Annotated in this window: 51 protein-coding genes (1 of these 51 running past the window's edge); 18 read left to right on the forward strand and 33 right to left on the reverse strand. The window is 69.9% G+C overall.

The features are described from left to right. Positions 1 to 73 precede the first annotated feature (73 nt). Positions 74 to 739 (reverse strand): HAD family hydrolase, encoded by a 666-nt coding sequence (locus CCN37_RS19895; RefSeq protein ID WP_086823378.1) that lies wholly within the window; start codon positions 737 to 739, stop codon positions 74 to 76. Between the two features lie 88 nt (positions 740 to 827). On the opposite strand from CCN37_RS19895, the gene CCN37_RS19900 reads away from it, so the two are divergent. Next, a complete protein-coding gene (locus CCN37_RS19900; RefSeq protein ID WP_371504591.1) occupies positions 828 to 1,439 on the forward strand; it encodes a TetR family transcriptional regulator in 612 nt (203 codons plus the stop codon). After that, on the forward strand, positions 1,436 to 2,371 hold the full coding sequence (locus CCN37_RS19905) for a R2-like ligand-binding oxidase (RefSeq protein WP_086823182.1): 936 nt from the start codon (positions 1,436 to 1,438) through the stop codon (positions 2,369 to 2,371). Before CCN37_RS19900 ends, CCN37_RS19905 begins: the two co-directional genes overlap by 4 nt. Here CCN37_RS19905 and CCN37_RS19910 read toward each other — a convergent pair. Continuing rightward, positions 2,368 to 4,008, reverse strand: coding sequence for an AMP-binding protein (locus CCN37_RS19910; protein WP_086823186.1), 1,641 nt, complete (start codon positions 4,006 to 4,008; stop codon positions 2,368 to 2,370). The two genes, CCN37_RS19905 and CCN37_RS19910, sit on opposite strands and share 4 nt — an antisense overlap. Positions 4,009 to 4,103: 95 nt before the next feature. Here CCN37_RS19910 and CCN37_RS19915 point away from each other — a divergent pair, with 95 nt between their 5' ends. From CCN37_RS19915 to CCN37_RS19940, 6 genes are all read left to right on the forward strand, one after another. Continuing rightward, entirely contained in the window at positions 4,104 to 4,499 is a 396-nt protein-coding gene (locus CCN37_RS19915; protein WP_086823384.1) for a YccF domain-containing protein, read from the forward strand. Between the two features lie 118 nt (positions 4,500 to 4,617). Then, positions 4,618 to 4,932: a hypothetical protein gene (locus CCN37_RS19920; RefSeq protein WP_168200752.1), complete on the forward strand. Its 315-nt coding sequence runs from the start codon at positions 4,618 to 4,620 to the stop codon at positions 4,930 to 4,932. 52 nt (positions 4,933 to 4,984) lie between these two features. Beyond that, complete coding sequence (locus CCN37_RS19925) at positions 4,985 to 6,166, forward strand: hypothetical protein (RefSeq protein WP_086823191.1); 1,182 nt, start codon at positions 4,985 to 4,987, stop codon at positions 6,164 to 6,166. A gap of 1 nt (position 6,167) precedes the next feature. After that, on the forward strand, positions 6,168 to 6,563 hold the full coding sequence (locus CCN37_RS19930) for a hypothetical protein (RefSeq protein ID WP_086823193.1): 396 nt from the start codon (positions 6,168 to 6,170) through the stop codon (positions 6,561 to 6,563). Continuing rightward, positions 6,560 to 7,102, forward strand: coding sequence for a DUF3558 family protein (locus tag CCN37_RS42400; protein WP_168200753.1), 543 nt, complete (start codon positions 6,560 to 6,562; stop codon positions 7,100 to 7,102). Before CCN37_RS19930 ends, CCN37_RS42400 begins: the two co-directional genes overlap by 4 nt. Beyond that, the gene (locus CCN37_RS19940; protein ID WP_086823199.1) at positions 7,102 to 7,854 is read left to right on the forward strand and encodes an ESX secretion-associated protein EspG; all 753 of its coding nucleotides are present in this window, start codon (positions 7,102 to 7,104) and stop codon (positions 7,852 to 7,854) included. Before CCN37_RS42400 ends, CCN37_RS19940 begins: the two co-directional genes overlap by 1 nt. A gap of 3 nt (positions 7,855 to 7,857) precedes the next feature. Here CCN37_RS19940 and CCN37_RS19945 read toward each other — a convergent pair whose 3' ends face one another. The 7 genes from CCN37_RS19945 to CCN37_RS19975 are packed head-to-tail and all read right to left on the reverse strand — an operon-like array spanning position 7,858 to position 12,833. After that, positions 7,858 to 8,595 carry a maleylpyruvate isomerase family mycothiol-dependent enzyme gene (locus CCN37_RS19945; RefSeq protein WP_086823202.1) on the reverse strand — a complete coding sequence of 246 codons (738 nt, stop codon included), beginning with the start codon at positions 8,593 to 8,595 and terminating at the stop codon, positions 7,858 to 7,860. A 32-nt stretch (positions 8,596 to 8,627) separates the two neighbouring features. Next, positions 8,628 to 9,386 (reverse strand): HAD-IIA family hydrolase, encoded by a 759-nt coding sequence (locus CCN37_RS19950; RefSeq protein WP_086823387.1) that lies wholly within the window; start codon positions 9,384 to 9,386, stop codon positions 8,628 to 8,630. Positions 9,387 to 9,420: 34 nt separating this feature from the next. Beyond that, complete coding sequence (locus CCN37_RS42405; RefSeq protein ID WP_086823205.1) at positions 9,421 to 10,455, reverse strand: ABC transporter ATP-binding protein; 1,035 nt, start codon at positions 10,453 to 10,455, stop codon at positions 9,421 to 9,423. Beyond that, positions 10,452 to 11,225, reverse strand: a complete 774-nt coding sequence (locus CCN37_RS19960) for an ABC transporter permease (protein WP_086823390.1) — start codon at positions 11,223 to 11,225, stop codon at positions 10,452 to 10,454. The genes CCN37_RS42405 and CCN37_RS19960 overlap by 4 nt, the downstream gene beginning before the upstream one ends. A 2-nt stretch (positions 11,226 to 11,227) precedes the next feature. Beyond that, the gene (gene modA / locus CCN37_RS19965; RefSeq protein WP_086823208.1) at positions 11,228 to 11,977 is read right to left on the reverse strand and encodes a molybdate ABC transporter substrate-binding protein; all 750 of its coding nucleotides are present in this window, start codon (positions 11,975 to 11,977) and stop codon (positions 11,228 to 11,230) included. Continuing rightward, positions 11,974 to 12,366, reverse strand: a complete 393-nt coding sequence (locus CCN37_RS19970) for a molybdopterin-binding protein (protein ID WP_086823211.1) — start codon at positions 12,364 to 12,366, stop codon at positions 11,974 to 11,976. Before CCN37_RS19970 ends, modA begins: the two co-directional genes overlap by 4 nt. Positions 12,367 to 12,398: 32 nt before the next feature. Then, positions 12,399 to 12,833, reverse strand: a complete 435-nt coding sequence (locus CCN37_RS19975) for a MarR family winged helix-turn-helix transcriptional regulator (RefSeq protein WP_246843177.1) — start codon at positions 12,831 to 12,833, stop codon at positions 12,399 to 12,401. Positions 12,834 to 13,074: 241 nt separating this feature from the next. On the opposite strand from CCN37_RS19975, the gene moaA reads away from it, so the two are divergent. Both moaA and CCN37_RS19985 read left to right on the forward strand, forming a co-directional pair. Further along, entirely contained in the window at positions 13,075 to 14,124 is a 1,050-nt protein-coding gene (moaA, locus tag CCN37_RS19980) for a GTP 3',8-cyclase MoaA (RefSeq protein ID WP_086823214.1), read from the forward strand. Further along, on the forward strand, positions 14,121 to 14,381 hold the full coding sequence (locus CCN37_RS19985; RefSeq protein ID WP_086823217.1) for a MoaD/ThiS family protein: 261 nt from the start codon (positions 14,121 to 14,123) through the stop codon (positions 14,379 to 14,381). Before moaA ends, CCN37_RS19985 begins: the two co-directional genes overlap by 4 nt. Here CCN37_RS19985 and CCN37_RS19990 read toward each other — a convergent pair whose 3' ends face one another. From CCN37_RS19990 to CCN37_RS20005, 4 genes are read right to left on the reverse strand one after another with little or no spacing between them, the layout of a single operon-like run. Beyond that, on the reverse strand, positions 14,382 to 17,543 hold the full coding sequence (locus tag CCN37_RS19990) for a BTAD domain-containing putative transcriptional regulator (protein WP_168200754.1): 3,162 nt from the start codon (positions 17,541 to 17,543) through the stop codon (positions 14,382 to 14,384). It abuts the gene before it with no gap. A 56-nt stretch (positions 17,544 to 17,599) separates the two neighbouring features. Further along, positions 17,600 to 20,812, reverse strand: coding sequence for an AfsR/SARP family transcriptional regulator (locus tag CCN37_RS19995; RefSeq protein WP_086823221.1), 3,213 nt, complete (start codon positions 20,810 to 20,812; stop codon positions 17,600 to 17,602). After that, on the reverse strand, positions 20,809 to 23,901 hold the full coding sequence (locus CCN37_RS20000) for a BTAD domain-containing putative transcriptional regulator (RefSeq protein WP_086823222.1): 3,093 nt from the start codon (positions 23,899 to 23,901) through the stop codon (positions 20,809 to 20,811). Before CCN37_RS20000 ends, CCN37_RS19995 begins: the two co-directional genes overlap by 4 nt. A 9-nt stretch (positions 23,902 to 23,910) precedes the next feature. Further along, complete coding sequence (locus CCN37_RS20005; RefSeq protein ID WP_168200755.1) at positions 23,911 to 27,129, reverse strand: tetratricopeptide repeat protein; 3,219 nt, start codon at positions 27,127 to 27,129, stop codon at positions 23,911 to 23,913. Positions 27,130 to 27,543: 414 nt separating this feature from the next. Between CCN37_RS20005 and CCN37_RS20010 the strand changes: the two genes are divergently transcribed. Next, positions 27,544 to 28,392, forward strand: coding sequence for a phosphatidylinositol-specific phospholipase C/glycerophosphodiester phosphodiesterase family protein (locus CCN37_RS20010; RefSeq protein ID WP_086823397.1), 849 nt, complete (start codon positions 27,544 to 27,546; stop codon positions 28,390 to 28,392). 446 nt (positions 28,393 to 28,838) lie between these two features. Next, positions 28,839 to 29,480: a transglycosylase family protein gene (locus tag CCN37_RS20015; protein WP_086823225.1), complete on the forward strand. Its 642-nt coding sequence runs from the start codon at positions 28,839 to 28,841 to the stop codon at positions 29,478 to 29,480. A gap of 64 nt (positions 29,481 to 29,544) precedes the next feature. On the opposite strand, the gene CCN37_RS20020 is transcribed toward CCN37_RS20015, so the two are convergent. The 4 genes from CCN37_RS20020 to CCN37_RS20035 all read right to left on the reverse strand — a co-directional run bounded on the left by CCN37_RS20020 (position 29,545) and on the right by CCN37_RS20035 (position 32,629). Further along, the gene (locus CCN37_RS20020) at positions 29,545 to 30,462 is read right to left on the reverse strand and encodes a molybdenum cofactor biosynthesis protein MoaE (protein WP_086823399.1); all 918 of its coding nucleotides are present in this window, start codon (positions 30,460 to 30,462) and stop codon (positions 29,545 to 29,547) included. After that, complete coding sequence (gene moaC, locus CCN37_RS20025) at positions 30,459 to 30,941, reverse strand: cyclic pyranopterin monophosphate synthase MoaC (RefSeq protein ID WP_086823227.1); 483 nt, start codon at positions 30,939 to 30,941, stop codon at positions 30,459 to 30,461. Before moaC ends, CCN37_RS20020 begins: the two co-directional genes overlap by 4 nt. Positions 30,942 to 30,947: 6 nt before the next feature. Next, positions 30,948 to 32,342 carry an NAD-dependent malic enzyme gene (locus tag CCN37_RS20030; protein WP_086823229.1) on the reverse strand — a complete coding sequence of 465 codons (1,395 nt, stop codon included), beginning with the start codon at positions 32,340 to 32,342 and terminating at the stop codon, positions 30,948 to 30,950. A 101-nt stretch (positions 32,343 to 32,443) separates the two neighbouring features. Then, the gene (locus tag CCN37_RS20035; protein ID WP_086823231.1) at positions 32,444 to 32,629 is read right to left on the reverse strand and encodes a hypothetical protein; all 186 of its coding nucleotides are present in this window, start codon (positions 32,627 to 32,629) and stop codon (positions 32,444 to 32,446) included. Between the two features lie 104 nt (positions 32,630 to 32,733). Between CCN37_RS20035 and CCN37_RS20040 the strand changes: the two genes are divergently transcribed. Both CCN37_RS20040 and CCN37_RS40000 read left to right on the forward strand, forming a co-directional pair. Beyond that, positions 32,734 to 34,992, forward strand: a complete 2,259-nt coding sequence (locus tag CCN37_RS20040; protein ID WP_086823233.1) for a helicase-associated domain-containing protein — start codon at positions 32,734 to 32,736, stop codon at positions 34,990 to 34,992. 344 nt (positions 34,993 to 35,336) lie between these two features. Continuing rightward, a complete protein-coding gene (locus CCN37_RS40000; protein WP_210408126.1) occupies positions 35,337 to 36,014 on the forward strand; it encodes a hypothetical protein in 678 nt (225 codons plus the stop codon). A gap of 77 nt (positions 36,015 to 36,091) precedes the next feature. On the opposite strand, the gene CCN37_RS20055 is transcribed toward CCN37_RS40000, so the two are convergent. The 4 genes from CCN37_RS20055 to CCN37_RS20070 are packed head-to-tail and all read right to left on the reverse strand — an operon-like array spanning position 36,092 to position 40,856. Further along, a complete protein-coding gene (locus CCN37_RS20055; RefSeq protein WP_086823239.1) occupies positions 36,092 to 36,691 on the reverse strand; it encodes an ATP/GTP-binding protein in 600 nt (199 codons plus the stop codon). After that, positions 36,672 to 37,283, reverse strand: coding sequence for a DUF742 domain-containing protein (locus tag CCN37_RS20060; RefSeq protein WP_086823242.1), 612 nt, complete (start codon positions 37,281 to 37,283; stop codon positions 36,672 to 36,674). The genes CCN37_RS20055 and CCN37_RS20060 overlap by 20 nt, the downstream gene beginning before the upstream one ends. A gap of 28 nt (positions 37,284 to 37,311) precedes the next feature. Then, positions 37,312 to 37,734: a roadblock/LC7 domain-containing protein gene (locus CCN37_RS20065; protein WP_086823245.1), complete on the reverse strand. Its 423-nt coding sequence runs from the start codon at positions 37,732 to 37,734 to the stop codon at positions 37,312 to 37,314. Then, positions 37,731 to 40,856, reverse strand: a complete 3,126-nt coding sequence (locus CCN37_RS20070; protein WP_246843169.1) for a nitrate- and nitrite sensing domain-containing protein — start codon at positions 40,854 to 40,856, stop codon at positions 37,731 to 37,733. The genes CCN37_RS20065 and CCN37_RS20070 overlap by 4 nt, the downstream gene beginning before the upstream one ends. Positions 40,857 to 41,312: 456 nt before the next feature. Between CCN37_RS20070 and CCN37_RS20075 the strand changes: the two genes are divergently transcribed. Continuing rightward, the gene (locus tag CCN37_RS20075) at positions 41,313 to 42,296 is read left to right on the forward strand and encodes an ABC transporter substrate-binding protein (RefSeq protein WP_086823251.1); all 984 of its coding nucleotides are present in this window, start codon (positions 41,313 to 41,315) and stop codon (positions 42,294 to 42,296) included. Positions 42,297 to 42,382: 86 nt separating this feature from the next. On the opposite strand, the gene CCN37_RS20080 is transcribed toward CCN37_RS20075, so the two are convergent. From CCN37_RS20080 to CCN37_RS20110, 7 genes are all read right to left on the reverse strand, one after another. After that, positions 42,383 to 43,876: a tripartite tricarboxylate transporter permease gene (locus CCN37_RS20080; protein ID WP_086823254.1), complete on the reverse strand. Its 1,494-nt coding sequence runs from the start codon at positions 43,874 to 43,876 to the stop codon at positions 42,383 to 42,385. A 1-nt stretch (position 43,877) separates the two neighbouring features. Further along, positions 43,878 to 44,363 (reverse strand): tripartite tricarboxylate transporter TctB family protein, encoded by a 486-nt coding sequence (locus CCN37_RS20085; protein ID WP_086823257.1) that lies wholly within the window; start codon positions 44,361 to 44,363, stop codon positions 43,878 to 43,880. 1 nt (position 44,364) lies between these two features. Further along, a complete protein-coding gene (locus CCN37_RS20090) occupies positions 44,365 to 45,456 on the reverse strand; it encodes a Bug family tripartite tricarboxylate transporter substrate binding protein (protein WP_371504601.1) in 1,092 nt (363 codons plus the stop codon). Between the two features lie 44 nt (positions 45,457 to 45,500). Next, a complete protein-coding gene (locus tag CCN37_RS20095) occupies positions 45,501 to 46,988 on the reverse strand; it encodes a tripartite tricarboxylate transporter permease (protein WP_086823264.1) in 1,488 nt (495 codons plus the stop codon). Beyond that, positions 46,975 to 47,472, reverse strand: coding sequence for a tripartite tricarboxylate transporter TctB family protein (locus CCN37_RS20100; protein ID WP_168200758.1), 498 nt, complete (start codon positions 47,470 to 47,472; stop codon positions 46,975 to 46,977). The genes CCN37_RS20095 and CCN37_RS20100 overlap by 14 nt, the downstream gene beginning before the upstream one ends. Next, positions 47,469 to 48,452 carry a tripartite tricarboxylate transporter substrate binding protein gene (locus CCN37_RS20105; RefSeq protein ID WP_086823267.1) on the reverse strand — a complete coding sequence of 328 codons (984 nt, stop codon included), beginning with the start codon at positions 48,450 to 48,452 and terminating at the stop codon, positions 47,469 to 47,471. The genes CCN37_RS20100 and CCN37_RS20105 overlap by 4 nt, the downstream gene beginning before the upstream one ends. A 70-nt stretch (positions 48,453 to 48,522) precedes the next feature. Beyond that, positions 48,523 to 49,164, reverse strand: a complete 642-nt coding sequence (locus CCN37_RS20110) for a hypothetical protein (RefSeq protein ID WP_086823270.1) — start codon at positions 49,162 to 49,164, stop codon at positions 48,523 to 48,525. Positions 49,165 to 49,326: 162 nt separating this feature from the next. Between CCN37_RS20110 and CCN37_RS20115 the strand changes: the two genes are divergently transcribed. Further along, entirely contained in the window at positions 49,327 to 50,988 is a 1,662-nt protein-coding gene (locus CCN37_RS20115; RefSeq protein WP_086823274.1) for a DNA repair helicase XPB, read from the forward strand. A gap of 2 nt (positions 50,989 to 50,990) precedes the next feature. Further along, complete coding sequence (locus tag CCN37_RS20120) at positions 50,991 to 51,947, forward strand: o-succinylbenzoate synthase (protein ID WP_246843170.1); 957 nt, start codon at positions 50,991 to 50,993, stop codon at positions 51,945 to 51,947. 397 nt (positions 51,948 to 52,344) lie between these two features. Here the strand turns inward: CCN37_RS20120 and CCN37_RS20125 are convergent, their stop codons facing one another. Beyond that, positions 52,345 to 53,496 carry a CapA family protein gene (locus tag CCN37_RS20125; protein ID WP_086823280.1) on the reverse strand — a complete coding sequence of 384 codons (1,152 nt, stop codon included), beginning with the start codon at positions 53,494 to 53,496 and terminating at the stop codon, positions 52,345 to 52,347. 93 nt (positions 53,497 to 53,589) lie between these two features. On the opposite strand from CCN37_RS20125, the gene CCN37_RS20130 reads away from it, so the two are divergent. Continuing rightward, positions 53,590 to 53,814 (forward strand): PspC domain-containing protein, encoded by a 225-nt coding sequence (locus CCN37_RS20130; protein ID WP_086823285.1) that lies wholly within the window; start codon positions 53,590 to 53,592, stop codon positions 53,812 to 53,814. Positions 53,815 to 53,929: 115 nt separating this feature from the next. On the opposite strand, the gene CCN37_RS20135 is transcribed toward CCN37_RS20130, so the two are convergent. The 4 genes in view from CCN37_RS20135 to CCN37_RS20150 are tightly spaced (at most 24 nt apart) and all read right to left on the reverse strand, a layout consistent with a single transcriptional unit that may run on beyond the window. After that, complete coding sequence (locus CCN37_RS20135) at positions 53,930 to 55,495, reverse strand: beta-N-acetylhexosaminidase (RefSeq protein WP_086823405.1); 1,566 nt, start codon at positions 55,493 to 55,495, stop codon at positions 53,930 to 53,932. Between the two features lie 6 nt (positions 55,496 to 55,501). Then, positions 55,502 to 56,356: a carbohydrate ABC transporter permease gene (locus CCN37_RS20140; protein WP_086823288.1), complete on the reverse strand. Its 855-nt coding sequence runs from the start codon at positions 56,354 to 56,356 to the stop codon at positions 55,502 to 55,504. Beyond that, entirely contained in the window at positions 56,353 to 57,294 is a 942-nt protein-coding gene (locus tag CCN37_RS20145) for a carbohydrate ABC transporter permease (RefSeq protein ID WP_086823408.1), read from the reverse strand. Before CCN37_RS20145 ends, CCN37_RS20140 begins: the two co-directional genes overlap by 4 nt. Positions 57,295 to 57,318: 24 nt before the next feature. Continuing rightward, on the reverse strand, positions 57,319 to 57,671 hold the final stretch of the coding sequence (locus CCN37_RS20150) for an extracellular solute-binding protein (RefSeq protein ID WP_086823291.1). The gene runs 937 nt beyond the window's last position; only the last 353 of its 1,290 coding nucleotides appear in the window; its start codon lies off the right edge, out of view; it ends in the stop codon at positions 57,319 to 57,321.

Here is a 57,671-nt window from a genome sequence, read left to right on the forward strand (position 1 = left end):
TGAGGACAGGCCCTAGGCGGGCCCAGGACGCGCGAATCGTCAGCGTACCGAGAATCACCGGTACAGCGACAGGTTACGGCGCATTCTGCTGATCGAGGCTGCGCCGTTCGTGGCGAAGATCAAGGGCTTGCCCGGTGCCCACCCACCCGCGCAGCCAGTCGGGGAACTCCGTGAGGTCGCCGAGCACGACGTCCGCCCCGGCCTCGGTGAGCTGGTCGGCGTCGCAGGCGCCGCTGGGCACCGTGACGGCGACCGCGCCCGCCGCGCGCGCCCCGACCACGTCTCCGATGTGGTCGCCGACGTAGACCTGGGCGCCGAACTCGCGCAGCGCGTCGGCCTTGGCGACCGACCACAGCTCGCCGACGAGGTGGTCGACCTCGATGCCGAGCGCTTCCAGGTGCAGCGAGGCGCTGGGCTTGTACTTGCCGGTGACCACCACGACCCGCCCGCCGAGTTCGCGGACGGCGGCGACGGACTCGATGGCGCCGGGCATCGCGACGGTCCGCGGGATGACGATGTCGGGGTAGAGCGCGCGGAACTCGGTGACCAGCGAGGTCACCAGGGCCTCGTCGGTGACGTAGCGGCGGAACTCGTCCTGCAGGGGCGGGCCGAGGTTGTTGGCGAAGCTCTCGCCGTCCAGCGGGAGGCCGGTCTGGCCGCCCAGCACCTCGAACGCCCGGCGCATGCCCGGTCGCGGGTCGATCAACGTCATGTCCAGGTCGAAACCCACGGTCAGCATGGCCACGGTGGCGACACTACGGTGTTGACACAAGTCGATTTCGCGTCCACCTCTTTTACATACCGCTCATCCATGTAAAGCTGGGCGAGTGGGCCAGATCACACCCTTCACGGCCAAGGTCAAGGCGTCGCTGCGGGAGGACCTGCTCGACGCCGCGACCCGCCTGCTCTCCGAACGCGGCTTCCAGGGGCTGCGGATGGCCGACGTGGCCGCCGCGACCGGGGTCAGCAGGCAGACCGTCTACAACGAGTTCGGCAACAAGGAGGCCCTGGTCCAGGCTGTCGCGCTGCGGGTGACCGCGGACTTCCTGGACGGCACGGCCGCCGCGCTCGACGAGGCACCGGACTTCCTGACCGGGGCGCACCGCGCGGTGCGGCACATCCTCGACCGCTCGCTGCGCGACCCGCTGGTCAGCTCGATCCTGACCGGGACGGGCGCCGAGGACATGCTGCCGTTCCTGACGATCAAGGGCGAGCCCGTGCTGCGCTCGGCGACCGATCTGGTCAGCCAGCACCTGCGCGGGCGGCTGCCGGGGGTGCCCGAGGACACCGCCGACCTCTACGCCGAGACCACGGTCCGGCTGACCCTGAGCCACCTGCTGCTGCCGACCGGGACCGTCGCCCACGCGGCCGACGCCGTGGCAGCCGTCGCGCGGGTGCTGCTCACCCCGTACCTGTCCACCGCAGAGGAGCGGTCATGACGAGTCGCCAGAGCTTCCACTCACTCCGCAGCGGCGGCCTCAACTGGGACTCGTTCCCGTTGCGGCTGTTCACCAAGGGCAACGCCCGGCAGTGGAACCCCGCCGACATCGACTTCAGCCGGGACGCCGAGGACTGGGCGTCGCTGACCGACGAGCAGCGGCGCGGCTCGGCCTACCTGTGCGCGATGTTCATCGCGGGCGAGGAAGCGGTGACCGAGGACATCCAGCCGTTCCTGCGCGCGATGTCCTCGGAGGGCCGCTTCGGCGACGAGATGTACCTGACCCAGTTCGCGTACGAGGAGGCCAAGCACACCGAGGTGTTCCGGCGCTGGCTGGACGCGGTCGGACTGGACGAGGACCTGCACTCCTACGTCGCCGACAACCCCGGCTACCGCGCGATCTTCTTCGACGAGCTGCCCAGGTCGTTGCGGGTGCTGGAGACCGACCCCAGCCCGGAGAACCAGGTCCGCGCCAGCGTCACCTACAACCACGTCGTCGAGGGCACGCTCGCGCTGACCGGGTACTTCGCCTGGAACAAGGTGTGCGTGACCAACGGAATCCTGCCCGGGATGCAGGAGCTGGTGAAGCGGATCGGCGACGACGAGCGCAGGCACATGGCGTGGGGCACCTTCACCTGCCGTCGGCACGTCGCGGCCGACGACCGCAACTGGCAGATCGTGCAGGAGCGGATGGGCGAGCTGCTGCCCCACGCGCTCAGCGCCATCCAGTGGGTCTACGACCAGTTCGACGAGCAGCCCTTCGAGCTCGACGTGCAGGAGTTCGTCGAGTACGCCGCCAACCGCGCGCAACGACGGCTCGGCGCGATCGAGTCCGCTCGCGGCGTACCGGTTGAGAAGATCGACTTGGACTACTCCCCCGAACAGCTCGAAGAGCGCTTCGGCGAGGAGGACGCCGAAGCGCTCGCCGTCTAGCTGTGGTGCGCGGCGAGGATCTCCACGGCGCGCTCGCGCATCTCGACCTTGCGGATCTTGCCGGTGACGGTCATCGGGAACTCGTCGACGACGTGCACGTAGCGCGGGATCTTGTAGTGCGCGAGCTTGCCCGTGCAGAACTCGCGCACCAGGTCAGCGGTGAGCGGCGCGGCGCCGGGGCGCATGCGCACCCACGCCATCAGCTCCTCGCCGTACTTCGCGTCCGGGACCCCGACGACCTGCGCGTCGAGGACGTCGGGGTGCCCGTACAGGAACTCCTCGATCTCGCGCGGGTAGATGTTCTCGCCGCCGCGGATCACCATGTCCTTGATGCGCCCGGTGATCCCGACGTAGCCCTGCTCGTCCATCACCGCGAGGTCGCCGGTGTGCATCCAGCGCGCCGCGTCGATCGCTTCGGCGGTCTTGTCGGGCAGTTCCCAGTAGCCGAGCATCACCGAGTACCCGCGCGTGCACAGCTCGCCCTGCTCCCCGCGCGGCACGGTCAGCCCGGTCGCCGGGTCGACGATCTTCACCTCGATGTGCGGGTGCGCTCTGCCCACAGTGGACACCCGCAGGTCCAGCGAGTCGTCCGCCCTGGTCTGCGTGGACACCGGCGAGGTCTCGGTCATGCCGTAGCAGATGGTCACCTCGTGCATGCCCATCCGCTCGATGACCTGCTTCATCACCTCCACCGGGCACGGCGAGCCCGCCATGATCCCGGTGCGCAGGGTGGACAGGTCGTAGGAGTCGAAGTCGTCCTCGGCCAGCTCCGCGATGAACATCGTCGGCACGCCGTAGAGCGAGGTGCAGCCCTCCGCCTGGACCGCCGCGAGGGTGGCCTTCGGCTCGAACGCGGGGGCCGGGATGACCATGCACGCGCCGTGGCTGGTCGCCGCGAGATTGCCCATCACCATGCCGAAGCAGTGGTAGAAGGGCACCGGGATGCAGATCCGGTCGGCCTCGGTGTAGCCGCAGAGCTCGCCGACGAAGAACCCGTTGTTGAGGATGTTGTGGTGCGACAGCGTCGCGCCCTTGGGGAACCCGGTCGTGCCCGAGGTGTACTGGATGTTGATCGGGTCGTCCGCGGAGAGCCCGGCCTGCGCGGCGCTGAGCGCGTCCCGCTCGACGCCGTCCCCGGACTCCAGCAGCTCAGTCCACTGTGGAGTGTCAAGCAGCACGACCCGGTCCAGTGCTCCGCAGTTCGGTCGCACTACCTCGATCATCCCGGCGTAATCGGAGGTCTTGAACTCCTTGGCCGCCACCAGTAACCGCACTCCGGCCTGGTTGAGCACGTACTCCAGCTCGTGCACCCGGTACGCCGGGTTGATGTTGACGAGGATCGCGCCGATCTTGGCCGTCGCGTACTGGGTGAAGGTCCACTCCGCCCGGTTCGGCGACCAGACGCCAACGCGGTCGCCCTTGCCGATCCCGGCCGCGAGCAGCCCGCGCGCGAGCTGGTCCACCTGCTCCGCGAGTTCGCGGTAGGTCCACCTGCGCCCGGTGGCCCGCTCCACCAGGGCGTCCCGGTCACCGAACGCGGCGACCGTGCGGTCGAGGTTGTCGCCGATCGTGTCGCCGAGCAGCGGGACGTCGGAGGTCCCGGACGCATAGCTCGGCAGGGCGGTGGACTCAGCCACGGTGAACTACCTCCTGCGCGCGTTGTGACAGCCGCCACTCATCCTGGTTGCCCGGTCAACCCCCACCGTCGCGGTTCGGGCACCATGGAGGCGTGCTGCGACTTCTCCTCAACGCGATCTGGTTGATCTGCGGCGGGTTCTGGCTGGCCATCGGCTACCTGGTCGCGGGGATCATCTGCTGCGTGCTGATCGTGACCATCCCCTTCGGCATCGCCGCGTTCCGCAACGCCAACTTCTGCCTGTGGCCCTTCGGCAGGACGCTGGTCAAGCGCGGGGACTCCGGTCTCGGCTCCGCGCTGGGCAACGTGCTCTGGCTGGTGGTCGCCGGGTGGTGGCTGGCGCTGCTGCACCTGGTCACCGGGATCGTCCAGTGCGTGACGATCGTGGGCATCCCGCTCGGCCTCGCCAACATCAAGCTGATCCCTGTCGCTCTGTGGCCGCTCGGGCAAGAGATCGCCTGGATTGACGACAGGCTCGGCTTCACCAGGTGAATGCCCGCGTGTCCCTCGGACGTGCGGGTATGCGGTGAGCTAGAACACAGTCGCGTGTGATCCTCCTCCTCTGCCGGATCTCTGTCGTGACATGTTCGACTTCGATCGGGGGTGCCCGATGACCGTGGACCGCGAACTGGGGCAGATCGCCGACGCGATCGACCGCGCCATGCACCGGATCTCCACCGCACAGACCGACCCGAGCTGGGAGCACGTGGAGTGGCTCCGGCTCAAGGCCGATCTGCTCGACCGCCTCGCGGCAGCGCAGCGCGGCGCCGGTCAGATCGCCCGCAGGGCCGAGCTGATCCGCGACCGCGCCGAGCGCATGGCCGACGAGCTGACCCGGATCATCCCGGCGGCACCGCCGGGCCAGCACCGGGCCGAGGTCGTCCAGCTCTGGGCCGAGGGCTCGCGCTCCGCCGCGGAACGCTGACGCCCGCCGCCGCTTCCCGTACCGTCCGGTATGTGAGGCGGAAGGGGAGTCCGTGTCCGAAGACCGGCATTTCACGGGTGGGGACAACTACGAGTCGAAGTCGCTCGAAGAGCTGCGCGCACTTCTGGGTGATGCGCGAACCGCGCTCGCCGCGCAGCTCGCGACCGAGATCAGTGAGCGCGGCGCGGGGGCGAAACGGCTCGCCGACGGCATGAACGAACTCGCGGCCAAGCTCCAGGGCCGTTGGGAATCGGGTTCGGTGACCAAGGCCAAGGCCGCTGGCGACCTGCTCAGGAGCTACGGCGACGAGCAGGAGCAGATCGCGCGCGGGATCGGGCAGCCGTTCGTGTCCATGGCCCACGCCGTCAAGCAGGTCGCCGAGCACGTCAAGGAACTCAAGCTCGGCGGGCTCGAGTTCCCGAAGACCATGCCCACCGGGCTGCGTCCCGAGGAGATCACCGCACTGCGGGAGAGCATGGCCCGCCAAGAGCAGGCCAAGGAGGCGTTGCGCCAGGAGGCCATCGAACTGGGCCGCTCCCTCGACCGCGAGGCCGAGCGGACCGACCGCGTCGCCCCGCGCTTCGACGACCTCCCATCCGTGTTCTCCGCCGACCCACCCCCACGCCCGCGCCCGCCAGAGGGCGGCGGAGGCGGTGGCTTCACGCCGCCTCGCGGTCTGCCCGGGGAGCGAGGCGGCGGTGCCTTTGAGCCCATGCCCTCTCCCGTTCCGGAGAGCGGACGGCCAGGCCCCACACCGTCTCCGGAGAGCTGGCGGCCAGGCGAGGTCGAGCAGACCGGATGGGATCGACCGGGCGGTGGCCAGGTCGACGGTGGACGGTCTGGGGGCAGCGGGTTCGACTCCGGTCGCGGCGGCGCTGCCGGAGGCGGTGGAACCGGCCCACTCAGCGGCCCTGGCGGCGGTTCGTTCGGCGGCGGTTCGTTCGGCGGCGGTTCGTTCGGCGGCGGTTCGTTCAACGGAAGCTCATCCGGCGGGCAAGGAACCGAGCCGAGGCGAGCACCCGGCGCTGCTCCGACCCCGCCAGCTGGCCGTGGCGGTGGCCCCACCGGCGTGCCCGGAACGGTGGGACGTGCCGGGCAGGGCGGCTTCATGCAGCCCGCCGTCCCCGGCACCGCTCAGGGCGCTGAGGACGAGGAGCACGACCGCCGATACCCGTACGTGGAAGACCTCGTCGGCGAACTGCCCAAGGTGGCGCCACCGGTGATCGGGGAATGACGTGACGACCTGGAACAGCGACCCCTGGGCGAACGACGGCCTCGCCGAGGTGGCCGACATGGTGTCCAACGGCGAGGTCCGCATGGACGCCGGCACCAAGGAATGGGTCACCAAGCACATGAATGAGCTGATAGGCATTGCCAAAGCCGAACTCGATGCCGCCAAGGATTTCGCCCTGAAGGCGGAGGCTGTCGACTTCGGAGCTACCAGAGCGGGACAGGCGATGCGGGACAAGTTCATCCACCGCAGTTCCGATCAGGAAGGCGGGCTCGTGTGGTTCTGGCAGCGATATCATGACGCCCTCGTCGAGTTCCAAAGGCGCGTGGTCGGCATGGCCAACGCACTCGAAGCCAACGACCAGAAGGGCGCCGAGCTGCAGTGGCGAGCCAACTCGTGAACACATTCCACAAGAAAACTTCCTGGTTGACGGCAGCTGCGGTCGGCGCGTCTCTTGCCATCTCCGGATGCTCCACCGTTGTCGCAGGACAGGCCACTGAGTCTCTGGGACCTGCCATACCTCCTGGACACATACCCACGGCTGCGGACTTGTGCCGACTAATGACACCCGCTGACTTTCCGACACAGGGGCAACTAGCGCCGAATTCACCGAAACTCGAAGAAAAATACGCTCCATCATGTTTCTACCACGTGCAAGTGGGAGGAGTTGGGGTCACCTTCTCAGGAAGCCTCGGCTTCACGCCAGAGGTGAAGATTCTCCCGGCTCATCTGAAGACCAGAAGAGAAGACACTGTCTCAGGTAGGCGCGTCGCCATCGGGCAGGGTGAGATCAGGAGTGGCCCTGAGGACTGTGGAATACTGTTTGAATCGCCGATAGGCCTGTGGTCGATTCTCGTCTCCGATGATTCAGCCCCGAATCGGGACGGGTGCGCGTCGGTGCGGCACGTGGCGGAGCGAGTCATTCCGCGGGTGCCGTGATGTGGGGGCGGCGGACGTTGCTGGTGCCGGCGGTGGTGTACGAGGTGTGGTGGGAGCGGCTGGGCCTGGGGGTGATGCCGTTTCCGCTGGTGGTGTTCCAGCACGGAGCCGACGAGCACGAGCGGGCGAGAGCGCGGGCGTGGGCAGAGGGCTGGGTGGCGTGGCACGGGCTCGGAGACGAGCTGACGGGAGCGCTTCGCGTCGTCGCGGAGCACGAGGTCGAGCTGGCGTTGGTGCACACCGATCGCGAGGGGCAGAAGAGGATCGGCTGCTTTCGGAAGGGCCGGAACGTGTTGCGGGCGGTGATCCGTGGGGACGGCGTTGAGTTGCAGTGGCTCGCGGATGCCTCGTTGCCGGGCGCGGCGGTCGGCGCGCTCCCGGAACGCGGAGCGGGACGTGGGCAGTCCGCGCAGGTGCCAGTGGAAGCGCTGGCGAAGTGCGGGGACGACTGGCAGCGCTCCGGTTTGATCAGTGACGGCGTTGCGGCACTCGTCAATGCCGGAGCCGATCGCCTTCAGGCACAACGGTTTCTGACGGTCTACTCGGCTGCGGACGCGATGGGGCAGGCGTCGGTCGTCCAGCCGAGGCACGGGCGATCGGCGGCGCTGTCCATCGACCCGCTCAGCTGGTTGGACACGGCCGAGGGGCGGTACGTGACGAGCGTCAACGGTGGGCAGGTGACGCTCGCGCCGGTCAGTGCGGCGGCGCTGGGCACGCGGTTCGCCGAACTGCTGACCGGATCGCTCAGCTAGGCATCAGTCCAGGCTGGTCCAGCGGACGAGGGCGTCCACCAACTCCACCTCCCCCTCGACGGCGAGCGCGGTGAGCGGGATGCGGCGCCACAGCAGCAGGTCGAGCTGTTCGGCGGTGCCGGTGACGACGGCGGAGGCGGGCACCTGGGGGTAGACAGGCACGCGGCGGGGCTGGGCGGCGCGGAGCGCGATGTCCCACTCGTCGCCGGAGTCGTTGGCGCGCAGGCGCACCAAGCCCTCCGGCCCGCTCCACGGTTTGCCCCACAGGAAGCGTTGCAGGAACTCCCGCACACCGTCCGCGGCCAGCGACGGGTCGAGCGGAGCGGCGGCGCCGAGGGCGTTCTCGGCGTCCCAGCGGTGGACGAGCACCTCGTGTGCCTGGCGTTCGGCGACCTCGGCGGCGGAGGTGAGCTTGGTGTCGGACCACCAGCACCATGAGGCGGAGTCGGGCGGGGTCTCGCGCAGGACCTCCAAGAAGGACTCCGAGCGCGAACGCCACCACGCGAGCAGATCGGCTCCGGGCTCGGCCAGCTCCGCGACGACGGCCTCGTCGGGCACCGGACCGGCCGAGCGCAGCCCGTGCTCCCACCACGTCTGCACCTCGCCCAGGTGCGCGACCAGGTCGGCGACCGTCCACTCAGGACAGGACGGGACGCGCCTGGTGAGTGCGCCAGGGGCGCTGACCGCCGCGGTGAAGGCCGCGGTCTGCTGCACCGTGGTCGCGATGTAGTCGATGCCCATGCGCAGGAAACTAGACGGGGGCACCGACAATCTCAGAAGGGCTGGTCAGCGCTGCCGAGGAGGTCGGCGACCGAACCGATCGTGCGGGTCGGGCGGTAGGGGAAGCGGTCGGCGGTCTCCATGGTGGAGATGCCGGAGAGGACCAGGATGGTCGCCAGGCCCGCTTCCAGGCCGGAGCGGACGTCGGTGTCCATGCGGTCGCCGATCATCAGCGTGTTCTCGGAGTGGGCGCCGAGCGCGCGCAGGGCGGAGCGCATCATCAGCGGGTTGGGTTTGCCGACGAAGTACGGGGCGCGGCCGGTGGCGCGTTCGATCAGCGCGGCGACCGAGCCTGTCGCGGGCAGCACGCCCTCGCGGCTCGGGCCGGTCTCGTCGGGGTTGGTGGCGATGAACCGCGCGCCCGCCTCGACGAGCCGGATCGCCTTGGTGATCGCCTCGAAGCTGTAGGTCCTGGTCTCGCCGAGCACCACGTAGTCGGGGTCGCGGTCGGTGAGCACGTAGCCGATGGAGTGCAGCGCGGTCGTCAGCCCGGCCTCGCCGATGACGTAGGCGGAACCGTTGGGGCGCTGCGAGTCGAGGAACTTCGCGGTCGCCAGCGCGGAGGTCCAGATCGCCTCCTCCGGCACGTCGAGCCCCGTGCGGCTCAGCCTCGCGCGCAGGTCGCGAGGGGTGTAGATGGAGTTGTTGGTGAGCACCATGAACGGGACGTCCTTGTCCCGCAGTTCCTTGAGCAGTTCGTCGGCCCCGGGGATCAGGTGCTCCTCGTGCACCAGCACCCCGTCCATGTCCATCAGGTAGTTCCAGGTCACCGGCTCAGTCACGTCTTCATCCTCCCCCGTCCGCGGCGTGCACGCCCACCTCTGTCGCCTTCACCACGAACCAGACCTGCTCGCCGGGCTCCAGTCCCAGTTCGGCGGCGGCCGCGGGCGTGATGTCGGCGGCGAGCCCGTCGTCGGCGCGGAGCCGGATCAGGTCGCCGTGCGGCTCCATCCCCGCGAGCCGGACCCGCAGCGCGTTTCGCGGGCTGCCGTGCGGGTTGTCCCGGTGCACGGCGACGGCCGTCGGCGAGAACACCGCGACCCCTTCCTCGCCAACGCCAGCGCTACCGAGGCCCGCGATGAACACCCCTGCTGAACTGCGAAGACCACCCTCAACGGTCGTGCCCGCGACGAGGTTCAACCCGGCGATGCGCGCTGCGAAAGCACTGCGCGGGCGGGTGAGGACCGTGCGCGTCGGCCCCTGCTCCGCGATCTTTCCGGCGTCGAGCACCACGACTCGATCGGCCAGCACGAGCGCGTCCAGCGCGTCGTGGGTGACCATGATCGCTGGGCGGTTCTGCGCGCGCAGGACTCGGCGGAGCAGCCCTCGCATCGCGGGCGCGGCGTCGACGTCGAGCGCGGTCAACGGTTCGTCGAGCAGCATCAGCTCGGGCTCGGCGGCGAGCGCCCTGGCCAGCGCGACGCGTTGCGCCTGGCCGCCGGACAGCTGCCGAGGTTTGCGATCGGCGAGCGCGAGAGCGTCCACTTCTTCCAGCCACCGCAACGCGATCACGCGGTGGTCCGCACGACGCTGCGCTCGCGGCCCGAACGAGACGTTGGCGAGAACGGTGAGGTGCGGGAACAGCAGCGGCTCCTGCGCGAGCAGGCCGATACCGCGCTGATGTGACGGTGTGCCAAGGAGATCACGGCCGCCGAGTTCGAGGTGTCCGGCGTCGGGGCGCGCGAGCCCGGCGATGAGGTTGAGCAGCGTGGACTTGCCGGAGCCGTTGGGCCCCAATACCGCGACGACCTCACCAGGCTCCACGGAGAGAGCCACGTCGAGCGTGAAAGCACCGCGCGTCAACTGGAACTCAGCCTTCACCGCAGTCCCTCCACCGCACGCGGCCGGGCCACCGCGATCACGACGATCGCGATCACCACCAGCAGCAGGGAGAGCGCGACGGCAGCGTCCACATCGGACTCGCGCTGGAGGTAGATCTCCAAAGGCAGTGTGCGCGTGGTTCCCTGCAAGCTGCCCGCAAACGCGATCGTGGCGCCGAACTCACCGAGAGCACGAGCGAACGCCAACACCACGCCGGAGCCGATTCCCGGGAGCAGCAAGGGAATCGTCACTCGGCGCAGCACCGTCCACCGACCGGCACCGAGCGTCGCCGCCACCGCCTCGTAGCGCTCTCCGGCCGTGCGCAACGCGCCTTCGAGGCTCACCACGAGGAACGGCATCGCGACGAAGGTCTGCGCCAGGATCACCGCAGCCGTCGTGTACGGGAGTCGCACTCCGAAACCGATGTCCAACCACTGACCGAGAAACCCGTTGCGCCCCAACAGGTACAGCAGAGCGAGGCCGCCGACCACCGGTGGGAGCACCAAAGGCAGCAGCACCAACGACCTCAGGAATCGCAGGCCACGGAAGTCCGCTCGCGCCAGCACGAGCGCGAGCGGACCACCGAGCAGGAGGCACACGAGAGTCGACAGCGCCGCGGTCTGCAGGGAAAGCCCGAGTGCCGAGAGCGCCGCGTCGCTGCTGACCAGCTCTGGCAAGCGCGCCCAGTCGACGCGTCCGAGCAGGCCGAACACGGGCAGCACGATGACCGCGAACCCGAGGAACGCGGGCACCCACAGCAGCCGGGGCAGGGTCACGGCGGACCGAAGCCAGCGCGGGTCAACACGTCACGACCGGCCTGACCGCGCACCAGCTCGGCGAACTCGCGGGCGAGCTGCGCCTGCTTGGACTTCTTCAACAGCGCCAACGGGTACTCGTTGACCGCGTCGGCGGACTCGGGGAAGTCGACGCCCTCGACCTTGCCGGGCGCGGAGAGCACGTCGGTGACGTAGACCAGACCGGCGTCGGCCTCCTTCGCCGCGACCTTGCCGAGCACCGAGCGCACGTCGGGTTCCTCGCTGACCGGCTTCAGGGTCAGCTTCGCGGCCGTCGCGACCTGCTTGGCGGCGGCACCGCACGGCACCTGGGGCGCGCACAGCACGAGCGCGGTCCCCGGCTTGGTCAGATCGGCCAGCGTCCTGATCCCCTTGGGGTTGCCCGGGGGCACGGCGATCCGCAGCGTGTTCACCGCGAAGACCTCGGAGCGGCCCTCGATCAGGTCCGCCTTGGCCACGGTGTCCATTGTGGACGGACTGGCCGATGCGAAGACGTCGGCGGGCGCGCCGTTGACGATCTGCTGGGCGAGGTCGGAGGAGCCGCCGAAGCTGACCCGCACGTCGACACCGGGGTGCGAGGCCTCGAAGGACTTCTCCAGCTCGGTGAACGCGTCCTTCAACGACGCGGCCGCGAAGACCGTGACCTCGCGCTTCTCCGGGCCGCTCGTGCAGGCCGTGATCAGCAGCAGCGACAACGACGACAACAGCAGGGCGCTCGTGCGCTTCATGGGGTCTCCACCACGACTTGGGTCGACTTGATCACCGCGACGGCGAGCGCGCCCGGCTTGAGGCCCAGCTCCTCGGCGGCCTCGGAACTCATCAGCGAGACCACGCGGTGCGGACCGCACTGGATCTCCACCTTGGCCATCACGCGGTCGGCGACCACGTCCGTGACCAGGCCGACGAACCGGTTGCGCGCGGAGCTGCCGATCCCGGTCGGGTCAGCGGCGGCGCGCGCGCTGTCCCTGGCGTGCGCGGCCAGCTCCGCCCCGTCCACGGCGATCCGGCCCGCCGCGTCGCGGTGGCCGGTCAGCGCCCCGGAGTCGACGAGCCTGCGCACGGTGTCATCGCTGACCCCGAGCAGCCCGGCGGCCTCGCTAATTCGAAATTGCGGCACGATGACGACAATAGTTCCGCATTTGCGGAATGTCAGCCGTTGTCGTGGTCCCGAACCCGCATTGTTTCCCGGTGCAGGGTCTCGGTCATCTCGGTGAGGTAGGAGATGATCAGTTCGATCTCCTCCGCACCGTGCTGCTGGACCGCCTTCTCGCAGGCGTCGCGCAGCCCCTGGAACATCCACGCGTGCTCGCCCGCGTCCTTGGCGAGCACCTCGACCAGCACCTTGCGCCGGTCGTGCGGATCGCGGACGCGGCGCACGAACCCCGCCCGCTCCAGCCGGTCGATCACCCCGGTGACCGCCCCCGTCGACAGCCCGGACAGCTCGGCGATGCGCCCGGCCGTCACTGGCCCCTCGGCGCGTCTGGCCAGGTCAAGGCACTTGTGGTCGGTGACGGAGAGCCCCATCCGGTCGGCGACCGCGGTGTGGAACATCACCGTCGCCGCGCTCAGCGCCCTCCCGCACATCGCGAGCCGGACACCGCCTTCGGACATGTCCAACCCGAACCCGGGATCGACCTGCTTCTCGCCGCTGGCCATGGTCCCCCGCCTCCGCCGACGTCAACATCTTCGGGACAAGAAGCTTGGCAGCTCAGCTACTTGACCGTGAGGCATGTTACCCGGCGCGGCCGATCTCCCCTCCGCCGCTCACGCGGATTTGTCGGCGTTCGCGGCTACTCTCGGAAAGGTGAATCCCGTCCCCCTGGGTATGCCTTCGGTCGCGCGCTCTTCCAGGCACGACACCGCTCTGCCCGCGCGACCGGACGACAACACCCTTGTTGACCGCTTCGGCCGAATCGCGACAGATCTCCGGGTCTCCGTGACCGACCGGTGCAACCTGCGCTGCTCCTACTGCATGCCCGCCGAGGGACTGGACTGGCTGCCGGGCTCCGAGCTGCTCGACGGCGCGGAGCTGACCAGGCTGATCCAGATCGCCGTCGACCGGCTCGGGATCACCGAGATCCGCTTCACCGGCGGCGAGCCGCTGCTGCGCAAGGACATCGTGGACGTGATCGGCGCGGCGGCCCGGCTGCGGCCGAAGCCGATGATGTCGCTGACCACCAACGGACTGCGGCTGCCGGAGCTGGCGGGGAGGCTGGCCGAGGCCGGGCTGGACCGGGTCAACGTCTCGCTGGACACCCTGCGGGCGGACCGCTTCTTCACCATCACCAGGCGCGACCGGCTGGACAAGGTGCTCGACGGGATGGCGGCGGCCGCCGCGGCCGGGCTGACGCCGGTGAAGGTCAACGCCGTGCTGATGCGCGGGGTCAACGACGACGAGGCCGTTCCGCTGCTGCAGTACTGCCTCGACGAGGGCTACGAGCTGCGCTTCATCGAGCAGATGCCGCTGGACCCGCAGCACGCGTGGGACCGCGACCGGATGGTCACCGCGACGGAGATCCTGGACGCGCTGGGCGCGGCCTTCGAGCTGGCCCCGCACCCGGCTCCGCGCGGTGGAGCGCCCGCGGAGCGCTGGACGGTCGACGGCGGCCGGGGTTCGGTCGGCGTGATCGCGTCGGTGACGCAGCCGTTCTGCGCCGCGTGCGACCGCACCAGGCTCACCGCGGACGGGCAGGTCAGGTCGTGCCTGTTCGCCAGGACCGAGACGGATCTGCGCGGACCGCTGCGCGAGGGCGCCTCCGACGAGGAGATCGCCGTGCTCTGGCGGAGCGCGATGTGGGGCAAGGCTGCGGGGCACGGCATCGACGAAGCCGGGTTCGCCCAGCCGGACCGCCCGATGAGCGCGATCGGAGGATGAGCGTGCAGTCGTTGACCGTGCGGTACTTCGCGGGGGCCAGGGCGGCGGCCGGGGTTCAGGCGGAGGCCGTCGAACTCGACAAATCGTCCACTGTGGACGAAGTGCTCGAACTGCTGCGCGCGCGGCACGGCGCCCGGCTGACGATGGTCCTGCCCGCGTGCAGCTTCCTGCTGGACGGAGTCGCCGTGCGGGACCGGGCCGTCACCGTGCCGCCCGGCGCCGAGCTGGACGTGCTCCCGCCGTTCGCGGGCGGCTGATCACCGCTGCGGCACACCGATGGCGGAGCAGATCCCAGCGGCCTCCTCCGCCGCGCTCGCGTCGCCGAGCTCTCCCAGCAGCGCCAGCGACCGAGCCGCGCCGAGGCGGTGCCCGGTCTCGGTGTGCACCTCGACCGCCCGCCTCGCCTGGGTGACCGCCTCGCCGAGTTCGCCGAGATCGCGGTGGACGCGGGCCCGTGAGCTGATCGCCTTGCCCTCGCAGAGCCGGAAAGCGACGCCTCGGGCGTGCGACTCCGCGAGCAGCGCGAACTCCATGGCCTCGCCCGCGCGGCCCAGCGCGCTGGTGGCCTCTGCCAATCCGATCAAGGCCGTGATCTCGCCGTAGGTGAAGTTGGACTCGCGGGACAGCGCGAGCCCCTCCTGGAACCGGTCGAGCGCGCGCTCCGGTCGGGCGCGCCCGAGCTCGATCCCGCCGGCGACGTTCAGCGCGTCGGCCACGGTCTTGCGCCGCTGCGTCGACCTGGAGAGCTCGATCGCCTCCCGGCACAGCTCGTGCGCGCGCTCGTGCTCACCGAGATCGCGGTAGACCTCCGCGAGGCTGCAGAGCACGCTCGACTCGGGCGAGCGCTGCCCCAGCGCCCGGCAGCGCCGCAACGAGTGCTCCAGCGCGTCCACCGCCGCGGCGTACTGGGCCAGCTCGCGCCGAGCGATGCCGAGGTTGTTGGACGCGAGCACTTCGATGGTGGTGAAGCCGTGCTCCGCGCACTTCCGCACCGCTGACTCGTGCACGCGGGCGGCGTCGGCCAGCAGTCCCCGGTAGACGTAGATCGCGCCGACGTTCACCATTCCCAGCACTTCCACGTGCGGCGGGCCACTGACCTGGCTCCGCGCGAGGCTGCGCTCGAAGTACTCCTGCGCCCGCGCGGTGTCTCCCAGTTCGGCGTGGGCGGTCCCGAGGTTGTTGAGGAACCCGACCTCCACGCCCGGCGGCAAACCCCTGTCGCACAAGGCCAAGCCCAAGCGGCACTGCTCGGCGGCCGACTCGTACTCCGCGAGGTCGAAGTAGAGCCGCGCGAAGCTGTTGTGCGCGGCGGCTTCTCCGCGAAGATCACCGGTTTCCCGTGCCACGGCAAGGCCCGTCTCGGCGACCGCGCGCCAGTCCGCGATGTGGCCGCCGGTGCTGAAGTACATCCGCGCGGTGTCCGCGAGGTGCACCGCGAGCGGATGGGTTCGGGACCTCGCGGCGGCGACCAGGTTCCCGCGCTCGGCGTCCAGCCACCCGATGGCGGCCTCGCGATTGGCGAAGGAGGGCAGCCAGGAGCGCGGTTCCTCCTCCGGGAGCCCGATCCGGCTGATGTCCGGGTGGGCCGCGCGGGCGGCTCGATCGGCGGCCCGCAGGTAGTGGTCGAGCAGTCTGTCCACAGTGGACGCACGATCGGCCCGGCTCTCCTCGGCCGCGCACAGGTGCTCGGCGTAGAGCCGCAACAGGTCGTGCAGGTAGTAGCGGTCGGGCCCCGACATGGCGACGACGTTCACCGCCGCGAGCTGGTCCAGCAACTGGGCGGCGTGCTCCCGCTCCGAGTCCAGCAGCGCCGCGGCGGCGTTGGCGTCGAAGTCCGGGCCCGGCACGAGGCCGAGACGGCGGAAGAGGCGTCGAGCCTCCGGCTTGAGCGCGCTGTAGGACAACCCGAACACCGCGTGCACCGCGGCCGAGGACTCGTCCGGAATCTCAAGCGCGGCAAGGCGATTTCCCCGCCGGAGCTCGTCGACGTACTCGGCGAGATCGGGCTTGGAGCGGCCAGCGAGGTTCACCCCCGCGATGCGCAGCGCCAGCGGCAGGTGCCCGCACAGCTCCGCCAGCTCGGCCGCCGCCGGGTGCGCTCCGGCCTCCGCGCCGAGCAGACTCGTCAGCAGCGCAACGGATTCCCGTGCGCCGAAGGGCTCAAGCCGCAGGGCTCGCGCGCCGTGGCCGACGACCAGTCCGCGCAGCTCGTTGCGCCCGGTGACCAACACCGAACAACCAGGATCTCCCGGGAGCAGTGAACGGATCTGGTCGGCCGCGCTGGCGTTGTCGAGCAGCACCAGCACGCGCTTGCCGGACAGCACCGAGCGGTAGAGCGCCGACTGCTCGTCGACGTCAACGGGGATCTGCTCCGGCCGAATCCCCAGCGCGCGGAGGAACCTGGCCAGCACCTCGGAGGTGGTGACCGGCTCCCCCGACGCGTAACCGCGCAGGTCGACGTAGAGCTGGCCGTCCGGGAAACCGCGCTTGAGCCGGTGCGCGACACGGATCGCCAGCGCCGTCTTGCCGACGCCCGGCGAGCCGGAGATCACCGTCACCGGAACCGAGCGCTGCCCTTCGGCGGGCACCGACGTCCGCTCCACCAACTCGATCCGGTCCGCGCGACCGACGAAGTCCGCCAGGTCAGGCGGCAGCTGCGCGGGCACCACCCTCGGCACCGCCCGCACCGGGGACTCGGCCAGGTCGTGGCCGCCGACCAGGATCGCCTGGTGCAGCTCGCGCAGGCTGGTCCCCGGCCCGACGCCGAGTTCGGCGCGCAGCAACGTGGTGATCTTGCGGTAGGCGGAGAGCGCTTCGGCCTGCTGACCGGAGCGGTAGAGCGCGAGCATCAGCTGGGCCCAGAACCGTTCGCGCAACGGGTGTTCCGCGGTCAGCGTGGTCAGCTCACCGATCAGCTCCTGGTGCCGACCCGACGCGAGGTCGAGGTCGACGCGCCGTTCGAGCGCTCCGAGCAGCAGCTCAAGCGCTGAGGTGATCTCGTTGCGCCGCAAGGACTCCGACTCGACCTCGACGAGCAGGGGCCCGCGCCACAACCGGAGCGCCTCGGCCAGCAGAGCGCGCTCGGACTCCTCCGAACCGTCCTCTCTGGACCGTGCCGCGCGGTCGACCAGCTCGCGCGCGCGGAGCAGGTCGAGCTGGTCGGAGGCCAGGGTCATCGCGTAGCCACCGCGAACCGTGCGCAGCAGATCACCGCCGATCACCCGGCGCAGCCGCATGACGTGGACCTGCAAGGCGTTGCGTGCCTCGGCGGGCGGGCTGTCGCCCCACAGCGCCTCGATGAGGTCGTCGATCGAGACCGCGCGGCCGGAGCGCAGCAGGAGCATCGCGAGCACGACGCGTTGTTTGGCCGCCTGCACGGGAACCGGGGCGCCGTCGACCACGAGTTCAAGCGGCCCCAAGACCTTGAACCTGACTTCTGACGGCACCGCTGTCCCCCTCACTGACACGCCCGCACCTACGCCGGGAACTCGTCAGCTTCCGGCATCCCCATCTCCGCGAACATCTCGTTGGCGGCGCGCAGGTGTACCACGGCGTCCTCGTCGTTCCCCAACGCACGGAGGGAAGATCCGAGCACCTGCTCCGTCCACGCCTCCCAAACTCGTTGGCGCGTCTCACGATGCACGGGAAGGGCGCGCTTGGCGTGTTCAACTGCCTCGGCCGCGTCGCCAACGTGAAAATGGCTCTGCGCAAGGGAAGTGAGCGCTCGTGGCTCGCACAGCCGCAGCCCGTTGTCGACCGCGCACGCGAGCGCCCGGCGCCCGGCCTCCACCGCCGCGTCCCCTTCGCCGAGCGCGCGCCGCACCGCGGCGAGGCCGATCAGCGCGTCCACCGTTCCGTGCTCGTAGCCGATCTCGCCGACGATGCGCACCGCCTCCTGCTGCACGGGCAGCGCGCGTTCCGGCTCGCCGAGCTTCACGTAGGCGGAGGCGATCGTGTTCAGCGCCTCCACCTCCTTCACCCGGTTGCCCGTTCCCGCCGAGACCCGCAGCGCCGCGTTGGCGTTGGTGAGCGCGCTGCCGTAGCGGCCGAGCAGCACCTCGGTGACCGCGATCTCGTCGAGCACCGCCGCCTCGTCGTGGCTGGAGGAGATCTCCCGCCACACCGCCAGGGTGCGCTCGAAGCCCTCCAGCGCCTTGGTGAAGCGGCCCGCCTCCCGGTCGAGGATCGCGAGGTTGTGCCCGGCGACGCCTTCGACGTGCCGCACGTTCAGCTCCGCCGCGATCGCCCGGGACCGGGTGAATGTCGCGACGGCGAGGTCCACCTGGCCGATGTAGGCGTAGACCGTCCCGAGGTTGAGCATGCAGTTGGCCAGCCCGCGCGATGCGCCCAGCTCGTCCTCGATCGCCAGCCCGCGCGTCAGCAGCGGCACCGCCGTCGCCTGGTTCCCCGCCATGGCGTGGGAAACGCCCATGTTGCTCAGCACCTGCGCCTGGCCGCGCCGGTCGCCGACCTCCTGGTAGAGCGAGAGCGCCTGCCCGGAGTACTCCAGCGACTTCTCGTTGTCCCCCATGCACCAGTGCAGCATCGAGTGGCTGCGCATCAGCGCGGCCTGGCCGTGGGTGTCGTTGTCCTCCAAGCACGCGCGCAGTCCGAACTCCGCGACCAACCGCCAGTCGGCGTCGTCGCGGGTGTGCCGGAAGAAGCTCGTGAGGTACGCGGCCAGGCGCCACGCGACCCACCGTGGGCCGTTGTCCGCGGCGAAGACGATCGCCGCGATCAGGTTGGGCAGCTCGGCCTCCATCCACGCGTGGGAGTCGAGCAGTTCGGTCAGCTCCTGCCGGACGACCCGCGTGTCGTGCTCAACGGCGGGCAGGTAGTACAGCTCGGGGGTGATCAGGCTCGCCGCCAGCTCGCAGTCGACCACGTAGGAGACGAGCAGCCTTTCCCTCGCCGCGGAACGGTCGGCGGCCGCATCCTCCACTGTGGACTGTTGCTGGGCGAAGAGCCGCACGAGGTCGTGGAACTGGTACCGCCCGGGCACGTGCTCGTGCACCAGGCTCGCCGAGACCAACCTGTCGAGCAGGCTGGACGCGTGCTCGACGTGCACGTCGGCCAGCGCCGCGGCGGTGCGCGCGGTCACGTCGGGCCCGGGTTGCAGTGCCAGCGCGCGGAAGAACCGCCGGAGTTCGGTGTCCAGCGAGGTGTAGGACAGCGCGAAGGTCGCGCGGACGGCGGCCTGCTCGTCCTCCTCCACCGCGAGCACGGCCAGCCGGTCGCCCTCCCGGAGCTGGCGCACGTACTCGCTGAGCGCTGTGCGGCTCTGCCCCGCGAGGTTCGCCCCCGCGATCCGCAGCGCGAGCGGGAGATTGCCGCACAGGCTCGCCAGCTCCTCCCCCGCCGCCCGGTTGTCGGCGAACCGCCGCGTGCCGAGGAGATCGCTGAGCAGGCTCTGCGACTCGTCGGCGGCGAGCACGTCCAGGGACTCCAGCAGCGCCCCGTCGACGGCCAGCTCCCGCAAGGTGTCGCGGCTGGTGACGAGCACCGTGCAGCCGCGCTCCGCCGACAGGAACGTGCGGACCTGGTCGGCGTTGGCGACGTTGTCCAGCACCATCAACACCTTGCGCCCCGCGAGCTGGTGGCGCAGCATCTCGCCCTGCTCCGGCACGTCCAGCGGCACCTTGTCCGGTGCGACGCCGAGCGCCCGCAGGAACCGCCCCAGCACCTGCCCGGTCGACGGCGCGGTCCCGGAAGAGTAGCCGTGCAGGTTGGCGAAGAGTTGCCCATCTGGAAAGTGCTGCTTGAGGCGGTGCGCCACCCGCACGGACAGCGCGGTCTTGCCCACTCCTGGCGGACCGGACAGCACCGCCAGCCGGGGGCGTTCGTGCTCCAGCAGCTCGATCAGCTCCCGCCGTCCGACGAAGCCGGTGATGTCGGCTGGGAGCTGGTGGGGAACGACCTTCGCGGGTGCTTCGGCCGCGACGGCCGGAGCGGCGACGGCGGCGCTGCCGGTCAGAATCCCGTTGTGGAGTTCGCGCAGCTCGCGCCCTGGCGGCACGTTCAGCTCGGCGCGCAGGGTCGCGGACGCGGTCCGGAACGCCTCCAGCGCCTCGGCCTGCCGCTCGCAGCGGTACAGCGCCACCATCAGCTGGCCCCAGAACCGTTCCCGCAGCGGGTGTTCCGCGGTGAGGGCACGCAGTTCGGCGATCACTTCGCGGTGCCGCCCCAGGCGCAGGTCGACGTCCAGCCGCTGTTCGAGGGCCGCGAGCAGTTCGGCGTTGATCGCGGTGATGTCGTTGTCCGCCAAAGACTCCGAGTCGATGTCGGAGAGGACCTGGCCGCGCCACAACGCGAGCGCCTCCCGCAGCAGGCGGATCTCCTCCTCCGCGTCGCTCGCCCGCCGCGCCGCGGCCACCAGCTCGCGGAACCGGTCCAGGTCCAGGTTCACCTCGCCCGGCCGGATGACGTAGCCGCCGGCGACAGTGCTGATCACACCGTCGTCGCCGAGCAGCCGCCGCAACCGGCCGATGTGGATGTGGATGGCGTTGCGCGCCGTCGCGGGCGGCTTGTCGCCCCAGAGGACGTCGATCAGGTCGCTGGCGCCCAGCGGCTGCGGCGCGCGCAGCAGCAACCCGGCGAGCAGCGTGCGCAGCTTGGCCGCCCGGATCGGCCTGACCTCGCCGTCGACGACGACTTCGAGGGCGCCGAGCACGCGGAACTCGATGGTCATGACGCGCCGTCCCGGTCCAGCAGCGCGCGCACGGTCGCGGCGCTGTGCACGCCCATCTCGGTGTACATGGCCTCGGCCAGCCGCCACTGCTCGCGCGCCGCCTCCACCTCACCCGTCTCGTGCAGCAGCAGACCGAGCACGTGCATCGCCTCCGCCTCGCGAATCCGGATGCTGTGCTCCCGCGCCTGCTCGACGGCGGTCCGCGCGTAGGCGATGGCCTGGCCGGTGGTCTTGGCGCGCAGCCCCGTCCTGGCCAGCCCGATCGCCGCGTCCACCTCGTGCCGCACGAATCCCGCCCCCCGCGCGGCGTTCATCGCCTCGCGGTAGCTCGCCCGCGCCTGCGCCAGCTCCCCCAGCGCGAGGTGCGCGGAGCCGATGGCGATCGTCACGGCGGCGTTGCCCCACTTGTCGGTCTCGCTGACCAACTCCCGGCCCCTCAGTGCCTCGCGCATGGCGCCCGGCCCGTCGCCCTCGGTGGCCAGCAGCTCGGCGAACCCGACGTGCGCGAGCGCTTCGGCTTGGTGCAGGCCCAGCTCCGCGCAGCGCTCGATCGCCTCGCGCACCGACTCGCGCGCTCCGGTGAAGTCGCCGAGCTGGTAGCGCGCGCTCGCGAGGTTCGCCAGGTGGTTGGCGTAGCTGTCCCACGCCCCCTGCTGCTCGGCGAGCCGCATCCCGGCTTCGTGGTGCTCGGCCGCCTCGCGGAAGCGGCCCAGCTCCTGGTGGGCGAGCCCGAGGTTGCCCCTGGTGTTCGCCTCCTGGTGGCGGGCCTGGACGTCCTGGTAGATCCGCAACGCCCGGTGCAGGTGGTCGATGGCCTGGACGTTGTCGCCCAGCTCCCAGTGCACTCCGGCACAGTTGTTGAGGATGTTGCCCAGCTCCAGCGAGGAGGCGCTGTGGTCCGCGGTGGCCAGCGCCCTGTCGTACTCCGCGAGCGCCCCGCGCGGGTCACCGCTGATCCAGGTCAGGTGGGCCAGGTGCGAGTGCATGGTCGAGATCGCGCCGCTGTCCTCCACCGCGACGGCGGTGGCCAGTCCGCGCTCAGCGATCTCCCGGCAGTCCACGTTGTGCCCCTTGCTCAGCAGGTAAACCCACAGAACATCGACGAGCTGCCAGAGGTGTTCGTTCCGTCCTCTTCGCGCGGCCAGCGCGACGACCGCGCGCAGGTTCGCCCGCTCGTCCTCCATCCACCCCTCAGCACCAGTCCGGTCGCCGAACGGAACGCCGATGCGCACGCGCTCGGGGAGCTTGGCGGTGTAGGCGCGCAGGGGCAGCAGCGTCCGCGCCGTGCCCGCCGCGAAGAGGTGCCAGTCCAGCAACCGCTCGACCGCCGCGTCGATCTCCTCTGCGCGCTCTTCCGCGACCACCTGCTCCGTCGCGTAGGCCCGCAGCAGGTCGTGGAACTGGAAGCGCCCGCCCTGCTGCCGCTGCACGAGGTTCGCCGTCGCCAGCTCGTCGAGCAGCACGATCGCTCTGTCCACTGTGGAATCGATCAGCGACGCCGCCACCCACGCCGTGAAGTCCGCCCCGGGCACGAGCCCCAGGTACCGGAACACCCGCTGCGCTTCGGCCGACAACGTGGCGTAGGACATCGCGAACGCCGCGCGCACCGCAGACTGCTCGTCCCCGTCCACCGTCAGCGCCGACAGCACGTCGCCGCCGCGCACCTCGTCGACGTACGCGCGGACCGTGCACCCCTGATGCGCGATATTCGCTCCGGCGATGCGCAGGGCCAGCGGCAGGCCTCCGCACAGCCGCACCAGCTCTTCGCTCGCCTCCGGCTCGTCGCGCACCGCCCCGCCCGCGAACTCCGCGAGCAGTGCGAGCGAATCCCCTTGCGGCAGAACCAGGAGCGCGACCGCTTCGACCCGCTCGTGCTCGATCAGCTCGCGCAGCACCCCCCGGCTGGTGACCACGACCGCGCACCCACCCGTGTCCGGGATCAGTGGCCGCACCTGCTCCGCGTCGATCGCGTTGTCCAGCACCAGGAGCACTCGCCGATCGGACAGCTCCGAGCGCAGCATCGCCGACTGCTCGTCGACCGTCGCGGGGACCCTGTCCGTCGGCACCCCCAGTGCTCGGAGGAAACGCGCCAGCACCTGCCCCGGCGTCGGCCTCGCGTTGGCCGAGTACCCGTGCAGGTTGACGTGCAGTTGGCCGTCCGGGAACCGCTGCCTCAACCTGTGCGCCACCCGCACCGCGAGCGCCGTCTTGCCCACCCCGGGCGGCCCCGACACCACCACCAGCTGCGTGCCCGAGTCCAGCAGTTCCCCGATATGGCCGAGCAGTTCCTCCCGCCCGACGAAATCGCCGATGTCACCCGGAAGCTGTTGTGGCACAACCGATGTGCTTCGCGGCGCCGCGCTCGCCTGCGCCACGTCGCCGACCAGGATCGCGTGGTGCAGTGCCCGTAGCTCCGCGCTCGGCGTGGCCCCCAGGCGCTCCTTCAGCGCGGTCGCCAGGTCCCTGAACGCGATCAGCGCTTCCGCCTGCCGTTCCGAGCGGTAGAGCGCCAGCATGTACTGCCCCCAGAAGCGCTCCCTGACCGGGTGGTCCGCGACCAGCGCGCCCAGTTCGCCCACCAGCTCGCGGTGCTTTCCCAGCTCCAGGTCCGCGTCGACCCGCTGCTCCAGCACGTCGAGCAGCTCTTCGTTGAGCTGGCTGATCTCGTTTTCGTGCAAGGCGATCGACGGAACGTCCGCCAGCACCGCCCCTCGCCACAACTCCAACGCTTCGCCCAGCAGCCGCGCCCTCGTGCTCTTCGACGTCGACTTCGCCCTGCGCACCAGTTCGCGGAAGCGCACCAGGTCGATCCGCTCCGTCGCGAGCACGTAGCCCCCGCCCACCGTCGCGATCACGTCCTCGCCCAGCAACCTCCGCAGCCTCGCGATGTGCGTCTGCAAGGCGTTGCGCGCCGTCGGCGGCGGAGCGTCCCCCCACAGCACGTCCAGGAGTTCCACGGCGCTCACCGCACGCCCCGCGTGCAGCAACAGCGCCGCCAGCACCACCCGCTGCTTGCCCGCCCGCACCGGCACCACCCGGCCGTCGACCAGGACCTCCAGCGACCCGAGCACCCTGAACTCAACCGTCATCGCGCCCGCTCATCGCACCTGACCCAGCAGCTCCCGCACCTCATCGCCCTCCGGCATCCCCATCTCCGCGAACATCACCCGCGCCCGCTCCCAGTGCTCCCGCGCTCCGTCCCGATCGCCCGACACCCACAAAGCTTGCCCGATAACCCGAAGCGTCCGCGCTTCCCACACCCGGTGCCGCAACACTCGGTGCTGCGCGAGCGCTCGTTCGCCGTACTCCACCGCCCGCACCGGCTCGTCCGCCGCGATCGAGCACTCGGCGAGACTGGTCAGGGCCATCGGCTCACAGATCCTGATCTCGTTCTCCACGGCGATGTCCAACGCTTCCGAGGCCGCGTCCAAGGCTTCGGACACCCGTCCGTGTGCGAGCAGGGCCGTCGCCAGGCCGGTGAGCGACACCGCGACCCCCGGCAGGGAGGAGATGCTCCGGAACAGGTGAACGCTCTTCTTCTGCAGCAGAAGTGCGGCTTCGAGATCACCTCGCCGGTGACAGATCTGCGCGAGAGTTCCAGCGGCCTCGCCTTCTTTGATCTTGTTGCCGGTGTCCACCGCGATCGCCAGCGCCTTCTCTACATGATCAGCGGCAGTGTCGAGATCTCCCAGCAGCAGGTGCGTCAACGCGAGTTCGTCCAACGCCGCCGCCAGGCCATGACGAGCAGCGACATCGCTCCACACCTCGCAAGCCCGCTCGAGCAGCCGGCGAGATTCCTCCAACCGACCATCCTCGCGCGCCATCAGGCCGAGATTGCTCGCTGCGATCCCCTGAATGTGCAGAACACCGTGCTCTGCCGCCAGTTCGAGCGACGCTTCAAGACTGTCCCGGGCCCGGTCGATCTCCCCAGCATGCGCGTAAGCGGCCCCGAGACTCGCCAACACATTGCTCAGCTCCGGCTTCTTCTCGAGTTCACGATTGATTCGTTCCGCCACCAAGAACGAATTGATCGCGTCCTTCTGCCTGCCGAGCATGGCCTGAGAAACCCCTATCGAGGCGCAGCTGTGCGCCTCGCCTTCTCTGTCGCCAAAATTGCGATAGATCGGCAGTGCTCGCTGGTGCAGCTCAATGCTCTTCTCTGGCTCGAAAGTCGCCCAGTTGAAGATCCCCAACGCCGTGAGCACGAACGCTCTTCCGTGCTCGTCCGGTGACGCCGCAACGCCAGCTTGACCATGCTCCAGGAACGCCAACCACTCCGAGTTGTACCGCCGATGCCGCAGGTAGCTCGTCATCGAGAAGGCGAGCTTCCATGACATCTCCGCAGGTCCGAGCTCGACCGCACTACGAGCGACGGCGATCAGGTTCAGCCGCTCCTCGTCCAACCAGGCGAGGGCTTCCGCCGCCGAAGCCGGGACGAACACCAGTTCTGGCCGAGACTCGAAGCCGAGCGGTGAAACACGGATTTCGGGATTCAGCACCTCAGCTGCAGCGTTGACCGACGCCAGGTACGCGTCGAAAAGCGTTCTCCGCTGAGCCGAGGAAGCCACCTCACCCTCGAACAACGAGTACATCTCGCGAGAGAACAAGCGGATCAGGTCATGGAACTGATAGCGGCCGGGCCGATGCTCGTGCACGAGATTCACGACGGCCAGCCTGTCCAGAGCCGACGCCGCACGCCCACGATCCAGACTCGTCAACGCCGCAGCGGCCCATGCCGTGAAGTCCGCACCCGGGACCAGCGCAAGTGAGTTGAACAACTGCCTGCACTCGTCGTCGAGCACACCGTAGGACAGTTCGAGCGTCGCTCTGACCGCTGCCTGAGTGTCACCTTCGATCGAGAGAGCCGTCAGCAGATCACCGGACTTCAACTGCCCCACGTACTCTTCGACGCCGACGGCTTGAAAGGCGAGGTTGGCACCGGCGACACGGAGAGCGAGAGGAAGCCCGCAGCACAACGACGCCAACTCCCGAGCTGCGCGATTCTCCGGCCCAGGCCACTCACCGGCAAGTTCTCGGAGAAGCCGCAGTGAGTCCTCGATCTCCAGGACGGGCAGCGAGATGGTTCGCGCCGCAGCCGATTCGGCCAGCTTCCGCAGCTCGTTCCTGCTGGTGATCAACACAGAGCAGCCGGCAAGCGCGTCGAGCAGCGACAGAACCTGTTCGTCGTCCGCCGCATTGTCCAAGACCACGAGCACGCGCCGCGAAGCCAACTCTTCGCGGAGCTTGGCGACCTGCTCGTCGACGTCCGTCGGAACTGCCTGCGGAGCTGTGCCCAGCGCACGCAGGAACCGCGACACGACCTGTTCCACGCTCGGCGCGATACCAGCGGAGTAGCCGTGCAGGTTCACATGGAGCTGCCCGTCAGGGAACCGCTTGGCCACCCTGTGCCCCACCCGAACAGCGAACGCCGACTTGCCAACCCCAGGCGGGCCGGAAACCGCGAGAACACGCGCGCGAGTGGACATCGGATCAAAGAGCCCCACAACGTGATCCAGCAACTCCGCTCTTCCCACGAAGTCGCCGAGATCAGCAGGGAGTTGCTGCGGCACCACGCGCACTTCCGCATCGGGCTGCCGGACTTCGATCTCCCCCAACAACATCGCTCGATGAAGTGCCCGCAGCTCCGCACCGTTGACCGAGCCGAGGCAACGAGCGGCTTCGCGGAACGCGCCGAGCGCCTCCGCCTGCCGACCGCAGCGGTACAGCGCGAGCATCAGCTGCGCCCAGAAGCGCTCACGAAACGGGTGCTCGTTCGTCAACGCGCGCAGTTCACCAACCACCACGCCGTGTTTCCCGAGCTCCAGTTCGGCGTCGATTCGCTGTTCGAGCACTCCCAGGAACTCGGTCTCCAAGGCTGGGAACTCGGTGTCGCGCAGCGAACTGGACGGCACATCCAGCAAGGACTGTCCTCGCCACAGGTCGGTCGCCCGACGAAGCAGATCGGCCTTCACGTCAACGGCTTGTTCTGATGCCCGTTCGACGAGTTCGCGGAAGAGGAGCAAGTCCACCTGGTTCGTTCGCACGTCGATGCGGTAGCCGCTGTCCAGCGTTCGGATCAGATCAGGAACACCCAGAGCGCGCCGGAGTCGCGCCACATGAGTTTGCACCGCGTTATGCGCGTCCTTCGGCGCATCGCGTTCCCACAGATAGTCGATCAGCTGTTTCGTGCGCACCCACCGACCAGCATTGAAGAGCAACGCCGCGAGCACGACTCGCTGCTTCGAGGCATTGAGCGGCACGACCACGCCGTCGACGACGACCTCAAGCGATCCGAGCACCTTGAACTCGACGGTCATCGCGCAACACCTCGCGCGCAGTGCACAGCTGTCCTCATGCCTGTCCCCCTCGCCTCGCGACACGCCGACCGCGAGATCTCTCCCCAGAGTCGCGGCGGCCTCTTCACGCACACCTCTATTACATGGCGGTGTCCTGAGCATCGTGCCTGGTGAGGCGCTACGACGGGGAGTAGGCGTTCTTTGGGGCATTGACCAGAACGAGGCAGCAAAACCGCCCCGCTCAGGCGACCCCCTGTTATCGCCCTGTCACCAGGTGCCACTAACGTGTCTCGCACCACAGGGGCAACCTGCCCATAGTGACGAACGTCCCCTTACCGGCCGTCCCGCGCTCGGCGGCCGGACTCCCGGCGTTCATCACCGGTCCATCCCGAGCGCTTAGCGTCCGAGCTGTCGACGCCGTTCGAGGAGGTGGCCGTGCAGGCATTCCGTCGCATCGCGGTTCTAGTGCTGACGATCGCCGGAGTGCTCGCGAGCGCCACTGCGCCAAGCATCGCCGCGCCGCGCGTCAAGCCGCTCGCACAGGCGCACGCGCACAACGACTACGAGCACAAGCGCCCGCTGTTCGATGCGCTGGACAACGGCTTCACCAGCGTTGAAGCCGATATCTACCTCGTGAAGGGCGCCCTGCTCGTCGGGCACGACGTCGGTGACCTGCGGCCAGATCGGACGCTTCAGTCTCTGTACCTGGAGCCGCTGCGCAAGCGCGTGCTCGACAACCACGGCAAGGTCCACGCTGGCCGCCCCGGTTTGTTCCAGCTGCTCATCGACCTCAAGAACACCGGCGCGGCCACGTACACCGAGCTGGACAAGGTCCTGCGCTCCCCGCGCTACGCGTTCATGTTCAGCCAGTACGTCTCCGGCAGGGTCGTTCGCGGCGCCGTTGACGTGGTGGTTTCCGGGGACCGGCCGCGAGAGCTGATGAGCGGCCAGCGCCACCGCTTCGCTTTCTACGACGGGCGGATGACCGACCCGGCGGACCTCGGCCCCGGCGCGGACGCCAAGCTCGCCGCCCTGGTCTCCGACAACTGGACGAAGTTGTTCACCTGGAACGGCACCGGGCCGATGCCCGCGGCGGAGAAGGCGAAGCTCCGGGACATCGTGGCCAAGGCGCACCAGGCCGGGCAGCGGGTGCGCTTCTGGGCGACACCGGACGCGCCGGGCCCGCAACGCGAAGCGATTTGGCGAGAACTCGTCACCTTTGAGGTGGATCACCTCAACACCGACGACCTGAGCGGACTGCGAGCGTTCCTCACGAGGGGCTGAGCGGAGGTGTACTCCTTGCCCCTCATGGGCCTTCACCCACGTGACCCAGAACTCACCGTCGGTAATTGATCCCGGGTGGGAAACGCCCCGGTAACGGTGCCTCAAGCTGGTTAAACCAGTCGCATCGCTGAATCCCCCCTCGGCGTTACCGTGACGACGGTCACACCCCGAGACGTTTGGGTTGGCCCCAGCGGTTACGTACGGTCGCTTCTCGGTTGGCCCCGAAACCCAACCGACGCAGTGCCGGAGACCTGACGCGCCAAATCCTGTCCAACAGGTCCCCGGTCAACGACCCCGAGCGGAAAGCACTTCTGGACAGGAGCGAGAGAGCACTCCGGGCGTCCCGAGCGCCCTAGGGGTGAAGCCGGTCCCCCGGACCGGCCGGGCACTCCCCGACAGGGCCCGAACCCGACAGCTCGCCCGCAGGTGCGGTAGGAGAGAGAGAAATGACTTCTTACCGAGGCAAGCACCGCAAGCAGTCCACCACCGGTCGCAACGTGGCTCGCCTGGCTGTCGCCGGCGCCGTGGCCGCAGCGCCATTCGTCGTGACCGCAGGCACCGCCTCGGCCGCCCCCAACTGGGAAGCCCTCGCCAAGTGCGAGAGCGGCGGCAACGCCAGCATCAACACCGGTAACGGCTACTACGGTGCCTACCAGTTCGACAGCGGCACCTGGCGCGCGAACGGCGGCGGGCAGTACGCGGCCAACGCCCACCAGGCCACCCTGGCCCAGCAGACTGAGATCGCCCAGCGGCTTTACAACGCGCGCGGCTCGAAGCCGTGGCCGCACTGCTCCAAGAAGACCGGCTGGGCGAACGGCGGCGGTGGCGGCGGTGCCGTCAAGTCCAAGCCCGTTTCCAAGGTGACCAAGAAGGCTGCTCCGAAGCCGGCCGCGACCCCCGCGCCCGCCGCTGCTCCGGTGCAGACCAAGAACGGTGCCGACTACACCGTTGCCGCTGGCGACACGCTGTCCAAGATCGCCTCGGCGCAGAACGTCGAGGGCGGCTGGCAGGCCGTGTTCGAGCGCAACAAGGACGTCATCAAGGACGCGAACCTCATCTTCGTCGGGCAGCAGCTCGACCTGAAGTGACGTTTGTCCTGGTGAAAGGCCCCGACCAGCGATGGTCGGGGCCTTTCGCACGTCCGAGAACCCGCTAGGGGCAGTTGACCCATTCCTCGGTGCCGTCGTCGAAGAGCTGGCGCTTCCAGATGGGCAGCCGTAGCTTGACCTCATCGACGAGATCAGCGCACGCGACGAACGCCTCACGGCGGTGGGCGGCCGAGACCGCGCACGCCAGGGCCGAGTCGCCGATGTCGAGATCGCCGATGCGGTGGCTGACCGCGAGCGCGTGGACCTTCGGGTGCCGCGCGGCCACGTCGGCGGCGACCTCGGCGATCACCGTCGAAGCGCTCGGATGACCCGAGTACTCCAGCTCGCGCACTCCGCGGCCCCCGTCGTGGTCGCGGACGACGCCGGAGAACGTGACAACGGCGCCCGCGACGCGGCTCTCCACCAGAGCGGCGTGCTCGGCGACGTCCAAAGGCGTCTCTGTCACCACCGCGCGCAGCACCTGAGCCGCGGAGCCAGACACCGGAGCGTGGTCGCCGCCGCGAATCTGGTCGACGGCGTGGTCGAGCACGCCGTCGAGCACCGCCAGGCCGTCACGCACCCCACCGGTCGAGCCGGGCAGGTTGACCACGAGGGTCCGGCCAGCGACCCCGGCGACGCCACGGGACAGCACGGCGGTCGGCACCTTCGGCAAGCCCTGAGCGCGGATGGCGTCCGCGAGGCCGGGGATCTCGTAGTCCAGCACTGAGCGCGTCGCCTCTGGCGTGCCATCGGTCGGCGAAATGCCGGTGCCGCCGGTGGTGACCACGACCTCCACCCCGTCGGCCACAGCCGCGCGGAGCGCGATGGCGACCGGATCACCGTCCGGGACGACGACGGGCGCGGGGACCTCGTAGCCCTTGGCGCTCAGCCAGGACTCGATGACCGGCCCGGTCTTGTCGGCGTAGACGCCGGCCGAGGCGCGGTTCGACGCCACGACCACCCGAGCCGTCCGCGTGCTCATCGGTCCTCCGGACGGGTCCACAGGCCGGTCTTGCCGCCTTCCTTGCGCTCGACGCGCACGCCGTCGAGGGTCGCGGCGGGGTCGACGGCCTTCACCATGTCGTGCAGCGTGAGACCGGCGACGGTGACCGCGGTCAACGCCTCCATCTCGACGCCGGTGCGGTCGGTGGTGCGCACGGTGGCGGTGATCCGGACCTCGGAGCCCTCCGCGTGCAGGTCGAGCACCACGCCGGACAGCGCGATCGGATGGCACAGCGGCACGAGGTCGGGGGTGCGCTTGGCACCCATGATCCCGGCGATCCTCGCGGTGGCCAGCGCGTCGCCCTTGGGCAAGCCGTCCCTGCGCAGCAGCGAGACGACCTCCTCGGTGGTGCGCAGGACGCCCGTGGCGACCGCGAGCCGCGCACCCGCCTGCTTGCCGGACACGTCGACCATCCGGGCCGCCCCGGCCGAGTCGACGTGGGTCAGCTCCTCCGCCACGCCGGGCTAGCCCTTCGCGCGGATCGCGGCGGCGCGGACGGCCTCGGCGACGGCCGGAGCCACCGCGTTGTCGAACACGCTCGGCACGATGAACGAGGCGTTGATCTGGCTCGGTTCGACCACGTCCGCGATGGCGTTCGCAGCGGCGACGAGCATGTCGTCGGTGATCGTGTGCGCGTGGGCGTCGAGCAGTCCGCGGAAGACGCCGGGGAAGGCCAGCACGTTGTTGATCTGGTTCGGGTAGTCGCTGCGGCCCGTGGCCACGACGGCCGCGTGCTTCTGCGCTTCCAGCGGGTCGATCTCCGGGTCCGGGTTGGCCAGCGCGAAGACGATGGCGTTCTCCGCCATGGTCGCGACCTGCTCCTCGCCGAAGAGGTTGGGGGCCGAGACGCCGATGAAGACGTCCGCGCCGACCAGCGCCTCGTGCAGGGTGCCGCTCATCTTCCGCGCGTTGGTGTTCTCCGCGATCCAGCGCAGGTTCTCGTCGACGAGGCCCTCGCGCTCGGTGTGCACGATGCCGTCGATGTCCACCGCGACGATGTCGCCGGGCTTCTGCTTGAGCAGCAGGCGGATGATCGCCGAACCGGCCGCGCCGACGCCGCAGACGGCGATCCGGCAGTCCTCGATGTCCTTGCCGACCACGCGCAGGGCGTTGCGCAGCGCGGCGAGCACCACGATGGCGGTGCCGTGCTGGTCGTCGTGGAAGACCGGGATGTCCAGCTTCTCGCGCAGCCTGGCCTCGATCTCGAAGCAGCGCGGAGCGGCGATGTCCTCGAGGTTGATGCCGCCGTAGACCGGGGCGATCAGCTCGACCGTGCGGATGATCTCCTCGGTGTCCTGGGTGTCCAGGCAGATCGGCCAGGCGTCGACGCCGGCGAACTTCTTGAACAGCACCGCCTTGCCCTCCATCACCGGGAGGGCGGCGGCCGGGCCGAGGTTGCCGAGGCCGAGCACGGCGGAGCCGTCGGTGACCACGGCGACGGTGTTGCGCTTGATGGTCAGCCTGCGCGCGTCCTCCGGGTTGGCCGCGATGGCCTGGCAGACCCGGGCGACACCGGGCGTGTAGGCCCGGGACAGGTCGTCCCGGTTGCGCAGCGCGACCTTGGAGGAGATCTCCAGCTTGCCGCCGAGGTGCATCAGGAACGTGCGGTCGGAGATCTTGCGGACCTTCACGCCCGGCAGCACCGACAGCGCGTCGGTGATCACGGTGGCGTGGTCACCGGAGAGCGTGTTGCAGGTGATGTCCACGACGACGCGGTCGGAGTGCGACTCGACGACGTCGAAGGCCGTGATCACACCGCCGACCTTGCCGATGGAGCTGGTGAGGTCACCAGCGGCGCTCGCCGACGGCGGCGCCTCGACACGCACGGTGATCGAATATCCCGGCCCCGGAACCGGCATTGCACCCTCCCCGGTCAGTGCTGCTCAGCGGTGCGCACAGCCTAGACCTCGGAGGAATCCGGTACGCGCACGGCTCGGAAAGCCGGGGAGGGGTGGTCGGCCTACTTGTTGATGACCGTGACCGGGTGCTCGTAGTGCACGTCCTCGGCGGGGAAGGTGACCTCGCCGAACGGGGACTGCGCGCCCTGGGTGTGGCTGGCGAGCTCGCTGACCGGGTGGTGCCCGTCTGCGGTCTCACCGGGCCAGGTCGGGTCGATGCGCTCGGGGCGGCGGGCGGCCTTGGCCACGGCTCCTCCTCTACTCGGGAAATACCCGCTCAGTGTGCCTGATCGCATGTGGGCTCGGCGCGCGGCCATAGGCAGTGAATTCCCCGGCATATAACGTGGGACCGATGTCCGGTCACTCTCTCGTCGACTGGCTGCGCACGCAGGACGAGCAGGTTCTCGTCGAGCTGCTGCGGGCGCGCCCGGACCTGGCGACCCCGCCCCCCGCCGACACCAGCGTGCTGGCGACCAGAGCTGGCATGCGCGCGTCGGTGGTGCGCGCGTGCGAGGACCTGGACGCCTTCACCCGCACCGTGCTCGACGCACTGGCGATAGCCGGGGCCGACACCGAGCCGCAGCCGGTGACCAGGATCAACCGATTGATGGGCAAGGGCGTGCCCGCGGCGCGCACCAAGGAGGCCGTGCAGCGGCTGCGCGAGCTGGCCGTGGCGTGGGGGCCGGACACCGCGCTCAGCATCGTGCCCGCCGCCGCGGAGGTCATCTCGCAGTTCCCCGGCAACCTCGGCCGCGCGGTCCCCCAGCTCGACGAGGTGGACCTGCCGGAGGCGCTGGCGAAACTGGACCCCGCCGAGCGCAGGCTGCTGGAGACGCTCGCGGCCGGGCCGCCGATCGGTCGGACGAAGGACGCCGGGCGAGCCGTGCCGCTGGAGCGCGCGGAGAACCCGGTGCAGAGCCTGATGGCGCGCGGTCTGCTGCTGCGCAGGGACAACGAGACGGTGGAGCTGCCCCGCCAGCTCGGCCTGCTGCTGCGCGGCGACCGGCCGATGGGCCAGGTGCAGGTCTCGCAGCCGGAGCTGCGGGTCACCGGTCGCGGAGTGTCCACTGTGGACTCCACTGCGGCCGGTGCCGCACTGGAACTGTTGCGGCACCTGGAAGGCCTGATCGCGCTCTGGTCGTCCGAGCCGCCGGGCGTGCTGCGCGCGGGCGGGCTCGGCGTGCGCGAGCTGCGCCGCGTGGCCAAGGAGCTGGAGATCGACGAGGAGCGGGCGACGCTGCTCGTCGAGCTGGCGGTGGACGCCGGGCTCATCGACACCAGCGGCGGCGGCGAGCCGGAGTGGGTCCCGACCACGCACGTCGAGCCCTTCCTGGCCGCCGCGCCGGACCAGCAGTGGGCGACGCTGGCGGTGGGCTGGCTGGAGCTGCCGAGGCTGCCCGCGCTCGCCGGACGCCGGGACGAGCGCGACAAGCTGCTCAGCCCGCTCTCCAACGAGCTCCGCCGCCCGAACGCGGTGCGCGAGCGGCACCGGGTGCTCGGCGTGCTCGCGGAGCTGCCAGCCGGCTCCTGCGTCGGCGACGTCGAGGACCTCGTCGCTGCGCTGGCCTGGCGCGCGCCCGCCCGGGGTGGGCGGATGCGCGACGACCTCGTGCGCTGGATCGTGGCCGAGGCGACCGCGCTCGGCATCGTCGCGCTCGGCGGCCTGTCGACGGCCGGGGCGACGCTGCTCAACGAGGGCCCCGGTGAAGCCGCCAAGCGGATGCTGGACTCGCTGCCCGAGCCGATCGACCACGTCCTCGTCCAGGCGGACCTGACGGTGGTGGCGCCCGGCAGGCTCGAACCGGAGCTCGCGGCGGACATCGCGGCGGTCGCGGACGTGGAGTCGGCGGGCGGCGCGACCGTCTACCGGATCACCGAGAAGACGGTGCGGCGGGCGCTGGACGCCGGGCGCACGGCGGCGGAGCTGCACGAGCTGTTCGCGAAGCGTTCGCGCACACCGATCCCGCAGTCGCTGAGCTACCTGATCGACGACATCTCCAGGAAGCACGGGCAGCTGCGCGGCGGCCCGGCCGGATCCTTCCTGCGCTGCGACGACCCCGCGCTGATCGCCGAGGTCCTGGCCAACCCGGACATCGCGCGGCTGGAGCTGCGCCGGATCGCGCCGACGGTGCTGGTCAGTCCGCTGGCGCTGATCGAGGTGCTCGAAGGGCTGCGCGAGAGCGGCTACGCGCCCGCGGCGGAGGGACCGGACGGCGCCGTCGTCGACCTGCGCCCGGCGGGGCACCGCATCCCCGGCAGGCCGCAGGGCGCGCGGCGGCTGTTCTCCCCCGCTCGCCCGAGCGGGGAGCAGCTGGCCTCGGTGGTGCGGCAGATCCAGGCGGGCGACCGGGCGGCGGACGCGCCGCGCGGGGCGGCCGTGTCCACCTCGGTGCTCGGGACGGCGGCCACGATGGCTCTGCTGCAGAAGGCGGCGGACGAGGGCCGGATGGTGTGGATCGGCGTCGTGGACTCGCACGGCACCGCGAGCCAGCAGATCGTCACGCCGGTGCGCGTCGCGGGAGGTGTGCTCGACGCCTTCGACGCCGTGGTCGACATGGTGCGCCGATTCCCCCTGCACCGGATCACCTCGACGGCGCTGGTGGAGGACTGACCGGCTGCTCGGTGATCATCGTCCACTTTGGAGTGACGCCGCCCGGGTCGAAACTTCTCTAGTTATCAACGCTCCGGCAGTGTCCACAGTGGACTTAATACGTGTCATTCATGCCATTAGCTGGCACAACCGGGTAGTTGCCCGACGTCCCTCCATTGTGGTCGGTCTGTACCCGTTGTGATGCCCCGTTCAGCCCTAACGTGGTGGGTGGCTGCGCTCACTCGCCCCACACGGGTGCCGCACGCCGGAATCGGACAGTGCCCGGCTGTGCCCTCGTGGCCCGGCCACATCTAGGAGGAACCCCGAAAATGCCCATCAGCAGGTTGGCGCGCAGATTCGCAACGGTGACCGCGGCGGTCGCCATGTCGGTCTTCTTCATGTCCGCGGGCTACGCCGGCGCCGCCACGGTGGACGCCGACGTTGACGCGAAGGTCGGCGCGAACGTCGGCGTCGGGGTCAGGCTTCCCGTCAAGGTCGGCGTCGGTGTCGGCGTCAAGGCCCCGATCAAGGTCGGCGTCGGCGTTGGCGGCCCGATCCGGGTCGGTGTCGGCGTCAAGGCCCCGATCCGCGTCGGTGTCGGCGCGGGTGTCGGCGTTGGCGTCGGTGCCGGCGTTGGCGTCGGTGCGAACCTCGGCGTCAAGGTCAAGCTGCCGATCAGGGTCGGCATCGGCATCGGCGCGAAGGTCGACGCTGACGTCGACGCGGGTGTCGGCGTCGGCGCCGGTCGCTCCGCCGCCCCGAAGCTCGTCGACGCCAAGGTCGACGCGAAGGTGGACGCCGCCGCCGGTGTCCGCGTCTCCGCGGCTGACCTGAAGGTCAAGCTGGCCGCCAAGGTCGACGCCAAGGTCGACGTGGCCGCGGCCGTGAAGCTCGACAAGATCGGCGCGTGCGTCAGCGCCCCGAGCATCGGCGCCTCCGCGTCGGCGAACCCGGCCGTCAAGGTCGGCGGCGGTGGCATCCTCGGCGCCCTGAGCATCAAGCCGAAGATCACCGGTCTGAACGCCTGCGTCGGCATCGGCTGATCCAGCGCACCAGCACTGAAGCGGGAGCCCCGGTCATCGACCGGGGCTCCCGCTTTGCGTCTGTCGTCCGGGGAGGGTCAGGCGCCGACCGTCATCCACTGCCGCATCGCGTGCTCGACCAGGGTGATCAGCGCGTGCTTGGTGGATTCCTTGGTGCGCGCGTCGCAGGTGACGATCGGGATGGAGTCGTCGATCGTGAGCGCGTCGCGGACGTCTTCGATGCGGTGGTGCAGCATGCCGTCGAAGCAGTTGAGCGCGACGATGTAGGGCAGCTGGCGGTCGTCGAAGAAGTCGATGGAGGCGAAGGCGTCGGCGAGCCTGCGGGTGTCCACCAGCACGACCGCGCCGATGGCTCCGCGGACGAGGTCGTCCCACATGAACCAGAAGCGGTGCTGGCCGGGCGTGCCGAACAGGTACAGGATCAGGTCCTGGTCCAGCGAGACGCGGCCGAAGTCCATCGCCACCGTGGTGGTGACCTTGCCGGGCGTCGCCGAGAGGTCGTCGACGCCGACGCTGGCCTCGGTCATCACGGCTTCGGTGGTCAGCGGAACGATCTCGGAGACCGAACCGACGAACGTCGTCTTCCCCACCCCGAAGCCGCCGGCGACCACGATCTTCGCCGAGGTCGTCGCCTGCCGGGTGTCCGGCGTGTGCGGGTCAAAGCCTGCGGAGGCCACTCAGCACCCTTTCGAGGAACCCGAGGGACGGCCGGTCCCCCATGACCAAGCCGCTCTGGTGGATCATGACGAGGCCGAGGCCCGCCATGTCACCGATCAATACGCGTACCACGCCCAGTGGCAAACGCAAGTGCGCGGCGACTTCTGCAACCGATCGGGTCTCCAGGCAGAGCCCGCAGATCGACCTGTGCTCTGGCAGCACGGCAGCGTCCCGTTCCCGGCCGCGGTCGCTGGTGGAGATCAGCGCCTCGATGGCCAGGTCGTAGTCGGGCCGCGTGCGCCCGCCGGTCCGGGTGTAGGGCCGGACCAGCGAACCGGACTCGGTGAACGGGTCGGGCTCGTGCACGACCTGCTGCGCGGGGACCGAGGGGATCGGGGACTCGTCCACCGCTCCGCCGCCGAACAGGTCCGCGCCGGGCCCGCCGAACAGGCCGGTCCCGCCGAGGCCGTCGCGCGGCGACATCAGCGGGGGCTCCTGCGCGGACGCGCCGGCGCCCTCGCGCTCGTCCTCGGGTTCGTCGTAGCGGAATCCACCCAGCGCCCACTCCCGGTAGTCGAAGCGGTCACTGGAGAACCCGGGTCCCGTCGTCATCGCGACCTCACCCCACCCGACTCCTCACTTACCTGCGCGAGACGCCCTGCAGCTGCGCCCGCAACTCCGGCGTGAGCTGCTGGCCGACCCGGTCCACGAGCAGGGTCATCTCGTAGGCGACCAGGCCGATGTCGCAGTTCGGCGCCGCGAGCACGGACAGGCAGGCACCGTTGCTGATCGACATGAGGAACAGGTAACCCCGCTCCATCTCCACCACGGTCTGTGCGACGTTGCCCGCCTCGAAACACCGCGCCGCTCCCTGGGTGAGGCTGACCAAACCGGACGACACCGCGGCGAGCTGTTCGCCGCGATCGCGCGGCAGTCCCTGGGACGCGGCGAGCAGCAGGCCGTCCGCCGAGACCACGACCGTGTGGGCGACGCCCGGGACTCTGCGCACGAAGTCGGTGATCAACCAACCGAAGGTGCCAGGCTGCTGGACCGACTCGTTCACTGCTGCTCCTCGTCCTGACGGCCATGACCTGGGCCGGACTGCTCCGTCTGACCGCGGTCGGCGGCCAGCGTCTCAATCCTGGCATGCCGGCCTCTGCGCAGACCCTGCTGGAAGCTCGACATCCTGCCACGGACGTTGTCCGCCGTGCGAGGAGTCTGCGGGGCCTTGGCTGACGGAGCGGAGGCGGGGGCCTGCGAGCGGGGTGCCGCCGAGCCCGGCATGAGCTGGGCCTTCGGCACCCGCTTGGGCAGCCCCGCCGTGGTCACGCCCTGGCTGACGGGGTTGTTGAGCAGCGAGTTCGCCGCCTCCCAGCCCTCGTCACCCGGGGACTGCCACACCGACTGCGGCACGCTCGGCGCCGCGGTCTCTTCGGGCTCAGCCGCACGGGCGGGCCGCTGGCGCTTGGGCAGCGCGTTCGACCGCTGCTTCGGCGCGACCTCCGCCTTCGGCTGGGCTTCCGGCTTCGGCTGGGCTTCTGCCTTCGGTTGGACCAGCGGCTCGTCGACGGTCGCGCTGAGCGCGGGCTCGCCGAGCGGCATCTCCCTTGCGGGCGCGGCCTGCTGGGGCTCGGCCGCCTGGAACCACTGGGACAGGATCTCCTCGTATATCGGCAGCCGCTCGGTCGGCGCGTCGTCGCGGGGGATCTCCCTCGGCCGGGTGCCGTTGAAGCCCTGCTGGGCGGGAGCCGCGGCGGGCGCGGGATCGCAGGAGCCGGAGAACTCGCCGTTGAGCTCGGGGTGCTGGTCCTCGTAGCGCACCGGGGGCTGCTCGTCGCCGGGCAGCTTCGGCGGCTTGGCCGGGTCCAGCTCGCCGTCGGCCGCGACCACCTGGATGTCCAGGTCCAGCGGCGGGATGTCCTTCTTGGCGGGCTGCTCGGCTTCGGCCTCGGTGTCGGTCTCAGCCTCGGGCTCGGTGCCGTCGGCCTCGGCGAGCGCGCGCGTGACGTCGCCGACCGTCAGCGGCGGGGTGCCGCTCACGCTCGGGTAGCTCGACGCCTGGCTGGTCTCGGCCGGGGTGTGCACGAACAGCGAGTTCGTGTGGAACTCCGGCTCGGGCTGGCTCGGCTGGCTGACCGGAGCGGGCTGGCTGGGTGCGCTGGGCTGGCTGGGCGCGCTCACCGCGGCCACGCCGGTCACGGTGCCGGTGACCGGGCCACCGAGGGTGGTGGTGCGCGGCGGGACCGGCTGCACCAGGTCGGCCGGGATGACCACGAGCGCGGTGGTGCCGCCCTCGATGTCCTCGTTGGAGCGCAGCTTGACCTGGACCTGGTGCCGCTTGGCCAGCCTGCCGACCACGAACAGGCCCATCCGGCGGGACACCGCGACGTCGACGTCCGGCGGCTCGGCGAGGCGCTGGTTGGCCTCGCGGATCTCGCCGTCGGGCATGCCGACGCCCCGGTCGGAGATCTCCACGGCCAGCTCGCCCTTGCGGGTCCGCGCGGTCCGCACGACGACCTTGGTCTGCGGGTCGGAGAAGGCGGTGGCGTTGTCCAGCAGCTCGGCGACCAGGTGCACGAGGTCGTTCACCGCGCGGCCCTGGATCGCCAGGTCGGGCGCCTGGCCGACCTGGACCCTGGCGTACTGCTCGACCTCGGAGACCGCGGCGCCGATGACGTCGGAGATCGGCACCGGCTTGGTGAGCCTGCGGGTGAGGTCGTTGCCGGAGAGCACCAGCAGGTTCTCGCTGTTGCGGCGCATCCGGGTGGCCAGGTGGTCCAGCTCGAAGAGGTTGGACAGCTGGTCGGGGTCCTGCTCGTCCTGCTCCAGCCGGTCGATCAGGTTCAGCTGCCGCTCCACCAGCGCCTGGCTGCGCCGGGAGAGGTTGACGAACATCGAGTTGACGTTGTCGCGCAGGATCGCCTGCTCGGCGGCCAGCCGGACGGCCTCGCCGTGCACCGCGTCGAAGGAGCGGGCCACCTGGCCGATCTCCTCGGTGGTGTGCACGGGCACCGGGGCCACGGCGATCTTGGCGGCCGCGGTCGGGTTCGGCGCGGCGAGGATCTTCTCGACGGCGTCGGGCAACTGGTGGTCGGCGACGGCGAGCGCGGTCTTGCGCAGCACGCGCAGCGGGCGCAGCAGGGACCGGGCGACGAACAGCGCCAGGATGACCGCGAGGGCCAGGGCGCCGAGCACGAGCGCGGAGTCGCGGACGGCGTTGGTGCTGGCCGTGGTCGCCAGGCTGGAGCTGTCGTTGCGCAGCTGCTCCAGCAGTTTGGACTCGACGTCGTAGATCAGGTTCACGGTCAGCGTCGCCGCGACGTCCCACTGCTCGGGGGTCGCGGTGAGCTGCTGGTTGGCCTCGGCGTTCTGCAGCGCCGATTCCTCGATGTTGTTGGCGACGTCGACGATGAAGCCGGTCACCATGTCGTCGAAGAGCCTGCGCTGCTCGGAGGTCGCGGCCTTGCGGAAGTCGTTGCGCGCGGCCTGCAGCTCGGCGTCGACGGCGAGCAGCTGGCGCAGCTGGCCGGGCGCGAACTTCTTCTGCTGCAACGCATCCAGCAGGATCGCCCGCTTGCGCGAGGTCTGCTCCTTGACCCTGGCCACCGAGAGCACGCTGCCCTGCAGGTTCATCAGGGCCGGGTTGTCGGTCTGGGCGAGGCCGAGCTCGGTCAGCGAGAGCAGTTCGTCGATGGACTCGCTGTAGGAGCGCAGCAGCGCTTCCTCGGGGTAGCGGGAGTCCGGTCCCTGGACGGCTTGGCGGAGCTTGGTGAGCCGGTCGAGCTGCTGGGCGGCCTTGTCGTAGATCGTGGCGTGGCCGGGGGACAGTTCCGGGCCCAGTTCCTTGACCTGCTTGCGGAACTCGTCGACCGAGTCGACGACGCGCTTGCGCTGGCGCTCCATCACGACCTGGTCGCCGCTGCGCCCGCTGGAGACGAAGCGCACGGTCAGGTCGCGCTCGCGCTGGAGGTTGTGCACCAGGACGGAGACCGTGCCGCTCAGGCGGACCTGGTTGGCCAACTGCTCCAGCTTGGTCGCGGCGGCGAGGTCGCTGGTCACCCGGAGCCCGCCGAGCGCGAGGGCCGCGACGGTGGGGATGAGCAGGACGGCCAGCAGTTTGGTCCGCAGTCGCCAGTTCCGCAGCCGCCACCGCGAGGCGGGCGGGTCCTGTTCGGTGTCGGTCACCGGCGCCACGGTGGACTCGGCGGCGTGATCGCCGGCCTCGCCTCCGTCACGCTTCGCAGCCGTCCCGTCACCCGTTTCAGGGTTTTCGGGTGGAAGGGCTTCCCCTTCACCGGTCCGGCTGGGACCTCTCTCTCGACGCGCCACCCTGGGCTTCCTCTTCCGGCAGCAGTAACTCGATCCCTCCCCGGACCGAGGTCGGACTTGCGAATGCGGGCCGCATTGCAGCACAGTCCCAGCCGCCAACGCCAGTCTCACCGGCGCTGACCAGCGGACTTCCCCTGCGACAGGGCCACGGGTCGCTAGCCAGGGGAGCGTAGTGGTACGGACCAGCGAACGGGAAGATGAGACAGCGGACAGTGTCTGAAGTTGTGACTCTATTCCCTCTTGTGGGTGGATAGCATCGCCACGCCTTCCCCGGCATGTCACCGTGAGTTGATCACAGAACGAGGAGTCGGCATGACCATCCGAGCCTTCCGGCGCGCGTTCGCGCTGCTGGCCAGCGCGGTCGTGCTGGCGAGCACCAGCGGTTGCGGGCTGTTCACCAGCACGGAGCAGGCCTCCGCGCCCAAGCCGGAGCGCGGCACGCTGCGCATCGGCGTGCTGCCCAGCGTCGACGTGGCCCCGCTCTACCTGGCGCGCAACGAGAAGCTGTTCGCCGACGCGGGGCTTCAGGTCGAGCTGATCGTTGTCAACGACGACAACTCCGCGGTGCAGCAGCTGGAGAGCCAGACCCTCGACATCGCCTTCGCCAGCCACGTCACGCTGCTGCGCGCCGTGCACTCCGGCAAGGAGCTGCAGTTGCAGGGCGAGGCCTACCAGGCGGCCCGCAACACCATGGCCCTGGTCACGCTCGCCGACTCCGACTACGACAACCCGGGTGAGATCCAGAAGCCGAAGATCGCGGTCAACCGCAAGGACGACCTCGGCACGCTGACCACCGAGAGCGTTTTGCAGACCGCAAACGTGCAGAAGAGCAACATCAAGTGGACGCCGATGGCGTTCGCGGACATGACGGCGGCGCTGAGCAACAAGTCCGTCGACGCCGCGTGGATGATGGAGCCCTGGATCACCAAGGCCCAGCGCTCGCTGGGTGCACGCGTGCTGACCGACACCGCGCGCGGCTACACCCTCGACTTCCCGATGTCCGGGTACGCCTCCAGCAAGAAGTTCGCCGACTCCTACCCGAAGACCCTCGCTGCATTCCGCAACGTGCTGGAGAAGGCGCAGGAGCTCGGCACCAACAAGCTCGCCGTGCAGGAGGTGCTGACCGAGTACGCGGAGGTCGACGCGCAGACCGCGGGCCTGGTCTCGGTGGGCACCTACCCGGTCTCGATCAACCCGGTCCGGCTCCAGCGGGTCGCCGACATGATGGAGACCTCGCAGCTGCTCACCAGCCGCCTCGACGTGCAGCAGCTGCTGCCTCCGGCGACGGTGTCCTAGCTCCTTATATATAGAACAGACTTCCGAAGTTCTGGTTGTCCCCTGAGAGGGGCGCCCCAGGGGCATGGGGCGCCCCTCACGCGCGTCTAGGGAACCCTGCGCCGGGCCCGCGTCTTCATGATCAGCGGGACCACGACGGCCAGCAGCGCCAGCGCGAGCATCGCCTGCGCGAACGGCGTGCCGACGAGCGCGGCCGGATCGCCCTGGTTGACCAGCAGCGTCTTGCGCAGGTTGTCCTCGGCGATCGGCCCGAGGATCAGGCCGACGACCGCGGGCACCACCGGCCAGCCGTAGCGGCGCATCGCGTAGCTGAGCGCGCCGATCCCGAGCAGCACCAGCAGGCCCTGCCAGGACTGGCTGGAGGCGTAGGCGCCGAGCGAGGCGCACACGAGGATGCCCGCGTAGAGATAAGGACGCGGGATCTGCAGGATCTTCACCCAGATCCCGGCCAGCGGCAGGTTCAGCACCAGCAGCATCACGTTGCCGATGCACAGCGACGCGATCAGCGTCCACACCAGCTCGGGCTGCATCTCGAACAGCAGCGGCCCCGGCTGGATGCCGTAGCTGCCGAAGGCCGAGAGCATGATCGCCGCCGTCGCCGACGTGGGCAGCCCGAGCGTGAGCAGCGGGACCAGCACTCCGGCGACCGCGGCGTTGTTCGCGGCCTCGGGACCGGCGACGCCCTCGATCGCGCCCTTGCCGAACTCCTCCGGGTGCTTGGACAGCTTCTTCTCCACCGCGTAGGAGAGGAAGGTCGTCACCACCGGACCGCCCGCGGGCATCACGCCGAGCGGGAAACCGATCGCGGTACCGCGCAGCCACGGCTTCCACGAGCGCTTCAGGTCCTCCTTCGGCAGCCACCACGTCCGGCTCACCGGCACCAGCTCCGGCGGCGCGTGCCGCATCCGGGAGGCCACGTACAGCGTCTCCCCGACCGCGAACATGCCGACCGCGGCGATCACCACGTCCACACCGTTGGCCAGCTCGAACAGGCCGAAGGTGAACCTCGGCTGGCCGGAGACCGAGTCGAGCCCGATCAGCCCGAGCGCGAGCCCGACCGACAGCGAGGCCACCCCGCGCAGCGGTGAGGAGCCGAGCATCGCCGAGACGGTGCAGAAGGCCAGCACCACCAGCGCGAAGTAGTCGGCCGAGGTCAGCGTCACCGCCCAGTCCGCCATCACCGGCGCGAGCAGGGCCAGCAGCACCGTGCCGATCGTGCCCGCGACGAACGAGCCGATCGCCGCCGTGGCCAGCGCCTGGGCGCCGCGGCCGAGCTTGGCCATCTTGTTGCCCTCGAGCGCGGTGATGATCGACGCCGACTCGCCGGGGGTGTTGAGCAGGATCGAGGTGGTCGAGCCGCCGTACATGCCGCCGTAGAACACCCCGGCGAACAGGATGAACGCCGAGGTCGCGGGCACCGAGAAGGTGATCGGCAGCAGCAGTGCGACGGTCATCGCGGGGCCGATCCCGGGCAGCACCCCGACCAGCGTGCCCAGCAGCACGCCGAGCAGCGCGAACATCAGGCTCTCGGGGGTCAGGGCGGCGGCGAAGCCCTGCACGAGGTAGTCGAACGAGCTCACGTCACGTCCACATCTGGAAGGGGCCGCCGGGCAGGTACGCCCCGAGCCCGAACACGAAGATCGCCCACAGCCCGATGGCCAGCCCGAACGAGCTGGCCAGGACCACGAGCCAGCGGCGGGCACCGAGCGCGGCGGCGGTGCCCGCGAAGAGCACCGTCGCCGCGAGCGGCCAGCCGATCGGCTCGATGAGCAGCGCGTGCGCCGCGAAGAGCACGATCACCACGAGCATCGCCCGCCAGTCGGTGCGGCGGTCGGTGTCGACGTCCTCCCCCTCCTCCGGCGGAGCGGACTTGCCGCGCAGGACCTGCACGGCGAGCAGCACCGCGAGGACCACGAGGAGCCCGCCGATGAGGTAGGGGAACAGTCGCGGCCCGGCCGTCGCGGCGCTGCGCGGCACCACGATGGCCGGGGTCTGCACGAGGACGTAGACGCCCGCTGCCGCGAGCAGTGCGACGAGGACGAGCTCGCCGCTGAAGCGCCGTACCAAGCTAGTTCACCAGGCCGATCTCTCGGAGGACCTTTCGCGCGGCAGCATCCTCGGTCTCGATGTAGGAGTCGAACTCGGGGCCGGTGAGGAAGGCGTCGTCCCAGTCCTTGGCCTTGAGGGTCTGCTTCCACGCGGGCGAGGCGTGCAGCTTCGTCACCGCGTTGACCAGGCGGGTCTTCGCCTCGTCGCTGAGGCCGGGGCGGGCCACGACACCGCGCCAGTTCAGGTAGGTCAGTCCGATGCCCTGCTCGGTGAGGGTCTTGACCTCGGGAAGCAGCTTGGAGCGCTGGGCGCCGGAGACGCCGATCGCGCGCAGCTTGCCCGACTTGATGTGCTCGGCGTACTCGGTGATGCCGGAGATGCCCGCCTTCGCCTCACCGGAGAGCAGCCGGGCGACCGACTCGCCACCACCGGCGTTGGGCAGGTAGGTCAGCTGGGCGGGGTCGATGCCGACGCGGTCGGCGATCAGCCCGGCCAGGATGTGGTCGACGTCGGCGACGTAGCCGCCGGTGATCACCATGCCCTTGGGGTCACCGCGCCATGCGGTGAGGAACTGCTCCAGGTTGCGGTGCGGGGCGTCGGCGGGGACCACCAGCGCGAGGCTCTCGCCGGTGAGGCGGGCGATCGGCGTGGTGTCCTTGAGCGTCTTCTCGGACTTGTTGTTGATGATGCCCGCGACCATGACCTTGCCCATCTGCATGAGCAGGTCGTCGTCCTTTTCCCCGACGAGCTTGTTCAGCCCGGCGACGCCACCCGGTCCTTCCAGATTGAAAACCTGCACGCCGGATGCGAGTTTTTCTCGCTGTAGTACGTCCTGGAGCGCTTGGGCGGTTTGGTGCCACCCACCGCCGGGTTTGGCCGGGACCAAGATCCGCAAGCCGTCGATGGAGCCCTCACCCGACACGGAGGGAGTGGTGCAGCCCGCGGCGAGGCTGGCTGTGATCAGCAGTGATGCGAACAGGAACTGGCGGCGGCGTGTCACGGGCGGCTTCCTTCGGTGGGACTGGCGGCGAGCCACGCGCGAACTTTTCACAACAATTGGACTTGTTCGGCGTGACGGCGCATCCCAACACAGGTATGGAGGCCGACGCACACCGGGAGTGAATATTCGGGGGATTCAGAAATCAATATTGCTAATCAGCTCCGGCGGCCTCGCGCCCGGAGAATCAGCGGAACGATCACGGCGAGCAGTGCCAACGCGAACATGACCTTCGAGAAGGTGCTCGACAGGAGCGCGCTCGCGTCGCCCTGGCTGATCTGCAGCGCCTTGCGCAGGTTCTCCTCGGCGACCGGCCCGAGGATCAGGCCGAGCACCGCGGGCGCGACCGGCCAGCCGTAGCGGCGCATGGCGAAGCCCAGCGCGCCGATCACCACGAGCACGATCAGCCCGGCCGCCGACTGGCTGGAGGCGAACGCGCCGAGCGAGGCGCACAGCAGGATGCCGCCGTAGAGGTAGGGGCGCGGGATGCGCAGCAGCTTCACCCAGATCCCGGCCAGCGGCAGGTTCAGTACCAGCAGCAGCACGTTGCCGAGGTAGAGCGAGGCGATCAGTGCCCAGACCAGCTCGGGCTTGGTGTCGAACAGCAGCGGGCCGGGCTGGATGCCGTAGCTGGTGAACGCGGCGAGCATCACCGCCGCCGTCGCCGACGTGGGCAAACCCAGTGTCAGCAAGGGAACCAGCACTCCGGCCGCGGCCGCGTTGTTGGCGGCCTCGGGCCCGGCGACGCCCTCGATCGCGCCCCTGCCGAACTCGTTGTCCTTGCCCGCCAGCTTCTTCTCGGCCGCGTAGGACAGGAAGGTCGTCACGTCGGCGCCACCGGCGGGGACCGCTCCGATGGGGAAGCCGATGAAGGTGCCGCGCAGCCACGGCTTCCACGAGCGCTTCAGATCGGCCTTCGGCAGACCCCACGTCGTGCCGACCGGGATGACGTTCACCGGGCCGTGCCGCAGCCGCGAAGCCACGTAGATCGACTCGCCGACCGCGAAGAGGCCGACCGCGGCGATCACCACGGGGATGCCCCGGTTGAGCTCGTCGACGCCCATCGCGAAGCGGGACTGGCCGGTGATCTTGTCGATGCCGACCAGGCCGAGGTAGAGCCCGACCGACAGCGAGGCGACGCCGCGCAGGGGTGAGTTGCCCAGCATCGCCGCGACGGTGCAGAACGCCAGCGCGGTCAGCGCGAAGTAGTCGGCCGAGGTCAGCGAGGTCGCCCAGGTCGCGACGGGGACCGCGACCAGGGACAGCAGCAGCGTGCCGATCGTGCCCGCGACGAAGGAGCCGAGCGCGGCGGTCGCGAGCGCCTGCGCGCCCTTGCCCGCCTTGGCCATCTTGTTGCCCTCGAGCGCCGTCACGACCGAGGCCGACTCGCCAGGGGTGTTGAGCAGGATCGACGTGGTGGAGCCGCCGTACATGCCGCCGTAGTAGATCCCGGCGAACATGATCAGCGCGGCGGCGGGCGGCACGGTGAAGGTGATCGGCAGCAGCAGCGCGACGGTCATCGCCGGGCCGATCCCCGGCAGCACTCCGACCAGCGTGCCCAGCAGCACGCCGATGAGCGCGAAGAGCAGGTTCTGGGCGCTCAGCGCGCTCGCGAAGCCGTCGAGGAGGAGGTCAAGCGAGCCCATGCACCAACCCCTGCAACGGTCCGCCGGGCAGGTAGGCGCCCAGCCCGAACACGAACACCGCCCACAGGCCGACCGCGAGCACGAGCGCGCTCACCGCGATCAGCCACCACTTCCTGGCGCCGAGCACGACCGCGACGCCGGAGAACAGCAGCGCGGCGGCGAGCGGCCAGCCGATCGGCTCGATCAGCACGGCGTGCGCGGCGAACAGCACGATCAGCAGCACCACGGCCCGCCAGTCGGTGCGGCCGTCCGGGTCGACGTCCTCGCCCTCCTCGGGCGGAGCCGCCTTGCCGCGCAGGACCTGCACGCCCAGCAGCACCGCGACCCCGACCAGCAGCCCGCCGATCAGGTACGGGAACAGCCGGGGTCCGGCGTTCTCCGCCATCGGCGGCACCATGATCGACGGCGTCGTGGCCAGCGTGTAGGCGCCCAGCCCGGCGAGCAGCGCGACCAGCAGCAGCTCGCCGCTCGGCCGGGTCCTCACTTCACGGCACCGATCTCCTTGAGCGCCTTGCGCACCGTGCCGTCCTCCTGCTCGATGAACTTGGCGAACTCCTCGCCGGTGAGGAAGGAGTCCTCCCAGTCGTTGCTCTTGAGCACCTGCTGCCAGGTCGCGCTGTCGCGCATCTTCCTGATCATCTCGACGTACTGCTGCTTCACCGAGTCCGACAGCCCTGGCCGCGCGACGACACCGCGCCAGTTCAGGTAGCTCAGCGCGATGCCCTGTTCGGTCAGCGTCTTGACCTCGGGGATCAGGTTGGAGCGCTTCTGCCCGGAGACCGCGATCGCGCGCAGCTTGCCCGACTTGATCAGGTCCTTGTACTCGCCGACCCCGGAGATGCCCGCCTTGACCTCGCCGGAGAGCAGCTTCGGGATCGACTCGCCACCGCCGCTGTTGGGCACGTAGTTCAGCTGCGCGGGGTCGATGCCGACGCGGTCGGCGATCAGCCCGGCCAGGATCTGGTCCGCGCCACCGGCCGAACCGCCGGTGATCACCGTGCCCTTGGGATCGGCGCGCCACGCGGAGAGGAACTGCTCCAGGTTGCGGTAGGGCGCGGTCTCCGGGACCACCAGCACCAGGCTCTCGCCGAGCAGCCGCGCGATCGGGGTGGTGTCCTTCAGCGTCCGCTGGGCGTTCGCGCTGATGATGCCGCCGACCATGACCTGGCCCATCACCATCAGGACCTTGTCGTCCTTCTCCCCGGCCAGTTGGTTGAGGCCGTTGACGCCGCCAGCGCCCTCGACGTTGTAGACCTGCACCGGCGCCGCGGCGAGCCGGTCGCGCTGGAGCACGTCCTGCAGGCTCTGCGCGGTCTGGTGCCAGCCACCCCCGGGCTTCGCGGGTGCCATGATCCGCAGTCCCGTGACGGGCGCGCCGGAGGCTCCGCCTGCGCTGGGGTTGCATCCGGCGACCAGCGCCGCGACTGTGCTGAGGGCGCCGACGAGCAGGGCACGACGTGACATGGTTTCGGATCTCAGCACACTGTGACGACGGCCACCAGAGTCGCCAGACGAATGGGGTAAATCGCGGCGACTACGTGGCGGCGTCCGGCTTGCCCAGGCAGTAGGTGGTGGCGGGTTCGCTGTAGGTCCACGCCGAGTCCGGGTTGCCGCACAGCGCCCCGTCCGACTGGCCGTCGTGCGCCTTCACGACGCGGATCGCCCCCGCCTGCGTGCAGCCTGCCCTGACCAGGTCGGTGTCCAGTCCGGAGCCGGTGACCACGAAGCAGTCGCCCTCCCTGGCGTTCGCCATCAGGCAGAGCTTGAGCCCGCCGGTGCGGCGCGTGCGCTCCCAGTACTCGATGTAGTCCCCGTGCGGGCAGGCCCCGTCGCTGTCGTCGAGCTTCTTCGCGACCTTGTACGTGGCGCGGGCGTCTTCGCAGGTCACGATGGACACGGTCGGATCTGTGCCGCCCCCGGCCAGCGCGACGCACTCCCCCGCGGCGACCTTCTGCGCGTCTCCCCTGATCAGGAAGTACCCCGTGAGGACCAGCGCGAGCACCACCAGCGGCACCGTGATCCGCGCCTGAAAGCTCCGGCGTTTCGGCGCGGGCTGCTGCGGGATGAAGTGCGGCCTGCCCTCGTCCTCCGGGCGCGACGGGGCGAAGGCGGGGCGCCCGTGCTGGGCGTACCCCAGGCGTCCCTGGCGATCGGGCTGGTGCGGTGGGGTCGTCACCGTCAGTCCTCTTTCGTCCCCGTGGCGTTCCGTGACAGCGGGTGAACAATGTAGCCCCGACGGGTGACCGCACGCAGGGTGGAACACGGCGCGCGTGTCAGGGGTTGCTTCTACGGTGCAACACTTGGAGTACGGAGTGCGAACGCGAGGAGTGCACGAACTGTGACCGACGGCCCACTCATCGTCCAGTCCGACAAGACCCTGTTGCTCGAGGTCGACCACCCGGCAGCAGGTGACGCGCGGATCGCCATCGCGCCGTTCGCCGAGCTGGAGCGCGCGCCGGAGCACGTGCACACCTACCGCGTCACGCCGCTCGCGCTGTGGAACGCCCGCGCGGCGGGTCACGACGCCGAGCAGGTCGTGGACGCGCTCGTCCGCTTTTCCAGGTACTCCGTGCCGCAGCCGCTGCTGGTCGACATCGTCGACACGATGGGCCGCTTCGGCCGGTTGCAGCTGGCCAACCACCCCGCGCACGGGCTGACGATGCACTCGCTCGACCGCGCGGTGCTCGAAGAGGTGCTGCGGCACAAGAAGATCTCCCCCATGCTCGGCGCGCGCATCGACGACGACACCGTGGTCGTGCACCCCAGCGAGCGCGGGCGGCTCAAGCAGATGCTGCTCAAGATCGGCTGGCCCGCCGAGGACCTCGCGGGCTACGTGGACGGCGAGGCGCACCCGATCTCCTTGGCGGAGAAGGGGTGGGCGCTGCGCGACTACCAGCGGATGGCGGCGCAGGCCTTCTGGGCGGGCGGCTCCGGCGTGATCGTGCTGCCGTGCGGCGCTGGCAAGACGATGGTCGGCGCGGCCGCGATGGCCGAGGCGCAGGCGACCACGTTGATCCTGGTCACCAACACCGTCGCGGGCAGGCAGTGGAAGCGCGAGCTGATCGCGCGGACCTCGCTGACCGAGGAGGAGATCGGCGAGTACTCCGGTGAGCGCAAGGAGATCCGCCCGGTCACCATCGCCACCTACCAGGTGATCACCCGCAAGACCAAGGGCGAGTACAAGCACCTGGAGCTGTTCGACTCCCGCGACTGGGGCCTTGTCGTCTACGACGAGGTGCACCTGCTGCCCGCGCCGGTCTTCCGGATGACCGCCGACCTCCAGTCGAGGCGGCGGCTCGGGCTGACCGCGACCCTGGTCCGCGAGGACGGCCGCGAGGGCGACGTGTTCTCGCTGATCGGCCCGAAGCGCTACGACGCGCCGTGGAAGGACATCGAGGCGCAGGGGTGGATCGCGCCCGCCGACTGCGTCGAGGTCCGGGTCACGCTGACGGAGAACGAGCGGCTGGAGTACGCCACCGCCGAGGCCGAGGACCGGTACAAGCTGTGCTCCACCGCGCGCACGAAACTGCCTGTGGTGCAAGCGATCCTGGACCGCCACCCCGGTGAGCCGACGTTGGTGATCGGCGCGTACCTCGACCAGTTGGAGTCGCTCGGCGAGGCCTTGAACGCGCCGGTGATCCAGGGCTCCACGAAGAACAAGGAGCGCGAGCAGCTCTTCGACGCTTTCCGCACCGGGGAGATCAGCACGCTGGTCGTGTCGAAGGTCGCCAACTTCTCCATCGACCTGCCCGAGGCTTCGATCGCCGTGCAGGTCTCCGGTACCTTCGGTTCCCGCCAGGAGGAGGCTCAGCGGCTCGGGAGGTTGTTGCGCCCCAAGGGAGACGGCCGTCAGGCGCACTTCTACTCGGTGGTCTCGCGGGACACGCTCGACACCGAGTACGCGGCGCACCGGCAGCGCTTCCTCGCCGAACAGGGCTACGCCTACCGGATCGTGGACGCCGACGACCTGCTCGGTCCCGCGCTGCCCGAGATCGGCTGAGCGTGTCGTTCTCTGTGGTCGGCGTGTACGCGCTGCCGCTGCGGAATCGCTTTCGCGGCATCACTGTGCGGCACGGCGTGCTGTTGGAGGGCTCGGCGGGTTTCGGGGAGTTCTGCGCGTTCGAGGACTACTCCGACGCGGAGTCCGTTCCGTGGCTGGCCGCTGCCCTTGAGTCGTGTTCCGGCTCGTGGCCGACGCCGGTTCGGTCGCGGATTCCCGTCAACTGCACCGTTCCCGCCGTGTCCGCTGCACGGGCTTTCGAGATCGTGGCGGCTTCGGGGTGCTCGACCGCCAAGGTGAAGGTCGCCGATCCTGGTCAGTCCATTGTGGACGACTGCGAGCGGGTCGCCGCTGTGCGATCGGCACTCGGACCTTCGGGCGCTGTCCGCGTGGATGCCAACATGGCGTGGTCGGTCGATGCGGCCGTGGCCGCGATCCGTTCACTGGACCGCGCCGCTGGCGGCCTGGAATACGTGGAGCAGCCTTGCGCAACCTTGGATGAACTCGCCGCTGTCCGCAAGCGTGTGGACGTCCGCATCGCCGCCGATGAGTCGATCCGGCGCGCTTCGGACCCGTTGAAGGTGGCGGTGGCGGGCGCCGCTGATGTGGCCGTGCTCAAGGCGACTCCGCTCGGCGGGGCCCGGAAGGCGTTGGAGGTCGCGGAAGCGTGCGGGCTGCCGTGCGTGGTTTCTTCCGCGTTGGAGTCCAGCGTGGGTTTGGCGGGCCAGCTCGCTTTGGCCGCCGCGCTCCCGTCGCTCGATTTCGCTTGTGGGCTGGGGACGATCTCGTTGTTCACCGAGGACGTCACGTCGAATTCTCTTCGCCCCGTCGACGGTTTTCTTCCCGTGCCCGCGCGCGCCGCCGCGCCGTCGTTGTTGGAGGGCGTGCGCGCCGACGCCGAGACCGAGCGCAGGTGGCTTTCCCGCTTGGACCGCGTCGCCGCACTCCTACCCGCGTAGCCCGCGCTCCCCTCGTTCGCCCGCGCACCTTCTCCGCCCGTTTCCCTCCACTCCACCCAGCTCCCCCTTCAAGCGTTTTGGCAACGTCTTGCGAAAGAGAGCGCTCCCCAATCGCAACACGTAGCCAAAACGTCGTTCCCCGGCGCCTGTCGCTCACGCGCTCGCGCGCGGGGCCCTCCCCCGCTTTCCATTGTGCCGGACGGGGGTGACGGTCGACGTCGTTCGCGGGGCAGGTGCGGGTGAGTTGTCCACACCGGGGAAGTTGTCCACATGTCGATCTTCGGGGGTTGTCGGGCGGTGGTCGGCCGGACAGGCTGGAGGCACCAACGAGATCGGGAGGTGGTCGACATTGCCCTGCCCCACAACCGAATAGTGAGATCGCGAGAGCGGATCTTGGTCAGCTTCCCTTGCGGGTCAGGATCTCCTTGTTCGCGCCCAGGCTCCGGACGATGCGTTCGGTGCGGGTGACGGCTTCCCTGTTCCGCGTCGACGCGGGCGCCGTGCTGAGGTCCAGCAAACGGATCGGCGGACCCAGCTCGACCAGCGTCGGCGAGAACTCAGCGGTCCCGACCTTCCACTTCGCCCCGTCGCGGACGAAGGTGAACCGGGCGATGGCGCCCTCCTCGCTCACGCCACGCGGTTCCGCGTGCTTGGCGATGTGGTTGCCGAGACCGTAGGCCACCCACTTGTCACCGATCTTCTCGAACGGCTGCACGACGTGCGCGTGGTGCCCGATGATCAGATCCACGGCCGGATCACCGAGGATCTTGCGGGCGAGCTGCTTCTGCTCCGACGTCGGCTCGTGCTTGAACTCCGTGCCCCAGTGCAGGCTGGCGAGAACGACCTCGGCCCCCGCCGCCTTCGCGGCGCGGGCGGCGGTGAGCACCGCGTTGGCGTCGAGCTTGTTGGACAGCCACGGCTTGTCCGAGGGCACCGGGATGCCGTTGAACCCGAAGGTGAACGACACGTGGCCGACCTTCACGCCGTGCACGTCGATCACCCTGGGCTTGGCGGCCTCCGCCGCCGAGCGCGCCGAGCCGGTGTGCGCGATGCCCGCCGAGTCCAGCGCGTCGAGCGTGCGGGTCACGCCAGCGGCACCCTGGTCGATGGTGTGGTTCGAGGCCGTCGAGCAGGCGTCGTAGCCGGTGTCGGCCAGGCCCTTGGTGACCTCGGGCGGAGCGCTGAAGTTGGGGTAGCCCTTGAACGGGCCCCCCGCCGGGGCGATCGGCACCTCCAGGTGGCAGATCGCCAGGTCCGCGGAGGAGATCGACGGCTTCACGCCGGCCAGCAGGGGGCCGTAGTCCCGTCGCCCCTGGCCGTCCTCGGTGGCCTGCGTGGTCAGCTCCGGGTGGATCAGCACGTCTCCGGTCGCCGCCACGGTGAACGAGTCACCGGAGGGCACTGAGGACGACGTGGCGCCCGACGACGAGGGAGCGGCCGGGGTGGACGAGGACGCGGGCGGGGGTGTCTCGGTGGAGCACGCCGCGAGTGCGGCCGCGCACAGCGTGGCCGCGGCGATGCGGCTCGTCCGGCTTCCCCTGGATGTCATGGGCATTGTCTACAGGACGCTCAGGGGTCGCTCCGGGTTGGTTTCCGGGAGCACCCCGATGTCCGGGGCACGTTTCCGGGCGAGAGTGGAGTCATGTTCGACACCGACACCACCACCCAGTCCGGGAGCTCGGTCCGCCGGTTCCGCCGCAGCCGTACCGACCGGATGGTCGCTGGGGTGTGCGGAGGCGTCGCCAGGGTCCTCAACGTGGATGCGGCGCTGCTGCGCATCCTGCTCGTCGCGGCGACCCTGCTCGGCTTCGGCGCGGGCGCGGTCCTCTACCTCGTCTGCTGGATTCTCATGCCCGAGGACGCCTGAACGCGTCACGAACTCGACGCCGGGGCCGCGGACGCCTGTTAGCGCCTGCGCTCCGTGGCCTCGGCGTTGAGCCGGGGGTGGCAGCCCCCGGCGCCCTTCGCCGGAGGGCCCGCGCCTACCTCGGCAGACCCGGCACGCCCGGGCGGGTCTGCCAGGGGTGCGGGCCCGCGAGCGGCCGGTACTCCACGCCCAGCGCGTCCAGCCTGGGCAGGTGGTGGTCGGTGAGCCTGCGCAGGAACGCATCGGGGTCGCGTTCCGCCGGGCTCCACACGACCTCCGCGAACGCCGACAGGCGCGGGAAGGCGGCGTAGTCCAGCCGCCTCGGCGTGTCCAGGTGCTCGGTCCACAGCTGAGCCTGTGCGCCGAGGACCCGGGTCACCGCATCCGCGTCCAGCCCGCTCGGGACGGGCTCGTAGGCGTAGACGTCGGCGAGGGTTCGGAGGTAGCCGACCGGGATCGGCTCATCAGGGTGATCGGCCCGCCGGTGATCCAGGTAGACGTGCTGTTCGGGGCACATGACCACCTGGTGACCCGCGCGGGCCGCGTCCACCCCGGCCTGCTCACCGCGCCACGAGGCCACGATCGCGCCCGGGGGCAGGTCGCCGACCTCGGCGATCTCGTCCCAGCCGATGATCCGCCTGCCGCGCTCGGCGAGGTGCACGGCCATCTGCCTGATGAACCAGCCGTGCAGCTGCGCCTCGGTGGTCAGGCCGTGCTCGGCCATGCGCGCCCGCGCTTCCGGGCTCTCGCGCCACTGGTCCAGTGGGACCTCGTCACCGCCGACGCAGATGATCTCCGAGGGGAAGACCTCGATCACCTCGTCGAACACGTCGCGGAAGAACTTCACGGTCGCGTCGGACATGTTGACGACGTTGGGGTTGATGCCCCAGCCGGTCCACACCCCGAGGGGTTCACCGGTGTTGCCCAGCTCCGGGTACGCGGCGATGGCCGCCTGGGTGTGCCCGGGAACGTCGATCTCCGGGACGACGGTGATGCCCCGATCTCCGGCGTAGGCGACGATCTCGCGCAGGTCGTCCTTGGTGTAGAAGCCACCGTGCGGACGGTCGTCGAGCGCGCCGAGCTTGCCGTGGCCAACCGTGGACCGCTCCCGCCAGCCGCCAACGGCGGTGAGCCTGGGGTAGCGCTCGATCTCCATGCGCCAGCCCTGGTCATCGGTCAGGTGCAGGTGCAGCACGTTGAGCTTGTGCGCGGCCATGAGGTCGAGGAACCGGAACACGTCCGACTTCGGCAGGAAGTGCCTGGCGACGTCGAGCAGGCAGCCACGCCAACCGAAGCGCGGGCGGTCCAGGACCGTGCCGCAGGGCAACGCCCACTGTCCATTGTGGATAGATGAGCGGCGGAAGGCGGCTGGCCCCAGGAGCTGGCGCAGGCTCTGCGCGGCGTAGCACGCCCCGGCCTCGTCGGCTGCGTCGACCCGCACGGATATCGGCGTGATCTCCAGGCGGTAGCCCTCGGCGGGCAGCGAGTCGTCCAGCGAGAACGTGATCGCCGACGAGCCGGACTCGGTCAGCGGAAACCCCGTGGCGGCGCGGAGTTGGGTGCGCAACCAATCAACGGCGGGCAGCGGGCCGGTCAGCGCCGTCGCCTCGTCGAGCGGGAAGACCCCCTCAGCGGCCGTGGCTTCGGCGGGACGCGGCAGCAGGACATCGAACGGCGACAACACCGCTCACCCCTTCACGGCCCCGGCGAGGCCGGAGACCAGTCGTCGTTGCACGAGCACGAAGAAGATCAGCACGGGGATCGTCATCAGCGTGGAGCCCGCCATGATCGCGCCCCAGTCGTTCTGGTCCGGTTTGAAGAACGCCAGGATGCCCAGCGGCAGGGTCTGCTGCTCCGACGCCGAGATGATGAACGTCTTGGCGAACAGGAAGTCGTTCCAGGCGTGGATGAACGACAGCACGCTCGTCGCGACCAGACCCGGAGCCACCAACGGGAACAGCACCTGCCAGGTGAACCGGAACCGACTGGCGCCGTCGAGGGTGGCGGCCTCCTCCAGCTCCACCGGCACCGCCGCGACGAAGCCGCGCAGCATCCAGATCGCGAACGGCAACCCGAAGGCCAGGTGCACCAGCACGAGCGAGCCGAGGTGGTTCAACCCGAACGCCGGTGCCACGTCGCCGACGGACTTCATCACGAAGAACAGCGGGATGGTCAGCGCCTCGACCGGGGCCATCTGCGCGACGAGCAGCATCACCAGCAGCACCGTGCGACCGCGGAAGCGGAACCTGGTCAACGCGATCGCGGCGAGGAAAGCGCACAGCAGCGCGAAGAACACCACGATCAGCGCGACCACGACGCTGTTGAGGAAGTAGCGCCCGAAGTTCTGCACGTCGAGCACCCGGCGGAAGCTGTCCAGCGTCGGGGCGAGCGTCCACGGCCGAGGGGACGTGGAGAGCACTTCGCCCTCGGGCTTGAGCGCGGTCAGCACCATCCAGTACAGCGGGAACGCGACCACGATCGCGATCAGCACGGTCACGATCTCCGCGACCGTCCTGTGTGGACGTTTGACGACGAGTTTCACAGCGGCTCCCCCGACCGGCGCAGCGCGCGCAGGTAGACCAGCGTCACGGCGAGCAGCAGCACGGTCATCACGACGCCGATCGCCGAGCCCATGCCGTACTCGGACGCGGCGAACGCCTTCTGGTAGGCGTAGACGTTGAGCACCAGGTTGTTGCCCGCGACTCCGCCGCCGCCGGTCATCACGTAGATCTGGGTGAAGAGCTTGAAGTCCCAGATGATCGACTGGATGGTCACGATCACCAGCAGCGGTCGCAGCAGCGGCAGCATCACGGTCCGCACCGTGCGCGCGGTCGAGGCGCCGTCGAGCGAGGCGGCCTCCAGGATCTCCTTCGGGATCGCGATGATGCCCGCGTACAGCGTGACCATCACGAACGGGAACGAGCACCAGATCACCTGTGCGGCAACGAGTCCGAACGCGACGAACTTGTCGTAGGTCCACGAGTAGTTGGCCATGCCGTCGAAGCCGAGCCCGACCAGCACCTCGTTGACCAGGCCGAAGTCGGTGTCGAAGAGGAACATCCACACCGTGGAGCCCGCGACCGCCGGAGTCGCCCACGCGCCGAGCGCGGCGAGGAACAGGATCATCCTCGGCACGGCGCGCACCCGCGACGCGAGCACCGCGAGCGCTCCCCCGACCGCCAGCGTGCCGAGCACGCAGACCGCCGCGAACCCGACCGTCTGCGTGAGCACGGTCCAGAACTGCGCGTCACCGAAGAGCTTCTGGTAGTTGCCGAGGCCCAGGAACTCCAACGGAGCCCCGCCGCTGGCCTGCTCCTGGCCGTAGTCGAAGAGCGAGATCAGGACGAGTTGGTAGAGCGGATAGCCGAGCAGGCCGACCAGGATCAGCAGGGTGGGCGCGAGGTACCTCGCCGCCGCCCAGCCGTCACCGCGTCGTTTCCCTTGCCGCGCAGGCACATCGTGCACCGGCTCGGCGACCATGACCTGGTGTGTCATCGCGACCGCCTAGGAGGTGAAGGCCGAGTTCATCAGCTGCGCCGCCGCTGAGCTCGCCTGGTCGACCGGCTGCGCGCCGGTGATCACCTGCTGGATCATGTTGGGCAGCACCGCCTGCGCGTCGATCTTGGCCCACGCCGGAGTGGCCGGGACGAACCGCGTGCCCGCCTCCGAGGTGGTGATGAACGGCTTCACGAACGGGTCGTTGGCGCCGAGGGTGCGCTGCAGGTCGGAGAAGGTCGGCAGGTTTCCCATGGCCCGGTACAGCTTCTCCTGGTACTGCTTGCCGCCGAGCAGCTGCATGAAGTCCTTGGCGAGCGTGCGCCGCTGCGTGGACTTGAGCACGCCCAGCAGGTTGCCGC

The sequence above is a fragment of the Allokutzneria sp. NRRL B-24872 genome (genome assembly GCF_002155965.1).
Taxonomy (GTDB): Bacteria; Actinomycetota; Actinomycetes; order Mycobacteriales; family Pseudonocardiaceae; genus Allokutzneria.

What these genes read in the sequence shown, in the direction of transcription:
- CCN37_RS19975 (WP_246843177.1), bottom strand. Translation starts at nt 12,833, where the DNA reads ATGTGCGGGAGGGCGCTGAGCGCGGCGACGGTGATGTTCCACACCGCG.
- CCN37_RS20040 (WP_086823233.1), top strand. Translation starts at nt 32,734, where the DNA reads ATGTCCGGTCACTCTCTCGTCGACTGGCTGCGCACGCAGGACGAGCAG.
- moaA (WP_086823214.1), top strand. Translation starts at nt 13,075, where the DNA reads ATGCCTTCGGTCGCGCGCTCTTCCAGGCACGACACCGCTCTGCCCGCG.
- CCN37_RS20105 (WP_086823267.1), bottom strand. Translation starts at nt 48,452, where the DNA reads ATGTCACGTCGTGCCCTGCTCGTCGGCGCCCTCAGCACAGTCGCGGCG.
- CCN37_RS20145 (WP_086823408.1), bottom strand. Translation starts at nt 57,294, where the DNA reads ATGGTCGCCGAGCCGGTGCACGATGTGCCTGCGCGGCAAGGGAAACGA.
- CCN37_RS20000 (WP_086823222.1), bottom strand. Translation starts at nt 23,901, where the DNA reads ATGACGGTTGAGTTCAGGGTGCTCGGGTCGCTGGAGGTCCTGGTCGAC.
- CCN37_RS20130 (WP_086823285.1), top strand. Translation starts at nt 53,590, where the DNA reads ATGTTCGACACCGACACCACCACCCAGTCCGGGAGCTCGGTCCGCCGG.
- CCN37_RS19905 (WP_086823182.1), top strand. Translation starts at nt 1,436, where the DNA reads ATGACGAGTCGCCAGAGCTTCCACTCACTCCGCAGCGGCGGCCTCAAC.
- CCN37_RS20125 (WP_086823280.1), bottom strand. Translation starts at nt 53,496, where the DNA reads ATGACATCCAGGGGAAGCCGGACGAGCCGCATCGCCGCGGCCACGCTG.
- modA (WP_086823208.1), bottom strand. Translation starts at nt 11,977, where the DNA reads ATGAAGCGCACGAGCGCCCTGCTGTTGTCGTCGTTGTCGCTGCTGCTG.
- CCN37_RS19950 (WP_086823387.1), bottom strand. Translation starts at nt 9,386, where the DNA reads ATGGACATGGACGGGGTGCTGGTGCACGAGGAGCACCTGATCCCCGGG.
- CCN37_RS20005 (WP_168200755.1), bottom strand. Translation starts at nt 27,129, where the DNA reads ATGACCGTCGAGTTCAAGGTGCTCGGATCGCTTGAGGTCGTCGTCGAC.
- CCN37_RS19940 (WP_086823199.1), top strand. Translation starts at nt 7,102, where the DNA reads ATGTGGGGGCGGCGGACGTTGCTGGTGCCGGCGGTGGTGTACGAGGTG.
- CCN37_RS19995 (WP_086823221.1), bottom strand. Translation starts at nt 20,812, where the DNA reads ATGACCATCGAGTTCCGCGTGCTCGGCGCCCTCGAAGTCGTCGTCGAC.
- CCN37_RS19920 (WP_168200752.1), top strand. Translation starts at nt 4,618, where the DNA reads ATGACCGTGGACCGCGAACTGGGGCAGATCGCCGACGCGATCGACCGC.
- CCN37_RS20020 (WP_086823399.1), bottom strand. Translation starts at nt 30,462, where the DNA reads ATGAGCACGCGGACGGCTCGGGTGGTCGTGGCGTCGAACCGCGCCTCG.
- CCN37_RS19945 (WP_086823202.1), bottom strand. Translation starts at nt 8,595, where the DNA reads ATGGGCATCGACTACATCGCGACCACGGTGCAGCAGACCGCGGCCTTC.
- CCN37_RS20060 (WP_086823242.1), bottom strand. Translation starts at nt 37,283, where the DNA reads ATGACGACGGGACCCGGGTTCTCCAGTGACCGCTTCGACTACCGGGAG.
- CCN37_RS20095 (WP_086823264.1), bottom strand. Translation starts at nt 46,988, where the DNA reads ATGGGCTCGCTTGACCTCCTCCTCGACGGCTTCGCGAGCGCGCTGAGC.
- CCN37_RS19985 (WP_086823217.1), top strand. Translation starts at nt 14,121, where the DNA reads ATGAGCGTGCAGTCGTTGACCGTGCGGTACTTCGCGGGGGCCAGGGCG.
- CCN37_RS20015 (WP_086823225.1), top strand. Translation starts at nt 28,839, where the DNA reads ATGACTTCTTACCGAGGCAAGCACCGCAAGCAGTCCACCACCGGTCGC.
- CCN37_RS19895 (WP_086823378.1), bottom strand. Translation starts at nt 739, where the DNA reads ATGCTGACCGTGGGTTTCGACCTGGACATGACGTTGATCGACCCGCGA.
- CCN37_RS20030 (WP_086823229.1), bottom strand. Translation starts at nt 32,342, where the DNA reads ATGCCGGTTCCGGGGCCGGGATATTCGATCACCGTGCGTGTCGAGGCG.
- CCN37_RS20075 (WP_086823251.1), top strand. Translation starts at nt 41,313, where the DNA reads ATGACCATCCGAGCCTTCCGGCGCGCGTTCGCGCTGCTGGCCAGCGCG.